Source organism: Ruegeria sp. H9 (genome assembly GCF_056532915.1).
Genome location: NZ_JBQFNX010000001.1, coordinates 1187507 through 1244655 on the forward strand (window position 1 = coordinate 1187507; position 57149 = coordinate 1244655).

At 57.3% G+C, this 57149-nt stretch carries 53 protein-coding genes and 1 tRNA gene (2 of these 54 running past the window's edge); 27 read left to right on the forward strand and 27 right to left on the reverse strand.

Annotation, left to right across the window (positions count from 1 at the left end):
- The 6 genes in view from ACR0CZ_RS05670 to ACR0CZ_RS05695 are tightly spaced (at most 34 nt apart) and all read left to right on the forward strand, a layout consistent with a single transcriptional unit that may run on beyond the window.
- Nucleotides 1-434, forward strand: partial view of a sensor histidine kinase gene (locus ACR0CZ_RS05670; protein WP_170392597.1) — the 3' portion only. 1276 nt of this gene lie to the left of the window's left edge; 434 of the gene's 1710 nt are visible here — the last part of the coding sequence; its start codon lies beyond the left edge, outside the window; its stop codon occupies nt 432-434.
- A gap of 3 nt (nt 435-437) precedes the next feature.
- The gene (locus ACR0CZ_RS05675) at nt 438-908 is read left to right on the forward strand and encodes a phosphoenolpyruvate carboxykinase (ATP) (protein WP_170392596.1); all 471 of its coding nucleotides are present in this window, start codon (nt 438-440) and stop codon (nt 906-908) included.
- Nucleotides 893-1786 (forward strand): RNase adapter RapZ, encoded by an 894-nt coding sequence (gene rapZ / locus ACR0CZ_RS05680; RefSeq protein ID WP_170392595.1) that lies wholly within the window; start codon nt 893-895, stop codon nt 1784-1786. Before ACR0CZ_RS05675 ends, rapZ begins: the two co-directional genes overlap by 16 nt.
- Nucleotides 1783-2175, forward strand: a complete 393-nt coding sequence (locus tag ACR0CZ_RS05685; protein ID WP_170392594.1) for a PTS sugar transporter subunit IIA — start codon at nt 1783-1785, stop codon at nt 2173-2175. Before rapZ ends, ACR0CZ_RS05685 begins: the two co-directional genes overlap by 4 nt.
- A gap of 16 nt (nt 2176-2191) precedes the next feature.
- Nucleotides 2192-2461: an HPr family phosphocarrier protein gene (locus ACR0CZ_RS05690; RefSeq protein ID WP_170392593.1), complete on the forward strand. Its 270-nt coding sequence runs from the start codon at nt 2192-2194 to the stop codon at nt 2459-2461.
- A gap of 34 nt (nt 2462-2495) precedes the next feature.
- Complete coding sequence (locus tag ACR0CZ_RS05695) at nt 2496-3395, forward strand: lysophospholipid acyltransferase family protein (protein WP_170392592.1); 900 nt, start codon at nt 2496-2498, stop codon at nt 3393-3395.
- 79 nt (nt 3396-3474) lie between these two features.
- Here ACR0CZ_RS05695 and ACR0CZ_RS05700 read toward each other — a convergent pair whose 3' ends face one another.
- Nucleotides 3475-4350, reverse strand: coding sequence for a 3-hydroxybutyryl-CoA dehydrogenase (locus tag ACR0CZ_RS05700; RefSeq protein ID WP_170392931.1), 876 nt, complete (start codon nt 4348-4350; stop codon nt 3475-3477).
- A 163-nt stretch (nt 4351-4513) separates the two neighbouring features.
- On the opposite strand from ACR0CZ_RS05700, the gene ACR0CZ_RS05705 reads away from it, so the two are divergent.
- A complete protein-coding gene (locus tag ACR0CZ_RS05705; protein WP_480503596.1) occupies nt 4514-5332 on the forward strand; it encodes a DUF6473 family protein in 819 nt (272 codons plus the stop codon).
- Between the two features lie 63 nt (nt 5333-5395).
- On the opposite strand, the gene ACR0CZ_RS05710 is transcribed toward ACR0CZ_RS05705, so the two are convergent.
- From ACR0CZ_RS05710 to ACR0CZ_RS05735, 6 genes are all read right to left on the reverse strand, one after another.
- A complete protein-coding gene (locus ACR0CZ_RS05710; protein ID WP_170392590.1) occupies nt 5396-6325 on the reverse strand; it encodes an electron transfer flavoprotein subunit alpha/FixB family protein in 930 nt (309 codons plus the stop codon).
- A complete protein-coding gene (locus ACR0CZ_RS05715) occupies nt 6325-7083 on the reverse strand; it encodes an electron transfer flavoprotein subunit beta/FixA family protein (protein ID WP_170392589.1) in 759 nt (252 codons plus the stop codon). Before ACR0CZ_RS05715 ends, ACR0CZ_RS05710 begins: the two co-directional genes overlap by 1 nt.
- Before the next feature lie 185 nt (nt 7084-7268).
- The gene (locus ACR0CZ_RS05720) at nt 7269-7841 is read right to left on the reverse strand and encodes a cob(I)yrinic acid a,c-diamide adenosyltransferase (RefSeq protein WP_170392588.1); all 573 of its coding nucleotides are present in this window, start codon (nt 7839-7841) and stop codon (nt 7269-7271) included.
- Nucleotides 7842-7844: 3 nt separating this feature from the next.
- Nucleotides 7845-8045, reverse strand: coding sequence for a twin transmembrane helix small protein (locus ACR0CZ_RS05725; protein ID WP_170392587.1), 201 nt, complete (start codon nt 8043-8045; stop codon nt 7845-7847).
- Nucleotides 8046-8124: 79 nt separating this feature from the next.
- Nucleotides 8125-8952 (reverse strand): SDR family NAD(P)-dependent oxidoreductase, encoded by an 828-nt coding sequence (locus ACR0CZ_RS05730; protein WP_170392586.1) that lies wholly within the window; start codon nt 8950-8952, stop codon nt 8125-8127.
- 69 nt (nt 8953-9021) lie between these two features.
- A complete protein-coding gene (locus tag ACR0CZ_RS05735; protein WP_480503593.1) occupies nt 9022-9663 on the reverse strand; it encodes an SH3 domain-containing protein in 642 nt (213 codons plus the stop codon).
- A 200-nt stretch (nt 9664-9863) separates the two neighbouring features.
- Between ACR0CZ_RS05735 and parC the strand changes: the two genes are divergently transcribed.
- The 4 genes from parC to ACR0CZ_RS05755 all read left to right on the forward strand — a co-directional run bounded on the left by parC (nt 9864) and on the right by ACR0CZ_RS05755 (nt 14684).
- Nucleotides 9864-12212 (forward strand): DNA topoisomerase IV subunit A, encoded by a 2349-nt coding sequence (parC, locus tag ACR0CZ_RS05740; RefSeq protein ID WP_170392585.1) that lies wholly within the window; start codon nt 9864-9866, stop codon nt 12210-12212.
- 97 nt (nt 12213-12309) lie between these two features.
- The gene (locus ACR0CZ_RS05745) at nt 12310-12900 is read left to right on the forward strand and encodes a hypothetical protein (protein WP_480537026.1); all 591 of its coding nucleotides are present in this window, start codon (nt 12310-12312) and stop codon (nt 12898-12900) included.
- 116 nt (nt 12901-13016) lie between these two features.
- Nucleotides 13017-14192 (forward strand): elongation factor Tu, encoded by a 1176-nt coding sequence (tuf, locus tag ACR0CZ_RS05750; protein WP_010441214.1) that lies wholly within the window; start codon nt 13017-13019, stop codon nt 14190-14192.
- A gap of 270 nt (nt 14193-14462) precedes the next feature.
- Nucleotides 14463-14684: a hypothetical protein gene (locus ACR0CZ_RS05755; RefSeq protein ID WP_170392583.1), complete on the forward strand. Its 222-nt coding sequence runs from the start codon at nt 14463-14465 to the stop codon at nt 14682-14684.
- A 34-nt stretch (nt 14685-14718) separates the two neighbouring features.
- On the opposite strand, the gene ACR0CZ_RS05760 is transcribed toward ACR0CZ_RS05755, so the two are convergent.
- A complete protein-coding gene (locus ACR0CZ_RS05760; protein WP_170392582.1) occupies nt 14719-15423 on the reverse strand; it encodes a DUF374 domain-containing protein in 705 nt (234 codons plus the stop codon).
- 142 nt (nt 15424-15565) lie between these two features.
- On the opposite strand from ACR0CZ_RS05760, the gene ACR0CZ_RS05765 reads away from it, so the two are divergent.
- From ACR0CZ_RS05765 to lptF, 8 genes are all read left to right on the forward strand, one after another.
- A tRNA-Trp gene (locus tag ACR0CZ_RS05765) sits at nt 15566-15641 on the forward strand.
- Between the two features lie 228 nt (nt 15642-15869).
- Nucleotides 15870-19175, forward strand: a complete 3306-nt coding sequence (locus tag ACR0CZ_RS05770) for an adenylate/guanylate cyclase domain-containing protein (RefSeq protein WP_170465134.1) — start codon at nt 15870-15872, stop codon at nt 19173-19175.
- A 120-nt stretch (nt 19176-19295) separates the two neighbouring features.
- Complete coding sequence (locus ACR0CZ_RS05775) at nt 19296-20861, forward strand: FAD-binding oxidoreductase (protein WP_170392580.1); 1566 nt, start codon at nt 19296-19298, stop codon at nt 20859-20861.
- A 39-nt stretch (nt 20862-20900) separates the two neighbouring features.
- Nucleotides 20901-22574 (forward strand): hypothetical protein, encoded by a 1674-nt coding sequence (locus ACR0CZ_RS05780; protein WP_170392579.1) that lies wholly within the window; start codon nt 20901-20903, stop codon nt 22572-22574.
- Entirely contained in the window at nt 22567-24327 is a 1761-nt protein-coding gene (locus ACR0CZ_RS05785) for a ferritin-like domain-containing protein (protein WP_170392578.1), read from the forward strand. The genes ACR0CZ_RS05780 and ACR0CZ_RS05785 overlap by 8 nt, the downstream gene beginning before the upstream one ends.
- The gene (locus ACR0CZ_RS05790) at nt 24324-25634 is read left to right on the forward strand and encodes a radical SAM/SPASM domain-containing protein (protein WP_170392577.1); all 1311 of its coding nucleotides are present in this window, start codon (nt 24324-24326) and stop codon (nt 25632-25634) included. The genes ACR0CZ_RS05785 and ACR0CZ_RS05790 overlap by 4 nt, the downstream gene beginning before the upstream one ends.
- Nucleotides 25635-25638: 4 nt before the next feature.
- Nucleotides 25639-27054, forward strand: a complete 1416-nt coding sequence (gene qhpG / locus ACR0CZ_RS05795; RefSeq protein ID WP_170392576.1) for a flavin-dependent monooxygenase QhpG — start codon at nt 25639-25641, stop codon at nt 27052-27054.
- 72 nt (nt 27055-27126) lie between these two features.
- On the forward strand, nt 27127-28266 hold the full coding sequence (gene lptF, locus ACR0CZ_RS05800; protein WP_170392575.1) for an LPS export ABC transporter permease LptF: 1140 nt from the start codon (nt 27127-27129) through the stop codon (nt 28264-28266).
- 2 nt (nt 28267-28268) lie between these two features.
- Here the strand turns inward: lptF and ACR0CZ_RS05805 are convergent, their stop codons facing one another.
- Entirely contained in the window at nt 28269-29102 is an 834-nt protein-coding gene (locus tag ACR0CZ_RS05805; RefSeq protein WP_170392574.1) for a LysR family transcriptional regulator, read from the reverse strand.
- 102 nt (nt 29103-29204) lie between these two features.
- On the opposite strand from ACR0CZ_RS05805, the gene ACR0CZ_RS05810 reads away from it, so the two are divergent.
- Entirely contained in the window at nt 29205-29795 is a 591-nt protein-coding gene (locus tag ACR0CZ_RS05810) for an HD domain-containing protein (RefSeq protein WP_170392573.1), read from the forward strand.
- On the opposite strand, the gene speB is transcribed toward ACR0CZ_RS05810, so the two are convergent.
- The 10 genes from speB to ACR0CZ_RS05860 form a co-directional block, all read right to left on the reverse strand.
- Nucleotides 29792-30634, reverse strand: coding sequence for an agmatinase (gene speB, locus ACR0CZ_RS05815; RefSeq protein ID WP_170392572.1), 843 nt, complete (start codon nt 30632-30634; stop codon nt 29792-29794). The genes ACR0CZ_RS05810 and speB overlap by 4 nt on opposite strands.
- On the reverse strand, nt 30631-31800 hold the full coding sequence (gene nspC, locus ACR0CZ_RS05820) for a carboxynorspermidine decarboxylase (protein ID WP_170392929.1): 1170 nt from the start codon (nt 31798-31800) through the stop codon (nt 30631-30633). The genes speB and nspC overlap by 4 nt, the downstream gene beginning before the upstream one ends.
- Nucleotides 31801-31909: 109 nt before the next feature.
- On the reverse strand, nt 31910-33121 hold the full coding sequence (locus tag ACR0CZ_RS05825) for a saccharopine dehydrogenase family protein (protein ID WP_170392571.1): 1212 nt from the start codon (nt 33119-33121) through the stop codon (nt 31910-31912).
- Between the two features lie 22 nt (nt 33122-33143).
- Nucleotides 33144-35033: a biosynthetic arginine decarboxylase gene (speA, locus tag ACR0CZ_RS05830; protein WP_170392570.1), complete on the reverse strand. Its 1890-nt coding sequence runs from the start codon at nt 35031-35033 to the stop codon at nt 33144-33146.
- Between the two features lie 102 nt (nt 35034-35135).
- Nucleotides 35136-36221: a DUF1513 domain-containing protein gene (locus tag ACR0CZ_RS05835; protein WP_170392569.1), complete on the reverse strand. Its 1086-nt coding sequence runs from the start codon at nt 36219-36221 to the stop codon at nt 35136-35138.
- Nucleotides 36222-36224: 3 nt separating this feature from the next.
- Nucleotides 36225-37235, reverse strand: a complete 1011-nt coding sequence (locus ACR0CZ_RS05840) for an imelysin family protein (protein WP_170392568.1) — start codon at nt 37233-37235, stop codon at nt 36225-36227.
- Nucleotides 37236-37238: 3 nt separating this feature from the next.
- Nucleotides 37239-38729, reverse strand: a complete 1491-nt coding sequence (locus tag ACR0CZ_RS05845; protein ID WP_480537025.1) for a di-heme oxidoreductase family protein — start codon at nt 38727-38729, stop codon at nt 37239-37241.
- 16 nt (nt 38730-38745) lie between these two features.
- Nucleotides 38746-39231: a bacterioferritin gene (bfr, locus tag ACR0CZ_RS05850; RefSeq protein ID WP_170392566.1), complete on the reverse strand. Its 486-nt coding sequence runs from the start codon at nt 39229-39231 to the stop codon at nt 38746-38748.
- On the reverse strand, nt 39179-39472 hold the full coding sequence (locus ACR0CZ_RS05855; protein WP_170392565.1) for a (2Fe-2S)-binding protein: 294 nt from the start codon (nt 39470-39472) through the stop codon (nt 39179-39181). Before ACR0CZ_RS05855 ends, bfr begins: the two co-directional genes overlap by 53 nt.
- Before the next feature lie 128 nt (nt 39473-39600).
- Complete coding sequence (locus ACR0CZ_RS05860; RefSeq protein ID WP_170392564.1) at nt 39601-40869, reverse strand: imelysin family protein; 1269 nt, start codon at nt 40867-40869, stop codon at nt 39601-39603.
- Between the two features lie 231 nt (nt 40870-41100).
- Between ACR0CZ_RS05860 and ACR0CZ_RS05865 the strand changes: the two genes are divergently transcribed.
- The gene (locus tag ACR0CZ_RS05865) at nt 41101-41640 is read left to right on the forward strand and encodes a ZrgA family zinc uptake protein (protein ID WP_170392563.1); all 540 of its coding nucleotides are present in this window, start codon (nt 41101-41103) and stop codon (nt 41638-41640) included.
- A gap of 34 nt (nt 41641-41674) precedes the next feature.
- On the opposite strand, the gene ACR0CZ_RS05870 is transcribed toward ACR0CZ_RS05865, so the two are convergent.
- Both ACR0CZ_RS05870 and ACR0CZ_RS05875 read right to left on the reverse strand, forming a co-directional pair.
- Nucleotides 41675-42994 (reverse strand): GH1 family beta-glucosidase, encoded by a 1320-nt coding sequence (locus ACR0CZ_RS05870; RefSeq protein WP_170392562.1) that lies wholly within the window; start codon nt 42992-42994, stop codon nt 41675-41677.
- Between the two features lies 1 nt (nt 42995).
- Nucleotides 42996-44027 carry a substrate-binding domain-containing protein gene (locus ACR0CZ_RS05875; RefSeq protein WP_170392561.1) on the reverse strand — a complete coding sequence of 344 codons (1032 nt, stop codon included), beginning with the start codon at nt 44025-44027 and terminating at the stop codon, nt 42996-42998.
- A 214-nt stretch (nt 44028-44241) separates the two neighbouring features.
- On the opposite strand from ACR0CZ_RS05875, the gene ACR0CZ_RS05880 reads away from it, so the two are divergent.
- The 5 genes from ACR0CZ_RS05880 to ACR0CZ_RS05900 all read left to right on the forward strand — a co-directional run bounded on the left by ACR0CZ_RS05880 (nt 44242) and on the right by ACR0CZ_RS05900 (nt 50583).
- Nucleotides 44242-45597 carry an ABC transporter substrate-binding protein gene (locus tag ACR0CZ_RS05880; protein WP_170392560.1) on the forward strand — a complete coding sequence of 452 codons (1356 nt, stop codon included), beginning with the start codon at nt 44242-44244 and terminating at the stop codon, nt 45595-45597.
- Between the two features lie 66 nt (nt 45598-45663).
- A complete protein-coding gene (locus tag ACR0CZ_RS05885) occupies nt 45664-46671 on the forward strand; it encodes a carbohydrate ABC transporter permease (RefSeq protein WP_170392559.1) in 1008 nt (335 codons plus the stop codon).
- A 12-nt stretch (nt 46672-46683) separates the two neighbouring features.
- Entirely contained in the window at nt 46684-47832 is a 1149-nt protein-coding gene (locus ACR0CZ_RS05890; RefSeq protein ID WP_170392558.1) for a carbohydrate ABC transporter permease, read from the forward strand.
- A gap of 9 nt (nt 47833-47841) precedes the next feature.
- Nucleotides 47842-49497 (forward strand): alpha-glucosidase, encoded by a 1656-nt coding sequence (locus ACR0CZ_RS05895; RefSeq protein WP_170392557.1) that lies wholly within the window; start codon nt 47842-47844, stop codon nt 49495-49497.
- Nucleotides 49498-49500: 3 nt separating this feature from the next.
- Nucleotides 49501-50583 carry a sn-glycerol-3-phosphate ABC transporter ATP-binding protein UgpC gene (locus ACR0CZ_RS05900; RefSeq protein WP_170392556.1) on the forward strand — a complete coding sequence of 361 codons (1083 nt, stop codon included), beginning with the start codon at nt 49501-49503 and terminating at the stop codon, nt 50581-50583.
- On the opposite strand, the gene ACR0CZ_RS05905 is transcribed toward ACR0CZ_RS05900, so the two are convergent.
- The 4 genes from ACR0CZ_RS05905 to ACR0CZ_RS05920 all read right to left on the reverse strand — a co-directional run bounded on the left by ACR0CZ_RS05905 (nt 50580) and on the right by ACR0CZ_RS05920 (nt 54598).
- Nucleotides 50580-51701, reverse strand: a complete 1122-nt coding sequence (locus tag ACR0CZ_RS05905) for an aminotransferase (protein ID WP_170392928.1) — start codon at nt 51699-51701, stop codon at nt 50580-50582. The two genes, ACR0CZ_RS05900 and ACR0CZ_RS05905, sit on opposite strands and share 4 nt — an antisense overlap.
- Nucleotides 51702-51808: 107 nt before the next feature.
- Complete coding sequence (locus ACR0CZ_RS05910) at nt 51809-52915, reverse strand: enolase C-terminal domain-like protein (RefSeq protein WP_170392555.1); 1107 nt, start codon at nt 52913-52915, stop codon at nt 51809-51811.
- A gap of 25 nt (nt 52916-52940) precedes the next feature.
- On the reverse strand, nt 52941-53498 hold the full coding sequence (locus ACR0CZ_RS05915; protein ID WP_255611786.1) for a dimethylsulfonioproprionate lyase family protein: 558 nt from the start codon (nt 53496-53498) through the stop codon (nt 52941-52943).
- 17 nt (nt 53499-53515) lie between these two features.
- Nucleotides 53516-54598: an alcohol dehydrogenase family protein gene (locus ACR0CZ_RS05920; protein WP_480503582.1), complete on the reverse strand. Its 1083-nt coding sequence runs from the start codon at nt 54596-54598 to the stop codon at nt 53516-53518.
- Nucleotides 54599-54728: 130 nt separating this feature from the next.
- Here ACR0CZ_RS05920 and ACR0CZ_RS05925 point away from each other — a divergent pair, with 130 nt between their 5' ends.
- On the forward strand, nt 54729-55616 hold the full coding sequence (locus tag ACR0CZ_RS05925) for a MurR/RpiR family transcriptional regulator (RefSeq protein WP_170392553.1): 888 nt from the start codon (nt 54729-54731) through the stop codon (nt 55614-55616).
- Between the two features lie 28 nt (nt 55617-55644).
- On the opposite strand, the gene ACR0CZ_RS05930 is transcribed toward ACR0CZ_RS05925, so the two are convergent.
- On the reverse strand, nt 55645-56385 hold the full coding sequence (locus tag ACR0CZ_RS05930; protein WP_170392552.1) for an SDR family oxidoreductase: 741 nt from the start codon (nt 56383-56385) through the stop codon (nt 55645-55647).
- 37 nt (nt 56386-56422) lie between these two features.
- Nucleotides 56423-57149 carry the 3' portion of a zinc-binding dehydrogenase gene (locus tag ACR0CZ_RS05935; RefSeq protein WP_170465126.1) on the reverse strand. 269 nt of this gene lie beyond the right edge of the window, so the window shows 727 of its 996 coding nt (coding positions 270-996); the start codon falls outside the window, past its right edge; the stop codon is at nt 56423-56425.

Genomic DNA, 57149 nt, shown 5'->3' on the forward strand with positions numbered 1-57149 from the left:
TTCTGGGTGAAGATGCCCGTTCGAAAGGCATCGAATATATCACAGACCTTCCCTCGGACCCCATCGTGGTCAACGGGCTCGAGGCGCGTCTGGCGCAGGTCTTTGTCAACCTGATCACCAATGCGATTTCGTTCTGCGAGGACAAAGACGCCATCCGGGTCTGGGTCCGCCGTCGTGACAACCGCGTGCTCGTGGTGGTTGAAGACACCGGTCCCGGCATTCCTGATCAGGCGCTGACCAAGATCTTCAAGCGTTTCTACTCCGAACGCCCCGAAGAGCATTTCGGCAACAATTCGGGCCTTGGATTGGCGATTTCGAAACAAATCGTCGAGGCGCATGGTGGTGTGATCTGGGCAGAAAACATCCGTCCGACCGAAGCCGATATCACCTCGGACCCGCTTGGTGCACGGTTTGTTGTCGGGCTTCCCGTCTAGGTTATGAGCACCACCCCACTTTCTGAGATAGCGGATCAAGGGTCGGCCTGCATTCATGGGACCTGTATTGCGGTTCAGGAAAAGGGCTTATTGATCATTGGCGCCTCGGGTACGGGCAAATCTTCTTTGGCGCTACAGATGATGGCGCTTGGGGCACAGCTTGTCGCGGATGACCGGGTCGAATTGACTGGACAGGCCGATCACGTGATGGCAGCTGGACTTCCGCAGATCCGCGGCCTGATTGAAGCGCGCGGCATCGGGTTACTGCGAGCTGAAGCCGCGAGGCCGGTCCGATTGGCATTTGTTGTGGATATGGACCAACCCGAGCCCGCGCGATTACCTGAACCCGCTGAAATTCTTGTGTTGAAGCAAACTGTTCCCTTGCTTCGGGGGGCTGGCGTGCCCAATTTGGCTGCAGGACTTATTCAACTTGTGAAAATGGGGCGCGTAGCCCCGGAATGGCCGAATACATGACAGCACAACAGCGCGTCGTTCTGATAACAGGTCCTTCCGGTGCAGGGCGATCGACCGCAATTCATGTGCTTGAAGATCTGGGGTTCGAGGCGATTGACAACCTGCCGATGGGGTTGCTGGCTCGCCTCGTCGACAATTCGGAGCCTGCGCGCCCAATGGCTTTGGGTATCGACGCGCGCAACCGCGATTTTTCAACCACCGGGTTTATCGAACTTGCCGCCAAACTGGGCCGGATGGAGAATGTCGACCTGACGATCCTCTATCTGGATTGCCGGGACGAGGTGCTGCTGCGTCGCTTCTCGGAGACCCGCCGCCGTCACCCGGTTGCGACTGATGCCAGCCCGGAAACCGGCATTTGTCAGGAAAAGGAACTGTTAGCCCCAATTCGCGAGTTTGCCGACACGCTGATCGACACCAGCGCGTTGAATGTGCATCAGCTGCGGGAAGAGGTCGAACGCTGGTTCGCCCCAAAGGGCGGGCGGCATCTGGCGGTGTCGATCGAATCCTTCTCGTACAAGCGGGGCTTGCCGCGCGGTCTGGACATGGTGTTCGATTGCCGGTTTCTGGCCAATCCATACTGGCGGCCTGAACTGAGGGATGCGGATGGTCGAAACGCGGATGTGGCGGCCTATGTTCAATCAGATGCAAACTATGGCGTCTTCTTTGACCGGGTGGTCGACCTGCTGATCGAACTGCTTCCGGCCTTCCGTGAGGAAGGCAAAGCGCACCTTTCAGTTGCATTTGGGTGCACCGGAGGGCAACACCGCTCGGTCGCGGTGGCTGAAGCAGTTGCAAAGGCCCTTGCAGAAGGGGGGCAGCAGGTGGCAATTAGGCATCGCGAAATGGAACGACGCGCGTTGAATGTGAGGCCGGAGTGATCGGGATCGTTATTGTTGCACATGGTGGGTTGGCTCAGGAGTATCTTGCGGCCACGCAGCATGTGGTTGGAAAGCAACCCGGACTGGTGGCCATCCCGATAGAAGCCGACCATGATCGCGAAGCGAAACAAGTTGAAATCTGCCGCGCGGCGGACGAGGTCGATATGGGCGATGGCGTCGTTGTGGTGACCGATCTGTTTGGCGGCAGCCCCTCGAATCTGAGCCTGCGCGCATGTGCGCCACAAGACCGGCGAATCCTTTACGGGGCCAACCTTCCCATGCTGATCAAACTGGCCAAAAGTCGCCACTTGCCACTGGCCGAGGCCGTGCGTTTGGCTTTGGAAGCTGGACGAAAGTACATCAATGCGCAAAATGTGACATTGGATTGACACCGGATAGACTCATATGACGACCAAGAGTTTGAAAATTATCAATGAAAAGGGCCTTCACGCCCGCGCTTCTGCCAAGCTGGTCGAGGTGGTCGAAGGCTTTGATGCGCGCGCCGAGGTGTCACGAGACGGGCTTTCTGCCTCGGGCGATAGTATCATGGGCCTTTTGATGTTGGCAGCGTCGCGCGGAAGCACTATTGACGTCGAGACGTCCGGCCCGGATGCTGAGGCGTTGGCAGAGGCTTTGGAAACATTGGTGAACGATAAGTTCGGCGAAGGGTTCTGACAGCCACGACACCAAGGACGGAAAGACAAGGCAATTGGCGGAAACCACGCACGATACCAAGACAGGTCCTGTAGTGGATCACGACACCGATCAGGGTGAAATCTACGACCGCAGAACCCTGACCTACGCCAACTCGTTTGACGATGCCTGGACGTCTACGGCCATCCGCGCCATCGAATGGTGCACAGGCAAGCTGACCATCCTGCGCATGGTCAACAAGTTCGAGAAGCAGAACGAACGCTATCGAGGTCAGAAGTTCTGGGGCGGTGCGCTCAAGACTATGGGTATCGAGCTGACAACCCCAGCCGAACAGATCGCCCGCATCCCAAAAGAAGGCCCTGTAGTGGTCGTCGCGAACCATCCGCACGGTATGGTTGATGGCATGATCTTCGCTGAACTTATCGGCCGGGTCCGCAGTGACTATCGCATCCTGACCCGCTCAGTCCTGACTGGGTTGGATGAAGCTGCGACCTCATTCATGATCCCGGTGCCGTTCCCGCATGATCCTGAAGCGCAGGCCAAGATGCTTGAGATGCGCAGCAAGACGATGAAACATCTGGCAGATGGGGGCGTTGTCGCGTTATTCCCGTCAGGTGTTGTGATGTCTTCGGATGATTGGTTCGGACCAGCCATCGAGCGGGAGTGGAATGTCTTCACCGCGAAGATGATCCGTAGGTCGGGTGCCAAGGTCGTGCCGATCTTCTTCCCTGGCAGCAACTCGCGCTGGTATCAAATTGCCAACCGGATATCGCCCATCCTGCGCCAGGGCCTACTGCTGCACGAAATCGTCCGATCCTGCAACAGGCCCCAGTCGCCGGTGATCGGTGACCCGATTTCGGATAAAGACATGGACCTGCTGGAACGCGACCCCCGCGGTTTCATGGCATGGCTCCGTGATCACACCATGGCGCTGGGCAAGACGCTCAAATCCTGATCCGCCCCTTCATCTGGCCAAAAATAGCTCGGGAGTGAATTGAGCCATAGGCTCAAGAGAGGGCTGGCCCTCTCAGATTCTACCGTGTGGGTACCGGAACCTCGCCTCGATAATCATAAAACCCGCGTTCGGTTTTGCGTCCCAGCCATCCGGCTTCGACATATTTCGTCAACAGCGGGCAGGGACGATACTTGGTGTCTGCCAGTCCGTCATGTAACACGTTCATGATCGCCAGACAGGTATCCAAGCCGATGAAGTCCGCCAGTTCCAATGGGCCCATAGGGTGGTTTGCGCCCAGTTTCATCGATTGGTCAATGGACTGCACATTCCCGACACCTTCATACAATGTGTAAACCGCCTCATTGATCATGGGCATCAGAATGCGATTCACGATAAAGGCCGGAAAATCTTCGGCGCTGGCTGAGGTTTTGCCAAGCCGGTCCACTACGGCTTTACAGGAGTTAAAGGTTGCTTCATCGGTGGCGATGCCCCGGATCAACTCGACGAGCTGCATCACAGGGACCGGGTTCATGAAGTGGAATCCCATGAAACGTTCGGGCCGGTCGGTGCGGCTGGCCAGCCGGGTAATTGAGATCGACGAAGTGTTCGATGTCAGGATCGTATGTGGCTGTAGGTGCGGCAACAGGTCTTCAAAGATTGCCTGTTTCACCGTTTCCCGCTCGGTCGCGGCTTCGATTACAAGATCGGTCTGCCCCAAATCCGGCAGATTCAGCGTCGTCGTGATCCGACCCAACGCGGATTTCACTGCATCATCCGAGATTTTGCCGCGCGACGCTTGACGCGCCAGGTTGGTTTCAATGGTTGCCATCGCGCTGTTTAGCGCGTCCTGGCTGACATCGTTCAGTAGAACATCATACTCTGCCAACGCCATAACATGAGCAATCCCGTTGCCCATCTGTCCAGCGCCGATCACTCCGACTGATTTTACGTCCATTTGTTCGATGCCCTTGTTCGCAGAATACGGCGACATTATCGGCAGTTCCCTATGGGCGGCAAGGGGACGGGGACAGTCAATTTCGCTTCAAATGCGCGCATTAGGACTTTCTCAAGACTTGCGGCGGCAAAATGGCGGTCGGGTGAATATTTGGGTGAGTGTGATGAGCTATCAATCGATCAATGCGGTCCATTCCGCGGAAACGACGTGCGAATATGAAAATTCGAAACTGCGTTTCAGGGGCCCCCAAAGGGCGTTGAACAACCCCTATGTGGCATGTTTGGGGGGCGAAGAGACCTTTGGCCGTTTCGTAGAAACCCCCTTTCCCAATGAGTTGGAACGTCGTCTGGATCGCCGCTGCGTCAATCTGGGCAGCCTGTTCTGCGGTGCCGAGGCGTTGACGCAGGACAAAGGGCTACTGGAGATCGCAAACCGGTCTGATATATGTGTCCTGCAGTTACCCGGCATGCTGGGGCTATCGAACCGATTCTACCGGGTGCACCCACGACGCAATGACCGTTTCGTTGCGCCAAATGCCGATCTGGTTGCGCTGTATCCCGAAGTAGATTTTACGGATGTCCATTTTGTACAGCACTTGCTGACCCGCCTGTCGGCACGCTCGGATGCCCGTATTGAACTTGTGGAACAAGAGTTGCGCAATGTCTGGATCGAAAAGCTCGGCAAGTTTCTTGCAGAAGTAGGCCCGCCCGTCCTGCTTTTGCATCTGCAAGTGGAGAGAAGCGATTTGGATTCGACACCGGGTGACGGCTTTGCAATCAACCCCGAGATGATTGAGCCTTTGAGACCCCTTTGTACGGATATTTTGTCCTTGCAGGTTCAGGTATCCGGCGTATCGAATGAGCTTGAAGACATGTTGTTTGGCACCCTGCAACAACCGATTGCCGAGCATATGATTGGCCCAGCCACACATCGCAATATCGCTGGCTCACTTGCCCAAGTGATCAACGACCTGGGCGTATAAACAACAAAGGCCCGCCGGTGGCGGGCCTTCTAAGATTTTTCGTCGAAAAATCTTTGTCTGAAATCAGCCGAGTTTTTCGGTGAGTTCCGGTACGGCCTGGAACAGGTCTGCGACCAGACCGAAGTCTGCGACCTGGAAGATCGGCGCTTCTTCGTCCTTGTTGATCGCAACGATGACCTTGGAGTCCTTCATGCCCGCCAGGTGCTGGATCGCACCCGAGATGCCGACTGCAACGTAAAGGTCAGGGGCAACAACCTTACCGGTCTGACCCACCTGCCAGTCGTTCGGGGCGTAGCCCGAGTCAACTGCGGCGCGTGAGGCACCAACGGCGGCTCCCAGCTTATCGGCCAGGCCTTCGATCAGTTTGAAGTCGTCTTCCGAGCCAACACCACGGCCACCCGAAACAACAACACCAGCCGAAGTCAGTTCAGGACGGTCGCTTTCAGCAACCTTGTCCTCGACCCACGACGACAGGCCGGGGTTTTCGCCGACCGAGATGGTCTCGACCGCCGCCGAACCACCTTCGCCCGCCGCATCGAAGCTGGCGGTCCGGATGGTCACGACTTTCTTGGCGTCGTTCGATTTCACGGTCTGGATCGCGTTACCGGCATAGATCGGACGCTCGAAAGTGGTGGCATCGACCACGCCGGACGCGTCCGAGATCACCATCACGTCCAGCAGGGCTGCAACGCGCGGCATCACGTTCTTGGCGTCGGTGGTGGCAGGGGCAACGATATGCTCGTACCCATCGGCCAGCCCCACGATCAGGGCTGCGGTCGATTCCGCCAGGCGATGACCCAGCGAGGCGTCTTCAGCGACCAGAACCTTGGATACGCCATCGATCTTGGCAGCGGCCTCACCAGCAGCAGCGGCAGAACCACCTGCGGCCAGAACGGTGATTTCACCCAGCGATTTGACAGCGGCAACGGTCTTGGCTGTGGCGTCAACCGACAGCTCACCATTGTTAACCTCTGCGAGAAGAAGAACAGCCATTACACAGCCCCCGCTTCTTTGAGTTTCTCGACCAGCTCATCAACCGAGCCCACGATGATACCAGCAGCACGTGCCGGCGGCTCTTCGGTCTTGACGACTTCCAGACGCGGAGTGACGTCGACGCCATAATCGGCGGCGGTTTTTTCATCCAGCGGCTTTTTCTTCGCCTTCATGATGTTCGGCAGCGATGCATAACGCGGCTCGTTCAGGCGCAGGTCTACGGTCACGATGGTTGGCATCTTGACGGAGATGGTCTGCAGACCGCCATCCACCTCGCGGGTGATCTTGGCGGTGTCGCCTTCGATGTCCAGCTCGGACGCGAAAGTGCCTTGGCTCCAACCCAGCAGGGCCGACAGCATCTGACCGGTGGCGTTCATGTCGTTGTCGATCGCCTGTTTGCCCGCCAGAACGATGCCCGGCTGCTCTTCTTCAACCACTTTGGCGAGGATCTTGGCAACGGCAAGCGGTTCGATGTCCTGATGCACGTCATCCGCCGCGACAACCAGAATGGCGCGGTCGGCGCCCATGGCCAGTGCGGTCCGCAGGGTTTCCTGCGACTGTTTCACACCGATCGAAACGGCAACAACCTCATCGGCCTTGCCCGCCTCTTTCAGGCGGATCGCCTCTTCCACGGCAATTTCGTCGAACGGGTTCATCGACATTTTTACATTGGCGAGATCAACGCCGCTGCCATCCGCTTTCACACGAACTTTCACGTTGTAGTCAATCACGCGCTTGACAGGCACGAGTACCTTCATTTTTGCGTATGCTCCTTACAAAAACGGCAAGCCGCGCAGCGACTCCACCAATGCTCTCGCTGGCTTAGATAGCGGGTCGTGATGTTCTGCGACAGAGCAAAATCGTCACGTCATGGTTTCGAGACGTCGCGTTTTGTCATTTTTTGGACCAGAAACGAAATTTAGTTTCCCGACGGCAGGCGCGATCACCGGTTTGCACCGGGAATCCAGAGCACATCATCGTGCCCGCCGTTGTTGGCACAGCGCGCGGCGACAAAGAACCAATCGCTCAGACGATTGAGGTATTTGACCGCCACCTCGTTGACCGGCTCCATATTGGTTAGCTCAACCGCCAACCGCTCGGCCCTGCGCGAAACTGTTCTGCACACATGCAGATGCGCGGCCAAACGTGAGCCACCGGGCAGGATGAAACTGCGCAAGGGCTGGAGCGCTTCGTTCATCGCGTCGATCTCGGCTTCAAGCCGGTCGATCTGAGCGGAAACGATACGCAGGGGTGGGTAGTTGGCCTCGGCATCCTTATCCATGTCGGGGCGGCAGAAATCGGCACCCAGATCAAACAGGTCATTCTGGATACGGGACAAGGCGGCTTCGACTTCTCCGTCTGCTTCGGTCCGTGCCACGCCGACAAAGGAATTAAGCTCATCCACAGTGCCATAGGCCGCGACACGCCCGGAATATTTGGCAACGCGCTCACCATTGCCCAGAGCGGTTTTCCCATCATCACCGGTGCGCGTGTAAATCTTGTTGAGAACGACCATGCCTTACCCTCCCTGCCCACGCAGATAGACGTAAAGTACGATCAGCAGCACCGCAATGAACTGAAACAGGATACGCAGGCGCATCAACTTGTTGCTTTTCAGCGCGGCCTCTTTGCCGGGTTTTCCAAAATTGGCAATGCCCATCACCAGCACGACGACGACCGCCGCCATGGCCAGAAGCAGTATGACCATCGTCAGGTCCATAGCTCACCGTCCGTGTTTGTTCAGTTGTTGAGCCGTCATCTAGCGTTGATAGCGGCAAAAGCGAACAGGTAATTTCGCCTCATATGTCCGAGAGGATGCGATCAATGGCCCGGGTGGGCAGAATACGGCGCAGATATCCGGCGATATAGGTGGGCGTCGTCACATAGTATCGCGGACGTGGGCGCTTGGATTCAACCGCATGCGCCAATTTGGCGGTAACAGCCGAGGCAGGCAGTTCGAACTTGTCAGGTCCGGAGGATTCGTAGAGGCGTTTCAGCAGCGTATCCTCGTATCTCTGTCGCAGGGCTGAGCTTTTCCAGTCAATAAAGCGTTCGAAGACAGGGATCGCGTTCACACGGATCTTCGAGGTGACCGGGCCTGGTTCGATCAGGATGACCTTGATGTCGGTGTCTCGTAGCTCTAGGCGCAAGGTATCGGTCAGGCCTTCGATGGCGTATTTGGTGGCGACGTATGCCCCGCGCCAGGGGAATGCGACCAGTCCCAACACTGATGAGTTCTGCACGATGCGCCCATGGCCCTGAGCCCGCATCACGGGAATCACTTGCCGGGTTAGTTCGTGCCAGCCAAATACGTTGGTCTCGAAAATTAGGCGAAGCCCTTCGATTGGGACATCTTCAACCGCGCCGGGAAGGCCGTGAGCGCCATTGTTGAACAACGCATCCAGCGTGCCACCGGTCGCGTCCAAAACCTGCTGCAGGCCTGAGGTAATGCTATCGGAATCGGTATAGTCGATCAGCGGGCTGTCGAAACCCTGTGCCCGTAGCCGATCACAGTCACGCTGTTGACGGCATGAGGCAAAAACGCGCCAACCGCGCGCGCGCATCCCGTGCGCCGCGTCCAGACCGATCCCGGATGAGCAGCCTGTGATCAGAATCGATTTCTGCATATTGCCCCCGCCTGTGTATTTCGCCCATAGCTATGGCGAGCTTTAGGTCAGGACAATGACACAGTTGCGTCAGTTTGTTGGTTTCCGAACCAGTGAGGCAGAAATCCAACCCACCCGCTGATCAGGGTATAACCGCAACCGCAGCCAGCCGGTGCCGGAATCGCTGAGAACCTCAACGCGCTGGCCAAGTTTGGCTTTGGCGATGATGGGGTAAATCGTTCCGGGCCCATCGCGCATATTGACGCGCGTGCCCGAGATTTCGCGGATATCTTTCTCGGGCTCGATGACTTGATTCACAGGTGTGATGTCATCCTGCACCTCGGCCTCGACCTGCAACAGTCCGGTGGCTCCGTCTTCAAGCGAAGCCAGAGTAAAGCTGACGCCGTTCTCGTCAAATGCAGAGAACTGAGACAGCGGATCGTTGGTGACTTGTGACAGGACGACTGCGGCATCCTCCTCTACTTGTGGCTCGGGCTGAGCGCGCGCCTGTACAATGCGCGCGGCCACGTTGGTCACAAGGTCTTCAGCCCGAGGTGCGTGGTCGTCTTCAGCCCGAGGTGCGTGTTCGGATGCAGGCTCGTGTTCTGGCACAGAGGCAACGCGAACCGGTTGCTCGGTGCGGGTGCCGCGCGGTTCGAAATCCGGGCCCCCGCTCATCACATAGAAGCTCCAGCCGAGCATGGCGAAAGTGATAACAATAACACGCTTCATGGCGCACCCCCTGGCAATCGTAACATCAATAAAAGGCAGCAGTCTTAATGTTCGAAAGCCTACCATAGATTCAGCTTCGAGTCGAAAAGCGGGGGAAATCCGATACTTGCCTCCCCCTGTTGCAAAAAGCCCGACTTGTCCCCAGCAAAATATGCGCCGATTGCTTTACCCGCGCGCGCTTGCGTCGTATCACATCATGTATGAACGATACGATCGACGACCCCAATATGGAGACCCCTGACAATGGGGGCGAGGTAGCCGAGCCGCTGCGCCGCGCAATTGGCGAGCGCTACCTGACCTACGCGCTTTCCACCATCATGCACCGCGCTTTGCCAGATGCGCGCGATGGATTGAAGCCGGTTCACCGGCGAATCCTCTACGCGATGCGCGAGTTGCGACTCAGTGCGACGGGCGGTTTCCGTAAGTCAGCGAAAATCTCTGGCGACGTGATGGGTAACTATCACCCTCATGGCGACGCGGCGATTTACGACGCAATGGCGCGCTTGGCACAGGACTTCAACGTCCGATATCCACTGGTCGACGGGCAGGGGAATTTTGGCAATATCGACGGCGATAATCCGGCGGCCTCTCGATACACCGAGGCGCGGATGACCATCGTTGCCGAAGCCCTGTTGGAAGGGTTGAACGAAGACGCTGTCGATTTCCGCGACAACTATGACGGCACACTGACCGAACCGGTCGTGTTGCCCGCACAGTTCCCGAATCTACTGGCCAATGGCGCAAGCGGCATCGCGGTGGGCATGGCGACTAATATCCCGCCGCATAATATTTCTGAGTTGTGCGACGCTTGTCTGCATCTGATCAAGACGCCGGATGCGCGTGACGATACGCTATTGAATTATGTTCCCGGCCCGGATTTTCCGACCGGCGGCGTCATTGTCGAGCCGCCCGAAAATATCGCACAGGCCTACCGCACCGGGCGTGGATCCTTCCGGCTGCGCTGTAAATACGAGGTTGAAGATCTGGGGCGTGGCCAGTGGCAGATCATCGTCACCGAGATTCCCTATCAGGTTCAGAAATCCAAGCTGATCGAAAAGATCGCGGAACTGATCCAGACCAAGAAAATCCCGATCCTTGCCGATGTCCGCGACGAATCCGCTGATGACATCCGCCTGATCCTTGAACCACGTTCCAAGAATGTGGACCCCGAGGTGCTTATGGGCATGCTCTATCGCAACTCGGACCTTGAGGTGCGCTTCAGCCTCAACATGAACGTGCTGATCGACGGGGTGACGCCCAAGGTCTGTTCGATGAAGGAAGTGCTGCGCGCGTTCCTTGACCACCGGCAAGAGGTGCTGATCAGGCGGTCGCGTCACCGCATGGCCAAGATCGACCACCGCCTTGAGGTATTGGAGGGCTTTATCGTCGCCTTCCTGAACCTCGACCGGGTGATCGATATCATCCGCTACGACGACGACCCCAAGGCCGCGCTGATGCGCGAGGACTGGGGCAAAGATCACGTCCGCGCCACGGATGAGTCCGACTATATCTCGCCCAAACCGGGTGAGGGTGAGTTGTCCGAAGTTCAGGTCGACGCCATCCTCAACATGCGCCTGCGTAGCTTACGCCGCCTGGAAGAAATGGAACTGGTCCGCGAACGCGACGAGCTGATGCTGGAACGCGCCAATCTCGAAGACCTGCTGGCCGACCCCGCCCTGCAATGGGCCAAGATCGCCGAGCAACTCAAAGAGACCAAGAAGACCTTCGGCAAAGACTATGAAGGCGGCGCGCGCCGGACACAATTTGCCGAGGCAGGTCAGGTCGAGGAAGTGCCGCTTGAGGCGATGATCGACAAGGAACCGATCACGGTCGTCTGCTCTCAGATGGGTTGGATCAGGGCAATGACCGGCCATATCGATCTGAAGCGCGAGTTGAAGTTCAAAGATGGTGACGGCCCACGTTTCATTTTCCACGCGGAAACTACGGACCGCCTGCTGGTCTTTGCGTCAAATGGCCGATTCTATACAGTCAGCGCCGCTAACCTGCCCGGCGGGCGAGGCATGGGCGAACCGCTACGTCTGATGGTCGACCTGCCGAACGAGGCGCAGATTATCGACATCCTGATCCACAAACCGGGGCGCAAGCTGCTTGTGGCCTCGGATGCGGGCAACGGCTTTATGGTGCCGGAAGATGACGTTCTGGCGCAGACCCGGAATGGCAAACAGGTGCTGAACGTCAAAGGAGACGAGACGGCGATGATCTGTAAGCCGGTTGAGGGCGATCATGTTGCTGTTGTCTCGCAGAACGGGAAATTCCTAGTGTTCCCGACAGAGGAACTGCCCGAGATGACCCGTGGTAAGGGTGTCCGCTTGCAGAAGTACAACATGGCGCGTGGGCGGCAGGGCACACTGGAATTGGATGGTGGGTTATCCGATATCACCACCTTCAACTGGGAAGAGGGCCTGAAATGGTCCATGGGCGGCGACAAAACCCGGCACGAGGCAGATATGTCCCAATGGTTGGCCAAGCGTGCGGGTGTTGGGAAAAAAGCACCTTATGGCTTTCCGAGGGATTACAAGTTCTCGTGATATGCTGTCCGCTTGGTGAAAATCTGCCGATACGGCTTGGCACAACCCGTATCGGTGCGCTACATCCAAAGAAAACAGGCCTATCGAGACGAGAGACATGTTGCGCATTCTGACACTGATCACCGGGTTGGCCCTGATGGGCGCATGCACCCAAACGCAGGTTTATGAAGACCCCGAGTCGCTGGGTGAATTCAAGCTACGCGTGAATTATGCCTTTGCGGAAAAGGCCGTTCAGGGACCGGTTTCGCGGGATGCTACGCCGGATGAATGGACCAAAGCGATCCAGAATGCAGTGGACATCAGGCTTGGCCGGTATGAAGGTTCACAGGAATACGACATTGGCATCAGTCTCGAGGGCTACATGTTGGCACCTCCGGGAATTCCTGTGATTTACAACCCCAAAAGCACCGCCATCGTTCTGGTAAACGTCTATGACGTCGAAAGGAAAGAGTTCCTTGCTAAAGGCAAGCAGTTTCAGGTGCTCGAAGATACCACCGGTGAAAGCGCCCTTACTGGATCAGGAAATGCGCGCACCCGAGAAGAACAGATGAACGGTCTGGCCTTGAAGGTTGCCGACCGGGTTGAGGAGTGGCTGGCCGAAGAGCACAAGGATGATGGCTGGTTTGACAAGCGCCCCAGCTTGATCCAGCCGCTTGAAACCGAAGCTGTCACACAAAATCCGGCGTGATGGATGCATTTCCCTCAGGATGTGCTTGATTTTCCCCCCTGAACCAAATATCTCGCGCGCGCAGATGTAACCACGGGACCAAGGGTCCCCCAAATTGCAAAAAGGGCGCCTGAGGAATGGCAAAGGAAAAGTTTGAGCGTAATAAGCCGCACGTCAACATCGGCACGATTGGCCACGTTGACCACGGCAAGACCACGCTGACCGCAGCAATCACCAAGTATTTCGGTGACTTCAAAGCGTATGACCAGATTGACGGCGCGCCTGAAGAAAAAGCACGTGGCATCACCATCTCGACCGCCCACGTGGAGTACGAGACCGACAACCGCCACTACGCGCATGTCGACTGCCCCGGCCACGCCGACTACGTCAAGAACATGATCACCGGTGCCGCTCAGATGGACGGCGCGATCCTGGTTGTGAACGCAGCTGACGGCCCGATGCCGCAGACCCGCGAGCACATCCTGCTGGGCCGCCAGGTTGGCATCCCGAAGATGGTCGTGTTCATGAACAAAGTTGACCAGGTTGACGACGAAGAGCTGCTGGAACTGGTTGAGATGGAAGTTCGCGAACTGCTGTCCAGCTATGAATACCCCGGCGACGATATTCCGATCATCGCAGGTTCGGCTCTGGCGGCGATGGAAGGCAACAACCCGGAAATCGGCGAAGAGAAGATCAAGGAACTGATGGCGGCTGTTGATGACTACATCGACACCCCTGAGCGTGAAGTCGACAAGCCGTTCCTGATGCCGGTCGAAGACGTGTTCTCGATCTCGGGCCGTGGTACCGTTGTGACCGGCCGTGTCGAGCGTGGCGTGATCAATGTTGGCGACGAGATCGAAATCGTCGGCATCCGTGACACTCAGAAAACCACCTGTACCGGTGTTGAAATGTTCCGCAAGCTGCTGGATCGCGGTGAAGCGGGCGACAACATCGGCGCACTGCTGCGCGGTATCGACCGTGACGGTGTTGAGCGTGGCCAGGTTCTGTGTAAGCCGGGTTCGGTTACACCGCACACCAAGTTCGAAGCCGAAGCCTACATCCTGACCAAGGAAGAAGGCGGTCGTCACACCCCGTTCTTTGCGAACTACCGTCCGCAGTTCTACTTCCGTACAACTGACGTGACCGGCACCGTGACTCTGGCGGCTGGCACCGAGATGGTTATGCCCGGCGACAACGTCGGCTTCACCGTCGAGCTGATCGCTCCGATCGCGATGGAAGACGGCCTGCGCTTTGCCATCCGCGAAGGCGGCCGCACCGTCGGCGCCGGCGTCGTCTCGAAAATCATCGAGTAATCACGGTAGTCGGGCTTTGGCCCGACAAATCGGTGAACTAAAGAAGGCCGCTCCACATAGGGCGGCCTTTTCTCATCCATTCTTCTCGGCGCATTGAGATTATTCGTCGAATAACCTCGGGCAAGCCGAGTTCATTGAACAAAACAGCTGTCGATCTCGCATTCTTAATCTACCGTCCACTCCAAACGAAGACTGAACTCCCAGCTCTCTATTGCAACAGCAAGGGTGACGCGCAAATCAAGCGCGTCCCGGCGATCAGGGGAGACTAAGATGTTTGGTTTTGAATTTTTGAACTATGGAACGCAAATCCTTCACAGCAAGGATTTGGACGATATGAGAGCCGCTGTTCTCGGTGACGACGAACAGGAAGTTGAGTGCAAAATCAGCGACTTTTGCCGAGAGCGCAAGCGATTTGATATCAAGCTTGCTGAAATGTCGGACAGCATGGCGAGAGGAACGACCTCGGTCAAAACCAGCGCAGACGCGGCCTAACGGCGCAATAGTCGTTTCACGCCGGGTTCTGGGTTCAAATGCTCTTTGCCCATGGCTCACGCCCGACCATCCGGTCGGCCTCGGCGGTGATGTCGTTCATATGCTGCTCAAGGCTCAGTCGAAGGGCCTCAATCTGCTCTTCGCTGGCCTTGCGTGGAACTGGATCGGTCCATTCGCGGCATAGAAATACGCCGTCGTTGCGCCAGGGGCGAGGCATCAGCAGACGATCCCAAGTTCCGGCTTCGCGCCCGTGCCGCGCGGAATAGGTGATGCCGAAAACTCGTTTACCTGATGTGCGAGCCCAGACCAGCGGTACGGTCGAGGATACCCGCTCGGGTCCGCGAGGGCCGTCGGCGGCAATGCCAATCGAGATACCCTGTTTCATCTTTCCCAGCACTTCGCGCGACAAGGCGACGTGGCGCTTGCGGCTGGACATTGCAATTGTATCCATCCCGAACAGCTTCTGCACCCGCCCCACCATGCTGCCCGCGCGCGCTGCCGAAGTGATCGAGCAAATGCGGCCCTTGTCCAGTGGGAAGAAATATGGCGATTGTGCCAGTCTCTGGTGCCACAGCACCACGATGACCGGTTCGCCCTGTTCGGCCAGTTGATCCAGTTCTTCGTAACCGATGCGCTGCCAGCGTGTGTTGCGATGCACCAACCGGATATAGCTTGCGATCCGTCGCGCGACCCAGTTCAGCACGGCTTCGCTGTCTGCGATTTTCTTGCGGATGCTCAAGGCTGCGGTCCTCCTGCTGGCCGAGCCTTGTCTTAAAGAACTGCGCGCCGGGCGCAACTTTTTTGTCAGCGGTAAAGTGTTCGGAAAACTCAAAAAGCCTCTTGAGTCCGCTGCGCCTCTGTCATATCTGATGGCCCAGCCTAGGGGTATAGCTCAGTTGGTAGAGCGACGGTCTCCAAAACCGTAGGTCGCGGGTTCGAACCCTGCTGCCCCTGCCATTTCCCACCGGACAAGCGAAATTCCTGCAACAGAGGCGTGGGCTTGGTGCATACGTGTGGCGCAATTCACTTGACGTGTGCGGCAATAAAGAAAAAGCTTGATCAAGGCTGAAGGAAAAGCCATCAGGACTGTCCAGCTAATGTGCTAAAGTCGTTCGGCTTTTGTGTCACAATATGCAAGCCTGACCGGGTAGGGGAACCCGGAGACGATCGGGGACAACGGGGATAATGACAGAGATCGACGCATTCCTTGAAGAACACGGGCTGTCGAAATATGCGCCGGTATTCGCGTCGAACGAAGTTACATTGGCCGATCTCGCACATCTCTCCGAACATGATTTGATCGACCTTGGGCTGCCACTTGGACCAAGGCGCCGATTGATGGCCGCATTGGGGCAGGCGCGGGATGCCAATCCGACCCCGGTGCAAGGCAGCGGGAAGATTGTCGCCGAGCGGAGGCAACTGACAGTTATGTTTGTTGATCTGGTTGGCTCGACTGCCATGTCCGAGCGGCTTGATCCCGAAGACTTGGGGGAGCTGCTTCGGCGGTTCAAGGAAATTTGCTCGACCTCGGTTGCTCGCTTTGGTGGACATATCGCCGATTTCATGGGTGACGGGGCGATGATCTATTTCGGGTATCCTCACGCGGTGGAAGATGCGGCCTCGCGCGCCGTTCATGCGGGTCTGGATATTCTTGAAGGATTGAATCGCATGGAAGGCCAGGAGCGTCTGACTGCGCGGATCGGTGTTTCGACCGGTCTTGTCGTTGTGGGCGAGATCCATGGCGAAGGGTTGAAGGAACATGACGTGGTCATGGGGCGTACACCCAATCTGGCAGCACGTTTGCAGAGTTTGGCCGAGCCCAATACACTGATCATCAGCCCGTCCACTCGCAGATTGGTGGGCAATGCATTTGAACTGCAGGATCGCGGCTCTTTCGCACTGAAAGGGTTTTCGGAACCGATACAAGCCTGGAGCGTCACAGGGCAGGCGCGGATCGAGCGCAGATTTGACATAATGCCTGATGCCGGTTCTGGTCGGCTCATTGGGCGCCAGGCAGAGTTCCGCAAGCTGACCGACAAATGGAATGAGGCAAGTCAGGGCGCTGGACAATCGGTTCTTGTCACTGGCGAGGCAGGGATCGGCAAATCACGCCTGATTGAGGGGCTTAGCCAAGAAGTGCTGGATCAAGGCGCGCTTCGCCTGAACTTCCAGTGTTCGCCCTTTCATGCCAACTCGGCACTTTATCCGATCATTCAGCATCTGGAACGCGCCGCAGGATTTGCGCCGACAGACAACGATGAGGATAAACTGGGAAAACTCTCGTACCTCTTGCGCCATCACCCGCCTGAGCATGTGCGCCTGATCGCTGATTTGTTGAGCGTTGATGCTGATGCTACGCTGGGGCCTCTCGACCTGCCGCCGCAAGTGAAGCTTGAGAAGACGTTGGAGGCAGTGACAGAACAGCTTGCAACGTTAGCGCGAGAACGACCGGTGTTGCTGTTGTTCGAAGATGCGCATTGGGTTGATCCGACCACCTTGTCTCTTACAGATCGGGTGATCGAACATATTCGGGACTTACCGGTGCTGATCGTCGTAACAGCACGTACCGGTTTCGATCCGGGTTGGGGTCACCACAACAATACCCTGAGTATACCTCTCAAGCGTTTGACCAATCGGGATGTGGCTGAGATCGTAGCTGAGGTGGCGGGGGGGCACCCTGTACCACCCGAGGTTTGCGACCTTATTGCGGCCAAGACGGATGGCATTCCGCTTTATGTCCAGGAAGTGACCCGCGGTCTTTTGGAATCGGGGCAATTGCGCTTGAGCGACAAGGGGTATGTCGTGCGCGGCCCCCTGCCATCGCTTTCAGTTCCCAGCACGTTGCAGGATTCGCTGATGGAGCGTCTAGACCGTTTGGGCAAGGCCAAAGAAGTGGCGCAAACCGGCGCCGTGTTCGGGCGGCAGTTCTCGATCGCGTTGCTGGCCTCTGTTTCGTTTCTGTCTCCGACGGTTCTGCAGGCCGGACTGGAACAGCTCTCATCGGCCGGGATCATTCTTCAAGCCCCGGATGCGGCAGAGGATGAGTTCATCTTCCGCCACGCATTGATTCGCGACATGGCTTATGACAGCCTGCTGCGCACGGAACGGCAGTCGCTGCATGACCGCGCGGCGGGTGCGTTGCTAGAGAACCAGCCGCAACTGGCCCAGACTCAGCCCGAGGTTCTGGCACAGCACTACACGTTGGCCCAACGCGCGGATGAGGCCGTGATGCACTGGCAAAGCGCGGGGCGTCGAGCGATCGAACGCTCGGCCCAGGCCGAGGCGTTGACCCATCTGTCGAAAGCTCTGGATCAGCTTGCCGATCTGCCAAAGAGCCGTGCACGGGATTTGCAAGAGATCGACATCCAGATCCTGCGTGCCGGTGTCCTGCGCTCAACAAGCGGTATTTCGGGGGATGCGACGGGTGAGGCCTATGGGCGTCTGCGCGAACTATGTCACCGAGCTGACGAGACCGAGCGGCTGTTTCCTGTGCTCAACGGGCTATATGCATTCCATCTTGTGCGTGCCGAATATCGATTGGCGAAAGGCGTGGCTGCGCAGATCCTCGATCTGGCGGCGACAAGCGGCAAGACCGAACACCGCATGGTCGGTCATCGCGCCATGGGGGCGGTGCAATTGCATCTGGGCAACCTGTCAGATGCAAAGCGCCATCTTGAGCAAGCTTGGGCGCTTTATGATTTTGATCAGCACAGCCAGCTAGCCTATGTCTATGGAACGGATCATGCCGCGATTACATCAGCATTTCTGGGCACATGTTATTGCCTGATGGGTCGGCATCAAGATGCCCTGCAGGTGCAGAATACAGCGCTGGAATGGTCCAAGAACCTCAAGCACGCTCATAGTGTGGCGCAGATCTTGGTTTACATGTGCAAGGTTCACCTGCTGGCGCGCGACATCCCTGCATTGCAAAGGGATGTTAAGGCGCTGTCCGAAGTCGCCGAGGAGCATTCGCTACCCTTTATGGCGACCATTGCGCGGCTATGGGAAAGCTGGGCAAAGGCGACCACGACCTCTGAAGTCGAACATATCGAGGACCTGCGTCAGGCGTCGGAAGACTGGTGGTCGGTTGGGGCCGGAAATTACAAGACTTTCTTCCCTTCGCTGATTGCCGAGATTCAGACAAACGCCGGCCATCACGACGCTGCGCATCAGACTCTGACGCACGCCAGAAATGTTCTGAGTAAAACCGAAGAGAAATGGGCCGAGGCCGATCAGCTTCGTATCGAGGCCGCCCTTGTAGCCAAGACAGGGGGCGATCCCGTACCGCTGCTGTTGCGCGCTATCGAAACAGCGCAAAGGCAAGGCGCGCGGCTTTACGAGCTTCGTGCGGCGGTCGCGTTGGCGGAGTGGCGGCAACACCGAGGCGAACCGGTTGGTGAGGCGTTGATTTCGGTCATGTCGCATTTCCATCAAGATGCCCAACTGCCGGACCTCAAAGACGCACGAGCGTTGATGGAAACGATTACTTGACCCGAAGGCCAACTTGCTGCCAGCTTGGGCGCGGGCAGAGTTGGGATGATACCTGAATTTCGACTTTTAAGCGCTGGGTCACCAGTCCGGCGCCCCGCTCTTGTGGTATGAGGAGACCTAATGCGTAAGATCAGCAAAACCCTTCTGGCCAAGGATGTCTTGGCGCAAAGCCGTACCGATCTGGCGCTGCAGCAGTACCATTCGATCACGCCCGATGAGTTACGTGAATTTGAGAAGAAACTGATTGGAACGGTAACTCTGCCGACCGACGCGGATTACAACAATGACCGGCAGGTTTGGAATCCGGCTTTCCAGGACTACCCAGAGATCATCGTCTATTGCGAGACCATTCAGGATGTACGCGCCAGCCTTGCTTTCGCGCGTGAGCATGACCTTTGGGTTGTTGCGCGGTCAGGGCGTCACAGCACGGCGGGGTATTCGGTCAATAACCAGATGGTGCTGGATACCAGCCGAATGCGTTACGTGACCGTCGATCCAAAGGTGCCGATGGCCTATGTCGGTCCGGGCACACCGTTCAAGATGCTGAATTCGGAGTTGAACTCCTATCACCTGCATGTGCCGGGCGGGGCCTGTCAGGATGTCTGCGTGGCGGGTTTCATGATGGGCGGCGGCTATGGCTTTACCTCGCGCAGGCTTGGGATGGCTTGCGACAGCGTTCTGGGTGTCTCCGTGATGCTGTGGGACGGCAGTATCGTGATCGCGGACAAAGACACGAACTCCGACCTCTTCTGGGCCATACGAGGCGGGACCGGCAATAACTTTGGCGTGTTGCTGGAAATCCGCTACCAGCTGCACCAGCTGTATAAAGTCTGGGGTTGCCACATCACATGGCCGTTGGACAAAGCCGCCAAGGCACTGGAGTACCTGCAGGCCAACTACATGCGCACCTGCGAAGATGACCGTTTCGGGGCCTATATCTTTCTGGCCTATCAGGGAGATCGAAAGGTGCTGCTGGTGTCGGCGCTCTATGATGGCACGTCCGAAGAGGGGAACGCGTTTGTTCAGCCCCTGCTGAGCGATGAAATCGGCGGCGAGATGGGTGAGGACGACCAGAACTATGGCACCTATCAAGAAATCAACTCATGGCTGTATGACGACAAATATGACATCCCCGTCGTCCCCGATCAGGCGCGTGAAGATAAGCAGGCCGGATATATTGAACGCCAGCTCAACGAAGCCGAATGGCAACGCGTCGTAGACTACCTCGACAGCACGCCCAACGCTTATGGCGCTGTGGCCATCGAACCCTATGGGGGGGCGATCAATCGGATGCCGTTGGGCAAACAAGGCAATGCCTTCATTCACCGTGATGTGTCGCTGAACTTCTACGTCGATGTGTTCTGGGTGTCGGAAGAAGAAAAAGAGATCGTGGTGCCGTGGCTCGACGGATTCATGAATCTGATGACCGAAGAAGGCTATTTCATTGATCGCGTCTATCAGAACTATCCACGGCGGACCCAGAAGAACTATCGCTGGCAATACTGGGGCGAGTATTTCAACTCTTTGCTGTTCGTGAAGCAGAAATTCGACCCGCATAATTTCTTCCATTATCAGCAGAGCATTTCACCGGTGCCGGATGACGCTCCGCCAGACATCATCCGAGATACGTCCAAGTCGATCTTCGACGACCCAACGATCACATACGAGAGCTATTCGAACCCCTGAAAGCAGGGGCTGCCAAGGCCAAACGGGGGAGGGCCCAGTATGGACACGATCCAAGAGATTTTCTTTCTGCCACCCATGGCGGTTGCTCGCCTGGGACCGGGCGAGACACCGCTGGAAAGCTATGAGTGGCAGCAGGACATGGATGCCCATGGCAACAACAAAACGGTCATCCGCTCGAACATAACCCTGCGCGAGATCGAAGATGGCAGTGTCACCGCCTATCTTCCCGATCCCGACACGATCCGCTTTCGCGACGAAGGCGGCGCGTTGCGCCCGGTTGCCCCGTTCTTTGAGCTGTGGGCGCGGATGCATGATGCCGAAACGGGCGAGGAATATGAGACACCGGTGACGCTCGATCTGCTCGACGATCAGGGCCTGTCGCTGCAAAACGTGCGCTATTCGGTCACCGTCGGGAACACCAAGGCCGAGCGCCGGACTGGCGACGCGGCTTGCGGGTTTCGTGCACGGGTCGAGATTGCGGGTCAGGATTTCGCCCCGAAACCCCTGCTGGCCTTCAGCCCGTATACGTCCGAACAACAGCCGATGGTCTATGAGCATAACCCGATCCCGCTAGGTTCGATCCGTGTGATGCATCCTGTGCAGGGTCATGATGAACCAGTCGAAGGGGAGTTCATCGACCGCAGTATCCTGCGCCTGCGCTTTATGCCTCCGAAAGGCGAGGTTTATGGCCCGCCTGATGCTGCATACGGTCCGGCGACGCTGGCCGTACCGGGCTATCAGAACGACCCGCCGAAATCGGAATATGGTCGCATCCACGAAATCGTGCCCGAACAGAACCGCATCCTGAACCCCGACACCCCTTGGTCGAAATGGATCATGATGTCCGGCACCTCGGACGACCCTGAGCCGCATGATAGTTACGACGGTGCCCGTGTGGGCAATGACCAATCCTGGGGAGTGGCCGATGACACCAGCGATGGCGTGATCGAGGCGACGCTGGCCGTGCGTGGCGAACGCCTAACCGCACGCGCCACGATCATGACCGGACCACCCGATTTTGCACCTGATGCGCGTCCGTTCTATAGCCTTGAGGATGATCTGGCCGATCGTGATCTGTCGCTAATCTCGGTAACTGAAGAAAACTACACGCAAGCTAAGGATGAGGTGGTTGATATTTTCCGCCGTGCCTTCGAGACCAACAGCCTGATCAACCTCGACGATATCCGCGCGCAAGGTTTGAAGGACAATGCCAAATTACAGGCGAAAACCGGGATTTCCCCGACGCCGGGCCTGCCGTCAACCGATGCGAAATCCATGACGGAGGAGGATGCAAGGCCGCCGGACAAGATCGACGAACTGATCCGCCCGCAACCGATCTCGGTCTTTTCGAACTCCGTGCCGAATGATCGGCTGCCCTATACAGTGGCGACGAAGTTCGTGCATGAGCAGTTGATTGACGAGGCCAACCTGCTGGATTTCCTACGCCGTCGCCCGGATTTCGTTAAAACACTGCTGCGTCCACCATATGGTATCCTGACCGAGCTTGAAACCGACCCGAACCCTGATCAAAATCCGAACCCGGATTTTCGCGATCCTCGGATTATCCGCGACTCGATGCACGACGCGCGGATGCCGCCCTATATGCGCGATTCCAACTATTACCCGCTGTCGCTGTCGCGCAGGCAGTACCATCTGGTGATCTCGTTCATCGACTATCTGGTTGCACAGGAAACGGAGGCTCAGAATGTCTGATCAGCCCGGCCAAATCCGCGTTAAACCCCGCAACCTGACCGCCCGCGCGGCCTATAAGGTACCGGGCAACCCCGACAACACGCGACTGGACGGATCGGTGGGGAATTGCTTTCCCGGTCTGGAAATGGATGTGCGCAACCTGGACCGCCGCTTTTTCCCCGGTCTGGTGTTCAACGCCGCGCGGGTGCCGCTGAACCCCGTGCCCGAGGCGCCGAAGAATTCACAGGGCTTCCATCTGGTTTTTGTGGACTATTTCTATGATCCGATGCTGCCTGACAACAGCCCCGAGGAGTGGGTGCAGACGCTGTTGGAGGCCTACAGCGGTGACATCGGCGCAAAGCTCAGCCAAGGTCGCTGGTTCCTGTCATGGGTCGAGCAGAGCGGTAAGCGCATCACTTTCAAGGAGGAAGACGGCACACCCTATGACGGGCTGATGATTTGGCGGTTCATCCGCAGTCTGGAACATGGTGATGACAAACCGGTCAGCATTGCGCTGGAACGGCGCAATCATGAAGGCATCGTGGATACCGAGCAGGTCGTCCTGCACGGTTTTCGCCGCCAGTACCGGACCGAGGCGGGTGTCTTCAGCGAAGCCTATGATCCCGGAGAATTGACGCAAAGCCTGTGCAATCCGTGGTCCCATGACTTCCGCGACTGCGGCTGCCACTACTGGCCTTCGAACCACCCCGACGTAGTGATGGCTGAGGTGGCGCATGACGATCAGTTACCCTCGGGTCAGTCAAAGAACCCGATCGAGGCCGAGACCTATCTGGATTGGCTGCGCTCGGACAAGTCTCCCTCCGGTAACGTCGCGGCGCTGAATACGGTCGAACAAAACCGCCCCTACCAGATTGACCATTATCAGGTAAATCAGATGTGGAGCGAATTGCCTATCGTCGTTGAAGGCCGCGAAACGGGCGAGGTTTATGAAGTTGATCCCGAAATGCCAGGCGTGGAGCCCTATGACACGCCGCAGGCGATGATCGAGGACCTCAAGACGCGTCTGGCCGCGATGGAGATGACGCTGAGCCTGCAATATCTTTACGCCTATTTCTCTCTGGCTGATCCCGAAACGGCGGATACCCAAAAATGGCCGACGCTGAAAGACGATCTGATATTTGCCCGGCGTTCGGTGCTGGAGGTCGCGATTGGCGAGATGACCCATATGCGCTGGGCGAACCAACTGCTGTGGGAGCTTGAGCCCGAGGGGTATGAACCCATCTTGACCCCGTCCGAAACCTTGCCGGCGGGCAAGGGTAAGACGCAGCCGCGCGCACTGAGGCCACTGACGGCCGAAGCGCTTGCGGATTTCATCGAGATCGAGCGCCCCGGAGGCTTTATCGACCGCGCTTATGCACAATGTGTGGCGACTTTGGAGCAGGAGGATTTGTTCCCGGAACGCCGCCTTTATGCGCTGGCGGTACGGATCGACACCGACGGGGACGAGCACTTCCTGCGCTTCAGTCAAATGAAGGACGTTTTGGCCAAATACGATACGGGAGAGGGCACGCCTGCCTATTTGCGTCAGATTGAGGTTGGCACTGAAGAGGAGGCCAGGACGGCGCTGGAACTCTACGCGAAGGTCAAGGATGGGTTAGCCAACGCCTATACGCTTGAAGCGGATGGCAAATTTGAAGACTCCCAGGCCTACATCCAGCAGGTGCGCGATGACATGAAGCTGTTCCGCGTCGAGGGCGAAGCGCTGGCCGCCAAGGGGATTGGCATCCCGTTCTGGACGGAGGGTAAGGCGTGATCCCACCCGCCGCGCAGGTGCATTTCTTTGACACAGGGCATGGAGATCACATGCTGGCCGTTGATGGATCGCGCGTGTTTGATGTGCCTGAGGGGACGGCGGACCAATTCGCAACGATGGACAAGAGAAGTCAGAGCGCTTTCCTCAGGTCCATGGGATTGGATGGAACACCTTTCATCGATGACACGCCGCCTCAGAGTATGCCCGTGAGGTCGCTGTCACTGGCAGTGGCGCAGAAATGCAATCTGGCTTGCACTTATTGCTATGCTGCAGGGGGAGAATTTGGCGGACCCGCGCGGAATATGGAATGGGAAGTCGCCAAGGCTTCGGTTGATCGGCTGGTGGCCGAAGCCGAACCCGGTGTGCGGATCAACCTTGCCTATTTGGGTGGAGAACCTCTGATCAACCGTGATCTGGTGCAACGCACTACGGAATATGCTGTCGATCAGGCGCATGCCAACGGGTTGAGCGTCGGGTTTTCGATCACATCCAACGGGACCCTGCTACGCCCCGAGGATGCGGCGTTTTTCGAAACGCATGGATTTGCTGTCACCATCAGTCTGGATGGCGTGGGCGAGGTCCATGACAAGCTGCGCCCAAATCGTGGCGGTCGGGGTAGTTTTGATACGATCCTGAAACGGGTCGAGCCTTTGCTGGCAGCTCAACACCGTATGCAGGTTGGTGCCCGGGTAACGGTTACGCCGCAGAATATGAACCTGCCAGAGACGCTGGATCGGTTTGTGGGAATGGGATTTCATTCGATTGGATTCTCGCCCATGCTGGCCTCGCCCAACGGTCAGCATGAACTGAACCGGAGTGATTTGGACGAGATGCTATCGCAGATGATCCGTTGCGGCGAAGTTTTCGAGGCGGCGGTAATCGAAGGGCGGCGCTACCCTTTCTCGAATATGGCAGCGGCGATGCAGGAGATCCACCGAGGCACCCACCGGCCCTATGCCTGCGGGGCAGGGGGCGGGTATTTTGGCGTGTCTGCTGATGGCGGCCTGTTCGCTTGCCATCGCTTTGTTGAAGACGAAGCCGGAGCCATGGGCAACGTCTATGATGGCCCCGACCTACGGCGCGAGAACTGGTTGGCGGATCGGCACGTGCACACACAATCCCCGTGCGGCACCTGCTGGGCGCGGTATCTGTGCGGCGGCGGGTGTCATCACGAAGTCATCCATCGCGGACGCCCCGCTTGCGACTACATTCGAGGTTGGTTGCACTATTGCCTTCAGGCCTATGTCCGCTTGTCCGAAGCACGTCCGGATTATTTTGGCGTGTCCGCACGGGTGGCCTCTGCCTGAACGGATGGAGATTGAGACCGAAATCTGCGTGATCGGAGGCGGCCCGGCAGGTAGTTCTGCCGCGCTGAGGTTGGCTCAGCTAGGTCGGCGTGTCTGCCTGATCGAGCGGCAAACGTTCCCGCGCCAGCATGTCGGCGAGTCATTGCCGCCATCTATCTGGCCGATCCTGAACCTGTTGGGGGTCGACGAAACCGTTTCCCAAACCGGTTTTCTGCGTGCAAGCGGATCGCTTTTGCATTGGGCCGGAGCGTTCGAACGTCGCGGCGTCGACGGTGATCACCCCGGACTTTTGGTTGACCGGGGCCAGTTTGATGCGGTGCTGTTACGTGCAGCACAAGCGGCAGGGGCGCAGGTCGTCCAACCTGCGCGCGCATACCGCCCGGTGCGCCAGCAGTCTGGTTGGGAGATTCCCGTTCGGACCGACACGGGCGCCTTTCGGATCCAGGCACAAATCCTGCTGGACGCAGCGGGACGGCAAGCCGGGCTGGGCCGCAGGTTTCTCCCTGCATCCCAACCTTTGTTGGCGCTTTATGCTTATTGGCACGTGCCGCCGGGCTTTGGCCCGCAAGCCCGGGTCGAGGCGGGACAAGGACATTGGTATTGGGGCGCGTTGTTACCGGGAGGAGTGGTCAACGCAATGGTTTTTGTCGATCCCGACGCCTGCATTGGGCTGCCACCCGCAGATCGACGCGATCTCTATCTGAATCTTCTGGCCCGTTCGACACTACTAGCGCCCTGTCTGGAACAGCGCCGTATCGGGCCTGTGCGGCGGGCGGATGCGACCAGCCAGGCCGAGACAACACCACCAACGCGCGACCTTCTGCGGGTCGGAGAGGCCAGCTTCGCGGTCGACGCGTTGTCGTCGCAGGGGGTGCAATTGGCGATGGGGCAGGCGGTGCAGGCCGCAGCTGTGGTGAACACGCTTCTGACAACCCCCGAACATAGTGATCTGGCCTTGTCTTTTTATGCGGATCGGCAATTCGAGCGTGTGCAGACCCATGCAGCGCTTGCAGCCGATTTCTATGCACGGCAGCATGCTGTCGATCCTTCGCACTTCTGGGCTGAGCGCGCAAAGCCGTTGGATTGGGTAAAGTCCCCAGCGTTCGATCCAAACAGGGAGGCGTTGCGTGATGATCAGCCCCTGATCCTGTCACCTCAGGCTAAGCTCATCACTTCCGGCGTGCAAACCACTTCGCATATCGAACCCGGCCTTGTCATAGGGCACCCGAATCTTCCAAGGCCAGTTGCAAATCTGGAGGGCGCAATGCTGGGACCGTTGTTAGAGCGGCTGGGCGCCCCGACAACCACTTTGAACATCATCAAGAGCTGGTCAGAGGTTTTGGCCACACACACGGCGTCGCGCATTCTGCGCTGGCTTTGGTATCATCGCATCGTGATCCCCGCCGCTGATCAGGCTTAATCGAGGTTTCCTCGGCGCGTTGAATCACCTAAAGTCCGCCGCAACGCCAACCGCCAAGAAACAAGAGGTCGCATGTCGCGTTTTGATGGGTATTTCCTGCGGCAATTGCTGGTGCTGTTTGGCTTTTTCACCCTTGTGCTTGTCGGGGTGTTCTGGATCACGCGTTCAGTCAGCCTTTTTGATCGGGTCATCAGCGGCGGCCAATCGGCGATGGTGTTCCTGGAGTTCACGGCGTTGACCTTGCCGACGCTGATCCGGACGGTCATGCCCATGGCTGTGTTTGCGGCCGCTGTTTACGCCACCAACCGTTTGAGCCGCGAAAGCGAGATGACGGTGATGCTGGCAACAGGCTCCAGCCCGTGGCGACTGGCGCGCGCGGTCTTGGTGTTCGGGCTCAGTGCGGGACTGATGATGGCTGTCATCAGCGTCTTTTTGCGACCTGCATCGGTTGATCAACTGGAATTAAGACAGGATGAAGTTGCCGGAGATGTCACCGCACAGCTGTTGAATGAGGGCGAATTCTTGCATCCAGCAGAAGGTGTAACCGTCTATATCGGCGACATCGATTTGGACGGAACGCTGCGCGAAGTCTTCGTCTCGGACCGTCGCGATGGGATTAACCCGGTCAGTTATTCCAGTGCTACGGCCTATCTGGTCAATCAGGCTTCGGGCATTCATCTGGTTATGCTGGATGGGATTGCGCTGCGGTATGATCAGGCTGGTAACACGCTGTCATCCACGTTGTTCGAAGACGCCTCTTACGACATTTCCGAACTGACCCAGAATTCGAGTATGGGCCATCGCAGCCTTGAAGCCATCCCGACGGTCGAGTTGATCTGGGATCGCGAAGCGGTCTCAGTGAAAGATGATCACAGCATCGGCCATCTGGTGGATGAGCTGCACCAGAGGTTCTCGTGGATTGCGATATGTATTGCGGTCGCATTGGTCGGATATTCGACCCTGATGCTGGGTAGCTTTTCGCGCTTTGGGCTTTGGCCTCAGATCCTGGGTGCCTTTACCATTCTGGTCCTGCTTGAGGGAGTTCGGGGATTCGTATCCCCGTTCGTCATCAATGATCCCAGACTTTGGGGCTTGCTGTATCTTCCCGCCGTTATGGGCGTGCTTGTGTCGGTTCTGTTTTTACTGGCCGCGGGGCGACCCTTGCTGCGAAAAAGGGTTCGAAACGGAGCACCAAAGCCGTCACCGGTCTGAAGTCAGCGGCGAAGTTCCTCCAGGCACTGCAGGATGTTTTCAACTTCTTGACTGTCCGAACGGACCACCAAATACAGCGGTAGCATTAAGTCGCGCGCATCTTTCTCGCGCAACAGCTCGCCTGAGTTCAGATGCTGAGTGATGACATAGTCCGGGAAATACCCATACCCGCCACGCTGTAGGAGATAGCGTAAAGCCATCAAGCAATTACCCAGAAAGATAGTTTGCCCTGTCGCGAGACGCGCTGTGGAACGGACATGATCCCGGTAGGTTTTGCCCAGTTCTATGTTGACAAATACCCGTTCAGCGTCGGTGTTCGCATCCTTCCTGCTTTGAACCAAAGACAGCCGTTCGGGCGCAAGTTCGTGGAATACCACGCGCCGGTCCGCAGGTTTTTCATGGGTCAGCGCGGCGTCAAGTACGTGGGTCGCAACGGCGTCGACCATATCCAAATCATGGTCGTAATTCAGGGTTAAAAGCAATTGTCCAAACCGTTGTTCAAAGCGAACAGCAAGGTCCACCAGTAACGGATCCCACACGCTCAACTGGGCACCCAGACGCAGTGCCAACCGATTTTGAATCTGTTCAGGCAGGTCGTTGGCTGCGAACGACCACAGCGACAGCATCTGTTCAGCATAGGGTTTGAATTGGCGACCGTACTCGGTCAATACCGTTCCGCCTGCCCCGCGCGAGAACAGCGGTTTGCCTGTTGCGTCTTCCAGGGCCCTGATCCGGGCGCTGACTGCGGTTTGGGTTACATTCAACTTACGGGCCGCTGAGTGAAACCCACCGGTTTCGGCTACGCTTAAAAATGTTTCCAGAGATTTGGTTTGCATATTGAAAGTATTTTTTGATCGTATTGATAAAATCAATTCACTTTTTTGCCTATATCTGCCGCTTTAAAGTGATTTGACGAACGTAGCCAAAGGATTCGCGCGATGCTGGACAAGAGCCACAAACCCACCTGGACCAGTTTTGAAGAGGCGACCAAGGCCGACTGGGATGCGGTCATGGAGTATGAAGAGAGCTACAACGCTGCTTTGCCGGATCGCATACTGGACGCCATTCGTTCACTGGACGAAGAATGGACGCCGTATCCGGTGAATCGCTATCAGCACAGCCTACAGGCCGCGACACGAGCGTATGAGGACGGCGCTGATGAAGAGTTGGTTGTGGCTGCCCTGATCCATGACACCGGCGATATCTTGTCGCCTTATAATCACGGGGAACTGTCCGCCGCGATGATGAAGCCCTATGTCAGTGAGAAGACACACTGGATTCTCAAGCACCACTGCGTGTTTCAGGGCTACTACTACAATCATCATCTAGGTGGTGATCGGAATGCCCGCGACAAATATCGCGACAGTCCGTATTGGGAGGACTGCCGCTATTTTTGTCATGAATATGATCAGAAGGCGTTCGACCCGGATTATCCGACCAAACCGCTGGAGTTCTTCGAACCCATGCTACGCCGCGTTCTGAACAAGGGCGAAGGGCACATGGAACTGAATGAGACCGCCGAGGGTTAACAGGCGGCCATCAGGCGATAGACGATCTGGGCGGCGGTAAAATCCCAGGCGGCATTGCCGTTCGGGGCCAGTTCGACGACGTCGAAACCCACACATTTTCGGCCCTTCAGGGCGTGTTCCACCAGGCGCAGGGCTTGATAATATCCCAGCCCGCCTGGGACGGGTGTTCCAGTGGCGGGCATGATTGCCGGGTCCAGCCCATCAACGTCAAAGCTGACGTACACCAGTTCGGGAAAATCCTTGGGCAGATCAACCGAGTGGATGTTGCCGGTAACCAGTTCTTCGGCGTCTACATGAAACACGTGATTTTTCAGGCGGCTTTGGGCCTCTTCGGTCGAAAAGGCGCGAACGCCGAATTGCGCCAGACGGATACCTTCTTCGGCAAGAAGATGCATGACTGAGGCGTGAGAGTGTTTCTCGCCCTGATAAGCGTTGCGCAGATCAGCATGGGCGTCGATTTGCACGATACCAATCGGTTGGTTTAGAGCGCGGGCAACACCCAACACTGCGCCGTAGCTAAGTGAATGCTCTCCACCTAGCGTCACCGGGATTTTGCCGGCGCGAACGGCCGCTTCCGTGCGTTGGGCTAGGCGTTCCATTATCTCTGACAACGCTGCATCGCAGTCAACGGGTTCTTCGGTGAAGATCCCCTCGACGCAGGGCTCGGCGTGGCCAGTGATGCGTTCCAGTTCATTACTGGCTTCGATAATTGCGTCCGGGCCTTTGGCGGTGCCCGCCCCGTAAGATACAGTGCGTTCCAGCGGCACCGGGATCACACGGAACCGCGCGTCCTCGGTGCGCTCGGATGCGGACAGTTCACTGTCGAGGAAAATACTCATGAGAGGCGGCCTTTAAAGTCGTCATAGCCAAATTGTTTGATGATTTTCAGTTCGTCCGTTTCGCTGTTCCACAGCGCTATAGTCGGCAGCGGAACTCCGTTGAAGGTGTTGGTTTTGACCATCGAGTAATGCGCCTGATCGAGGAAGGCAAAGCGTTGGCCTATTTCCAGTGGCTTGTCCCAAGTGTAGTCACCGATCACGTCGCCCGCCAGACAGGACGGGCCGCCAAGGCGATAGGTATGGCCTGCCTCGGCCTCATCCATGAGGGCGGGGCGATAGGGGGCTTCGATGACGTCCGGCATATGGCAGGTGGCCGAGATATCGGTGATCGCAAGGGTCATGCCGTTGGTCGGCAAGTCGAGGATTTCGCCAACCAGAATGCCCGCATCCAGGGCCACCGCCTCACCGGGTTCCAGATAGACGTCGATACCGTGTGTCTCACGGATGGATTTGATGAAGGCGACCAGCCCGTCGCGGTCATAGTCATCACGGGTGATATGATGCCCGCCGCCGAAGTTCAGCCATTTGAGTTGGCCAAGGTACGGTTTGAGTTTTGGCTCAACCGCGTCCCAAGTCCGCTGCAACGGCTCGAACCCCTGTTCGCAGAGCGTGTGCATGTGCAGCCCGTCCACGCCACTCATAGTCTCGGCGGTCAATTGGCTGACAGGCGTGCCCAGACGCGAGCAGGGCGCGCAAGGGTCGTATTTAGGGATTTCGCCTTCGGAATGTTCTGGATTGATGCGCAGACCGACCTGTACGCCGGCGGCTTGGGCTTTTGCCAGAAAGCGGTCCTTTTGCGCGGGTGAGTTGAAGATGATGTGGTCAGACAATGACAGGATTTCGTCGATGTCGCTTTCTTTGTATCCGGCGCAGAAAGTGGCGACCTCGCCGCCATATTCTTCGCGGCCCAGCCGGGCCTCGTAGATGCCGCTAGCGCAGGTGCCGCCAAGGTATTGGCGTACAAGCGGGGCCAGCGAGAACATCGAAAACGCCTTGAGGGCGCTGAGAATGTGAGCGCCGGAGCGGGTGCCGATATCGGCAAGGATGTTCAGATTTCGTTCGACAGCTTTTTCATCGACCACGAAGCAGGGGGTAGGTATGCGGTTTAGATCAAACCTGCGGAAAGCTCCTGCATCTCCGGCTTGTGTAGTCATCATGTCGGACAAGAGGTTATCTCCGGACAGTGCGGAGGGCAGTGCCTGACCGCGGGTGGGTGCGAAGCGCCCGCCCATGGGGACGGTCGGGCGCTGCCCGGCGTTGCCGCCGGGCGAGGATTTAGAAGTTAACCGGGCCGTCGAGTTCGTGGACCTGCCATGGCAAACCATGTTCGTTCAGCATGTCCATGAAGTTGTCAGGGTCGAGTTGCTCCATGTTCCACACGCCCGGTTCGCGCCAATTGCCTTTAAGCACCTGCGCCGCACCGATCATGGCGGGGACGCCGGTGGTGTAGCTGACGGCTTGGCTGCCGACCTCACGGTAGCATTCCTCGTGATCGCAGATGTTGTAGATATAATAGGTCTTTTCGCCCGAGCCGTCCTTGGCCTGACCTGTGGCGATGTCACCGATGCAGGCTTTGCCCTTGGTCTCCGCGCCCAGATCGCCGGGATCGGGCAGCAGGGTTTTCAGGAACTGAATCGGGATGATTTCCTTGCCGTCATGCATCACCGGGTCAATGCGAGTCATACCGACGTTTTCCAGCACCTTGGCGTGGGTGATGTAGGCGTCACCGAAGGTCATCCAGAAGCGGGCGCGCTCAATCTCGGGGAAATGGGTGCTGAGCGACTCCAGTTCCTCGTGATACATCAGGTACATGTTCTTGGGGCCGATGGCGGGGAAGTCGAACTCGACCTTGTGGGTCATCGCCGGGCTGTGCTGCCATGCGCCGTTTTCCCAATGGCGCACCTCGGCCAGCACTTCGCGCAGGTTGATTTCCGGGTTGAAGTTGGTGGCGAATTCTTGATCGTTGCTGCCGCCATTCGCGTCCAACACATCGATCTGACGGATCGTATCCAACTTGTGCTTCTTCAGCCATTTGGCGAAGACGGATGTAACACCCGGATCGAAGCCCGAGCCGAGGATGGCAGTCAAACCAGCCTCTTTGAACCGTTCTTGATAGGCCCATTGCCAGTGGTATTCGAACTTGGCCTCGTCCTCGGGCTCATAGTTCGCGGTGTCGAGATAGTGGATGCCGGCCTCAAGACACGCGTCCATCAGAACCAGATCCTGATACGGCAGGGCCAGGTTTACGAGGATTTCTGCACCCGTTTCTTTGATCAGTTTGACTGTGTCTTCAACCTTGTAGGCGTCCAACTCGGCAGTCGCGATGTCCACACCGACGCGGTCCTTAACGGCCGCTGCGATGGCGTCGCATTTCGATTTCGTGCGGCTGGCCAGCGTGATCTCGGTAAAGATGTCCGAATTCATCGCCATTTTGTGCACGGCTGCGTGCGACACGCCGCCCGCGCCGACAACCAGTGTTTTGCCCATGGGATAGTCTCCTCTCAAGGGGTTATTCGTAATAGGTGTAGCCGTTGATCGAGTCGCGATAGGCGCTCATCAGGGTTTTTCGGTCCTTGGCTTGCAGAGTACCGGTCGAAATCGCCTCGTCCACCATTTTGCGGAACGCGGCGACACAGTCTTGCGGGTCGAATTCCACATAAGACAAGACTTGAGAAATTGTGTCGCCCTCTTGTTCATGCAGCAAGTCGAAGCCACCGTCGGTGCGCAGGTCGATGGTGACGACATTGGTGTCGCCGAACAGATTGTGCAGGTCGCCAAGTGTTTCCTGATAGGCGCCAACGAAGAAGACGCCCATGAAATACTCGCCTTCTTCGGGCAGCGAATGCACTGGCAGGCTGGGGGACACGCCGTCGGCCAAAATGAATCGGTCGATCTTTCCGTCGCTATCGCAGGTGATGTCGGACAGGACCGCGCGGCGGTCTGGTGTTTCATTCAAGCTTTGCAGCGGCACGATCGGGTGTAATTGGTCGATGGCCCAGACATCGGGGAGGGATTGGAACAGCGAGAAGTTGCAATGGTAGATGTCTGCGACCTTCTCAAGCTGGTCATCCACTTCCGTGTCCAGATCATCACTTGCCGCTAAGGCCTTGAGACGGGCCATAAGGGACAGGTAGATGCGCTCGGCCCGGGCCATCTGGCGCAGGTCGACATACCCGCGTCTGAAAAGCGCGCGCAATTCATTGCGATAGAAGGTTGCGTCGTTCCAGCATTCCTGCAGCCGATCCTTGCTGAGATAGCCGTGTACTGCGGCGAGGTCCGAAACCATGTGGTGGTCATCGGGCTCGGCCATTGGTCCGTCCGGGGCGTCGTAGAGTGTGCTTTCCAACACGTTGAAGACCAGCATGGACGACGTCGCAACCACCGCACGGCCGCTTTCGGTGATCAGTGTGGGGTGGTCGATTTCAGCCTCGTCCATGGCGTAAGCCACGGTTTCGACTACGTTGGCGCAATATTCCTCGACCGTGTAGTTGATCGAGTTTTCCGCGGCCTTTTTTTCGCCCGTGTAATCCACCCCCATGCCGCCGCCGAGATCCAGATAGCTGAGTGGTACACCTTCACGCGAGAGTTCGGTGTAATACCGGCATGCCTCGCCAACAGCGCGGCGCACATCGTTAACGTCTTGCACCTGTGAACCCAGATGCGAATGTTGCAGCTTGAGGCAGTGCAGCAATCCCGCCGCTTTCAGCTTGTCCACGGTGGCAACAAGCTGGTCGGTGTTCATTCCAAAGGCGGAACGGTCGCCGGAACTTTCTTCCCATTTGCCGCTGATCTGATTGGTCAATTTGACCCGAACGCCTATTAGGGGCTCGATCCCCAGTTGGTTATAGACCTCGATGACGGTATTGGCCTCTTTTGGACTTTCCAGCACGATGACGGTGTTGAACCCGATCTTGCGAGACAGGATCGCCAATTGGATGAATTCAGCATCCTTGACGCCATTGCAGACGATCAGCGCTTCGGGGGCCAGGCGATGGGCCAGGGCCACCACCAGTTCGGGTTTTGATCCTGCTTCAAGGCCATAATTGTATTTCTTGCCGAACTCGACGATCCGGTCGACCACCTGCGCCTGTTGGTTCACCTTGATCGGAAAAACACCGCGATAGTGGCCCTTATAGTTTACGCGCGCGATTGCCTCGGCAAAGCTCTCGTTCAGGTGCGCGATTTCATGCTCTAGATAAGACGCAACACGCAAGACCATCGGGGCTTTGATCCCCCGGTCGTCCAGATCGCTGAGGATACCCGGCAGGCTGATTGGCTCGGCTTCGGGGGCCATCGGATTGCGCAGAGCTATCTCGCCCCATTCTGTCACCTCAATGAGGCCATGGCCCCATTTCTCAACCCCGTAGATGGAATGCGGTGCGTCGGGCGTCTGTTTCAATCAGATCAGTCCTTAACTTGGGTGTGCTGGTTTAGCGCCTGCCAATACGGCAGCGGTTTGATTCGTCCAAGTGTAAACTGTGAGAGGGTTCGCTGCCGAATTCTAGCCGTATGTACGGATCGGGATCAGGTGGTTGTCCCACTGGCAATCCGACCGCGCGGTGATTTCGGCGCCGGTGGTCGTCAGAGTGCCAAATGCACCGGTTCCGGTGGTAAACGCCAACCCAGCCTTACCGGCGCCTAAACCACAAACATCTTCGAACACTAAAGCTTCGATGAATGCTCCGCTATTTACGTCGAAACGGTGCAATGCATCGCCTCGCGGACAGGTGATCGCAACCGATTGGCCATCGGTGGAAAAGGCAATGCTGCCAGCATACCATTGCAACTCTCTTTGCTGCGTTTCGGGCGCTGACAAAAGGCGAGGCTTTTCGCCCCTTCGGTGAAGCCCCAGAAGGGCAGGGTACTTGGTCTGGCTGCCTTGCCATTGCATTGCAAAACCCACTAGACCATCGTCACGCACCGCAAGATGGCGGATCGAGCTTTTGTGCAGCGCGCGGGGTAGCTCTACTTGCTCCAATATCGAACCCGAAATGTCGAGATAGCTCAGGTTGGGCTGCATCGTTGGCAGATTTAGCTTGGTCCGACCGCTGTCGGGGTGTGTCTCGATGCCGCCATTGGCGATGACCAGTATGTCGCCACCGGGCAGCAAGCGCATGTCGTGGGGGCCTATCCCACCTGACGAGAACTCTCCCAGCCGTGCGAAGCTGATCGCGTCCCAGACGCCAACCACACCTTCTGCGGCCTCATAGTCGTTTTCGGTTGTGAAAAACTGTGTTCCATCAGCCGAGAATGCACCATGCCCGTAGAAGTGGTGGCCATTGGGTGCCTCCAGCCGCTTTAGGACAGAACCATCTGTACAATCAATTGCAATTGCAAAGGTCCCGGGGCGGCGGGCAACGGCGACCGCTTGGGCTTTGAACGGATGGGCCGCGGCGGCGTGCCCGCGCGCGGGTAGCGGTATGGCGAACAAAACTGCGCCCGAGTTATCCAGGCCGGACAGGCGGTAGCTACCATCTGGGAATAAGGCAGCGGCCAGATAGCGGGGCGCGCCGACGGACGCCCAGCCCGGCACCGAAGCAAGACTGGCGGCACCAAGGCCTGCAAGAAATTCGCGGCGGTTCGTCAATGGTCAATCCCCATCCAGTGAGTTGAATCCGGCGCTGATGCCGAGCGTCGGGCCAAGCTCGGTCGCGGCGATCTCGCGAATGTCGTTGATCGATTGCTGCAGCGCTTCGATGCGGACGCGACCTTGCGGTGTCGCAACACCGGCGAGGGCGGGGTCGTCCAGTGATTGAGCCCGGTCGATGGCCCGCGCGAAACCGGCATCCAGATCTGCAGCAATCTCGGGGTGGTCAAAGGACAGACGGGCGGCCAAGTCACGCAGGGCGATCAGAGACAGCGTGACATGATGCAACGACCGCTTGGACCGCCGCGCTTCAGCACGGTTCGGGCGCGGACGCTCGAACGTTCCTAAAGGGCGTCCAATGCGTGTGTCGGCTGTGAACTCTAGCCCCGTTGTAAGCGCCTTGAACAGCTCCTGCATCGCCTCATCGCCCGAGCGATAGGGGCTGTTGTCCCCCGGCTGCGTCAGTCGTGGTGCGTAGCTTTGCCAGTCCGCGTTGATCGCGACGGCATTTCGGTTGATATCAGTGGTGATGGCGCGGATAAGCGCGCAACGATAGTCGGCGCTTCCTTGTTCTGTCATCGCTGGATCAAAGAGCATTCGTTCCAATGCAAAAAAGCCGCGCCCGGCGATTGAGGTTTCGGCAAAGGCATCGGGGTCGTCGACGGCAGTGTCTTCACTGGCGATGTGTCGGGACAGGGTTTTGGGTGTGAATCCTTTGGTATCTGGCCAGAAAGCCAGTGCAAAAGCGCGATCGTCAGCCTCGGACGGCCCAAAACGTAAATGGCTGGCCGAAATCCAGCTATCGAATGCCGTGGCGTAATCAGCGCGCAGGTCGTCTGACTCCGGTTCGCAATCTGTTTGGGCTGTGGTCGACAAAGCTCCGGTTGCATCAGCTAGCTCTGCAAAGCGTGGCAGAATATGCGTTTCGGTCACATCCATCAAAATCGGAGCACGATCCTGTGCAAAGGCGCCCAAGGGCACCAGCAGGGCGGCGGCGAAAGTAAGGCTACGCATGGGTCAGAGGCTCCCAAGAAAGCGGATCAGGGCGTCGCGGTCGGCTTTTGGCATTGAAACAACCGTGTCACGGGCGGCCTGCGCCTCGCCACCATGCCAAAGGATGGCTTCAAGCAGGGATCGCGCGCGACCATCGTGCAGGAGTTGGGTGTGGCCCGAGACGCGCTGGGTCAGGCCGATGCCCCACAAAGGCGGCGTGCGCCATTCGCGGCCCGTTGCGCGGGCCTCGGGGCGGTGATCGGCCAGACCCTCGCCCATGTCGTGCAACAGCAGGTCGGTATAGGGCCAGATAAGCTGGAAGCTCTGTTCGGGCCTATCGGGCATCCTGTGGGTGACATAAGCAGGCGTGTGGCAGGATGCGCAGCCCGAGGCAAGAAACACTTCTTTCCCGCGCAGCACTTCAGGGTCATCGGTGTCTCGGCGCGCCGGAACACCGAGATTGCGGCTGTAGAAGGCGACGAGGTCCATGCCAATTGCGTCAATCTCGAATCCCCGCGCATCATTGTCTCCGTGCGGTGCATCAATGCAGTTGGCCTGCAATTCGGTGCAATCGCCGTACGGCGCGGGGTAAAGCGGACTTGATATGCCGATATCACCTGCGAAGGCCGCCGCCGATTGCTCCATCACCGTGGGCATCCCGGCCTTGTGACCAAAGCGGCCTATCATTGGTTCGCCGAATTCCGTCGACCATACGATGTTCGGACGGCCCGAGATACCATCGCCATCTTCGTCATCAGGATCGGCTTTGGCCAGCAAGTCCTCAACCGGAATTGATTCCAGCAACCCCAGTCCGATCATCTGCGGCGCAACTCGAGGGCTAAGCATCGCGTCCGGGTGCAGCGGGCCATAGCCTAAATCGGCGGCCTTATAGCTGGGGCGGCGGAGCGAGGCCGTTTCGCCGTCGGACAGCGAGACGGGGACTTCCTCATACGTGATGTCCAGCCGATATTCTGCGGGATGGCCTGCCAGAGCGAAATCCTGCAGTTGAGTGCCATAACTCGGATCAGGCAGGGTGGCGATATAGTCTTCGATCTCGGCAGGCGCGCCCTCTGGCTTGCCGGGAACCGAAACTCTCAGGAACATCGAGACGGCATTGTCATCCGGGCCGTAAGGCGTATGACCGCGCCCGTCCTTGATGTGACAGCGCTGACACGAGCGGGCGTTGTATAGCGGACCCAAACCGTCCGAAGCCAGAGTGGACGACGGAGACGAGACCCAGATCTTTTTGAACAACCCGTTGCCGACTTTGAAGTCCAGCTCCTGTTCGAAGCTTAAATTGGCGGAGGGCTGAGAAAACGCGTCCGCATCAGTGCGCGCCCGCACGGTCGCAGCACCAGCGGACAGTTCTTCGAACCGCTGCGGCACACTGAAGTCATCCGGCGTAGCTGTGACAGCGTCGATCCGGGCGCGTTCTTCGGCAGTTCTTGGAAGGAAATTTAGATGAGAGTCCCGCAGCTCGGTGGCTTGGGAAGAGGTGGCCGTGAGTGCGGCCACCGATGCAAGGGCAAGCTTACTCGCCTTCGTCCATCTTGGATGCGTTAAGTTGCGCATAATTGGCTTCGCCAATCCTTTCATAAAGGTCGAGCTGCGTTTCGAGGAAGTCGATATGTCCTTCTTCGTCGCTGATTAATTCTTCGAACAGGCCCATGGACACATAGTCGCCGGCCTCGCGGCAGTATTCCCGCGCTTCGACATAAAGCGCCCGCGCGTCTTGTTCGGCGGCTAGATCGCATTCCAGTGTTTCTTTCGGGGTCTGCCCGATGCGGAGTGGGTCAAGTTTCTGCAGGTTGGGGTGGCCCTCCAGAAAGATGATCCGCTCGATCAGCTTGTCTGCATGGCCCATCTCCTCAATGGATTCCTCACGGCTTTTCTTGGCCATATGGCCAAGCCCCCAATCCTCTTGCAGGCGGTAATGTAGCCAGTACTGGCTGACCGCCGTCAGTTCATGCCGCAGTGATTTGTTGAGGTATTCTATGACCTTGGGATCGCCCTTCATGTGCTTTCTCCTGTGATACTTCGGATCGTAATGACCGAAGCTGCATGGGGACTTTAAGATTATCGTCTGCGCGCATTGTGTCTAGGAAAAGCGGCATACATCCGCCGCAATCCGCTGACTTGCCGAGGGCATGATAGATCTTGCCGGGAGTGATGATGGTCTGTGGGTCTGCCGTGCGCATCCAATCGATCGCCGCTCGGATATCGTGGTCAGAGATGTTGGTGCAATGGCAAACGATCATGGCGACTCAGTCGGGGTATGCTATTTCCTAGTGAAATAGTAGGTTATTGAGGGCGCGTCCAGTGCCAAGACGCCACACTCGATGTTGAGAAAGGCCGAGAGCACTAAAAATGCGCCCGGCCATGATGCCTATTGGAATACCGCGTCAGGGTTATCCAAGCTGTCCGAGCCTTCGAAATCGATCTGGTCAAGCTCCAGCACGGTCACGATGCGTTCGATGGTCTTGGTTTGATCGACCAGTCCATTGACGCCACCCATAATCAGCGCTTCGCCACCTTCATTGCCGCGTTCCAGCATCTGGTCATACGCAAAACCCGCTTCGGCGGTTGATTTGATACGGCCTAGCGCCAGCATGGTGTTGGCCAGCTTGGCTTTCATCTCTGTATCAAGCGTCGGATCAGCTGCGGTCACCAGATCCGATAGGGATGCACCCGAAACAGGCGTGCCATCGATGCGGGTATAGCTGCCCAAATACACATTCTGGATGCCCAGGCCGTCATAGTAATGGCTGTTGTGGGTGTTGTCCGAGAAGCAGTCCTGCTCTTCCTCGGGGTCGTTCAACATCAGGCCGAGGCGCATACGCTCACCCGCCTGCTCGCCGTAGGACAGCGAACCCATGCCGGTTAGGATCGCACTAACGCCAGCAGTTTCATTTGCGGCAAGAGCGGCACGTGCGTCACCATCTTCGGCCCACTGGGCAGTCATCCATTCCAGATCACTAATCAGCAGATCGGTTGCCGCTTTCAGATACTGGGCGCGGCGATCGCAGTTGCCACCTGTACAGCCGTCACCAACTAGATAATCGGTATAAGGACGACTTCCTGCGCCCGTGCCGTGGCCGTTCAGGTCCTGACCCCACAGCAGGAATTCGATGGCGTGATAGCCGGTGGCGACGTTCGCCTCGATCCCGTCAGCCTCATGCAGCGTATCCGACAGCAGGGCAGGGGTAATTTCGCTGGCGTCGATGGTCTCGCCAGACAGATCAAAGCTGGGGTTGGCGATGACGTTCAGCGCGGCAAACTCGTTCTCATCGCTGGGGCCGCCGTAGGAGGAATCCACATAGTCTATCATGCCCTCGTCCAGAGGCCATGCGTTCACCTTGCCTTCCCAATCGTCGACGATGGCGTTTCCAAAGCGATAAACCTCGGTCTGCTGATACGGCACGCGCGCGGCGACCCATGCGGCACGTGCGGTGTTCAGAGTGGCATCGGATGGGCTAGCAATCAGGGCGTTGACGGCAGCTTGCAGATTCTTTGCTGCAATCAGACTGTCGTCATATTTGGCTTCGGCGATGTTGGAATATGTGGTCAGAACATCGGCTTTGGACGGGGCCTCGGCGACAGCTGTACTTGCGATACACAAGGTCAGGGCACTGGCCGCGTTGAACAATCTGGTCATGTGGAACACTTTTCTTTCTTAGCGGGATTCGGACCCCGGCAGGCACAGCGGGGCTGGACGGGGCAATTTCTTAGTGAAATAGTCGGCAATGTCAACCTGAGTTTTATTGTCGGGTATTATTCCTATTTCTGACTAACCATATCTGGGGAGCCCGATGCACCCGGCGAACATTGCGCTGAGGCGCAATTGTATTAAAATGCCCTACGGTTTGTTTGGTTAATGGTGAACAGAATGAAACGCGCGGCCGTTGTTCTTGCGCTAATACCAGCCGCGCTGATGGCGCAGGCAGAGACCGCCATCGAAGCGCATACTCATGGCGCGGGTCATATGGCAATTTCATTCGTTGAAACCGGATTTAGCCTGACGCTTGAAGTGCCAGGCGTAGATATTGTTGGGTTCGAACACACTGCCGAGAACGAAGATGAGAGGGCGGATGTTGCCGTCGCAATCTCGGACCTTTCTAAACCGCTTGAGATCTTTGAGGTGCCGCCTGAAGCGGGGTGTGTGACTACAACGGCCAATGTCGCGCTTGTTGGTGATGTCTTCGTTCAGGATGAGGGGCAAGTCAGCGATAATGCCGTGCATCACACCGAATTTCAGGCCGATTATCTGGTGCAGTGTCAGGAGCCGTCGTTAGTGAATTCAATTCAGTTCACCTATTTCGAACGGTTTGCGCGCGCCGAGCGCTTGTTTGTTGAGCTGACGTCATCCTCGGCCACACAGAACCTTACGGTGGAACGCCAAACGCCACATTTGAAGGTGCCAAACTGAACCGGCGTGTGCCCGCAGTAGCAAAGCTTGACGGTCAACCAGACTGATCCCGGACCAATGCGGCCTGCAACGCGCGGTAGGAATCCTTTGGCCTTCTTTCCAGCGTCTCAAAATCTACATCGACCAGCCCGAACCGTTTTTCATATCCCAGCGCCCACTCGTAATTGTCGAGAAGGGACCAGATGAAATATCCCTTGATCGGAACGCCGTGGTCCAGGGCGTTACACACTTCGGCAAGATGCTGGTTCAAGTAGTCAATTCTGTCAGCGTCGTTTTGACGTTCTGCGCTCGCCATGCCATTTTCGGTCACGTAGATAGGCAGGTCCCCAGTATACTCTTGCGCGGTCCGGATCAGGAAACGGGACAGGGCTACCGGATCAATTTCCCACCCCATTTGCGTTTTTAGCAAGGGGCCAGGGACGTCGGTCAAGGAAGGCCAAGGCGTATCTGCGCGCGTTATCAACTTGCGCGTATAGTAATTGAGCCCACACCAATCGACCGGCGACGCGATTGTGTCGAAATCATCCTGCCACTTGTCCGGCAGATGCGGCTCCAATCCTTCCAGAACATTCTGAGGGTAGGATTTCTTAAATGCGCCGCCCAGGAAAAAGCGGTTGTAAATCCCGTCGTAAAGCGCCGCCGCAGTCTGTGCCTCATCGCTGTCGTCAGCAGGTTCCGCCCATTCAAGGTTGAACACTGCGCCAAGGTTCGACATGCCCAATCCACGCATGGCTTCGATTGCGCGACCATGGGCCAGCAGCACGTGGTGCATCGCGCGCGCGGTCGCCCGGATGTCGCGCAAGCCGGGGGCATGTTGGCCTTCGAAATGGCTCAGCCAGCTTACACACCAAGGCTCGTTGACAGGTGCGACGCTGAACATCCGATCGCCGATGCGGCCCATGATGATCTCGGTGAAGTCTGCAAACCAATTCGCGATATCCCGGTTTCGCCAACCGCCCAGATCGGCGAGCGGTGACGGGAGTTCCCAGTGATACAGCGTTGCGCAAGGTTTGATGCTGCGTTCAAGCAGCGCATCGGTCAGGCGATCATAGAAATCCAAGCCTTGCTGATTGATCGGTCCGCGTCCTTCGGGCAGCACGCGCGCCCAACTGGTTGAAAAACGGTAACAGTCGAAGCCTGCGCCCCGGATCAGATCCAGATCCTGTTCGAACCGGTTATAGTGATCGCAGGCCAAATCTCCGTTTTCCGCATTGGTGACGTTACCTGGAGTTGCGGCGAAACTGTCCCAATGGGTCTTGCCTGCGCCCCCATTGGCGTGTCCCTCGATCTGATAGGCCGACGTCGCCACGCCAAACTGAAAATCTGGCGGGAAATCTGCGCGTTTGTACTTCATCTCACATCCTTTGTGGGGCTGGCCCCGTCGAGCTGCCGACGACAAGTTCAGCCTCCAGCAAGCGCGTTTTGGGTGGGTCATCCGGAGCGTTGATCCGCTCGATCAGCATTTCGGCAGCCACCTCGCCCGCGTGTCTGACCGACGAGCGCGTTGCGGTGAAAATTGGAACATCCATACCATTGCGCATGTAGGACAACTCGTCATCATGAGCGATCACCGAGATATCGCGCCCCATTTTCAGGCCGCTTTCTTCCAGTGCGCGCCGGACTCCAACCGCAGAGATAATCGAAGAGGCCAAAATTGCTGTTGGCGGGTCGTCGAGCTTCAGCATGTCGCAGGCTGTCTGATGCCCATAAATCTCGGTCATCTCAGCGCTGCGCAGCAGGTTTGGATCAGGCGAGATCCCGGTTTCTTTGAGCGCCGCCAGATAGCCGTTCCTCCGCCGACGCGCGAAATCCATTTCCTCGAGCCCGTTGATCAAGGCGATGCGCCGATGGCCCAGATCGATCAAAAACCGAGTAGCGCGTTCGAAAGAACGCTGGTTGTTCACATCGATCCAATCATAGGGCTCTTTGGCGTAGGTCGACCGGCCATGAACAATGAAGGGCACGCCGAGGCGCGATAATACCGAGATGCGCGGCTCTCGTACCTTGGGGCCTTGCAGGACCACGCCGTCTACGACGCCTCGATTGAACAGGCTGCGATAGGATTCTTCAATTGATGTGTCCGGCGCGTGCGTGAACATCATGTCATAATTGTTCGCCGCATAGGTTTTGGCTGCGCCTGCCACAAAATCACCGAAAATCGGATTGACCATTTCGTGCCGGGACGAGGTGGGAATCACATGGCCGATGACCATAGACCGCCCTGTCGCCAGCCCCTTGGCGCGGCTGTTGGGGCGGTAACCATGCTTGTTCGCAGCAGCCTGAACTCGGATGCGCGTCCCTTCGCTGACCTCCGGGTAACCGTTCAGCGCGCGGCTGACGGTTGTTTGTGAAAGGCCGAGGATCTCAGAGAGTTGCTTTAGGTTCATTTTACTCAAAGCGCCTTCAAATTGAAGCCCATTTGTTTTGTTGTGAAAACCTAGCTCAGTCAACATGTTTCGAGAGAATGTCTTAGAATGGCAGTTTTTTAGGTGTTAGTAGGCGAGATATTGACAGGGTCTGAATGTTAGCGGATAAAGTACGGCATCCAAAGCGCTTTGAAAACGAATCTCGTTTGCGCCGAAAATATTGGGAGGAGAACTCATGAGACACGCACTTTATTCGGGTGCGGCGGCGATCGCTCTGCTGGCCGGGTCGGTACAAGCACAAGATTTGGTCTTCGCGCCGGGCGAGGGGCCGTTCAACTGGGACAGCTATAATGCCTGGGCCGAAAGCGCCCCGGATCTGAGCGGTCAGACGGTCACGATTTTTGGTCCGTGGCTGACCCCGGAAGACGGTTACTTCAACAACATGATTGCCTATTTCGAAGAGGCGACTGGCGCAGATGTGATCTATACCGGTTCCGACAGTTTCGAGCAGCAGATCGTTATCGATGCCGAGGCAGGATCAGCCCCCAATATCGCGGTCTTCCCGCAGCCAGGACTGGCGGCGATCATGGCATCCAAAGGGCAGCTGACACCGCTGGGTGAAGATATGGCGGCCTGGGTTGGTGACAATTATGCGGCTGGCGATTCCTGGGTTGATCTTGGCACTTACAAAGACGCCGACGGCAATGACCAGATGTATGGCTTCTTCTACAATGTGAACGTCAAGTCTCTGGTCTGGTATAACCCGGAAAACTTCGAGGATGCCGGATACGAAGTGCCGACGAGCATGGAAGAACTGAAGGCCCTGACCGAGCAGATCGTCGCCGATGGCGAAACCCCGTGGTGCATTGGCCTGGGATCGGGTGCCGCCACCGGTTGGCCCGCGACCGACTGGGTTGAAGACATGATGCTGCGGACTCAGCCGCCCGAGGTTTACGACCAGTGGGTGACAAACGAGATTCCGTTTGATGATCCGCGCGTTATCGCCGCAATCGAAGAGTTTGGCTGGTTCGCGCGTGATGACGCCAAGGTCTCGGGTGGGTCAGATGCTGTCGCCTCGACTGACTTCCGCGACAGCCCCAAAGGCATGTTCTCATCGCCGCCCCAGTGCTACATGCACCGTCAGGCGTCCTTTGTTCCGGCCTTCTTCCCCGAAGATGTCGAGTTCGGCCTGGATGCAGATTTCTTTTACATGCCGTCTTTCGCAGACAAGGACTTGGGTAACCCGGTTCTGGGTGGCGGTACTCTGATGGCGGTCAGCAATCCATCGGATGCGACCAGCGCGTTCATGGAGTTCCTCAAGCAGCCGCTCGCGCATGAGGTGATGATGGCGCAGACCGGGTTCCTGACCCCTCATACGGGCGTGAACACCGAGGCCTACAAGGATGATACCCTGCGCGGTCTGGGTGACATTCTGTTGGGCGCGACGACCTTCCGCTTTGACGGGTCGGACCTGATGCCTGGCGCCGTAGGTGCGGGCACCTTCTGGACCGGTATGGTTGACTATACCGGTGGTAAATCCGCTGCAGAAGTCACCGGCGAAATCCAGTCGTCCTGGGACGCGCTTAAGTAATCTGCTGAACCCTTCGGGCAGCCTGTCACTCAGGTTGCCCGAAACCCTTACAAGGGAGAGGATGCCATGAATCCGGCAATTCAGGGCCTGCTGACAATCGTAATCGGTGTGTCGGGATGCGTGGGCTATTTCTACCTGTCCAACCAGTTTCTGGATAAGGTTCTGTTCCCTGCGCGCGGCCCCAACGCGGGGCGAAACATCAACCGCGCAAACATGATCCGGCCCTGGCTGTTTCTGTTGCCTGCGATCCTCGCGCTTGGGGTTTATCTTGCCTATCCGGTGTTTGAAACGCTGCGCCTGTCACTGACTGATCGTGTCGCCGGTGGCGGATATGAATGGGCGGGCTTCAATAACTACTCCCAAATGCTCGCCGAGCCGAAATTCTGGGAAGCGATGCGCAACAACATGCTTTGGCTGATTGTTGTCCCGGCCATGTCGACCGCTTTTGGCCTGCTTGTGGCGCAGCTGACAGACCGTATCCGCTGGGGCAATGTCGCCAAGTCGCTGATCTTTATGCCGATGGCGATTTCTTTCGTGGGGGCCTCGGTGATCTGGAAACTGGTCTATGACGCACGTCCACCTGATCAGGATCAGATTGGTGTTCTTAACGCGATCTATATCTTCTTTGGCGGAACCGAGACGCATACCTGGCTGACGCTGCCATTCTGGAACAATTTTTTCCTGATGATCGTACTGGTCTGGATTCAAACCGGCTTTGCCATGGTCATCCTGTCTGCTGCCTTGCGCGGTATCCCGGAAGAGACCATCGAGGCCGCCATTCTGGACGGGGCCAACCCGTTTCAGATTTTCTTCAAGATCAAAGTGCCGCAGATCAAAACCACGATCATGGTTGTCTGGACCACCATCACAATCGTTGTCCTCAAGGTCTTTGACATCGTCTTTGCCATGACCAATGGCCAGTGGGAGACGCAGGTTCTGGCCAATTACATGTACGACAAGATGTTCCGCGCCAATGACTGGGGCGTGGGATCGGCATCCGCCATGGTGATCATGTTGCTGGTGACGCCGATCCTGATCTGGAACGTGCGCAATGCGCGCAAAGAAATGCAGTAGGAGGACGGGGTTATGAGCGATATTGCAGGAACCCGCCCAGCCCTTAGATGGGTCGTTCACGCCTCGGTTGTGCTGCTTGTGGTGCTTTGGGTTTTCCCAACACTCGGTTTGTTGATCTCGTCATTCAGAACGGCGGACCAGATTTCCAGCAGCGGCTGGTGGCGGGCGCTCTTCCCGTCGGAGCAGAACCTGACTCTGCGCGCGGCTGCGCCGGAAACGCAGGTTCTGCAGGATGGTCTCTATGTGATCGAAGGCAATATCTTCGATGGTGATCGGGCCTCGGACATTTCGCGATGGGGTGTGAATTCCCGTGCGATTGATGCCTTTGCTCCGGGCGAAACGGCTGAGCTTCGTCGTGGCGGGACGATCACGGTTCAGGCCAACGGTGACTATCGGATGGAAAACGCAGAAGAGTTTTCGGGCAAGCGCGGCCCTCGCGTGTTTGTGACGACTACTCTGCCGCCTGAATTCACCTTGGAAAACTATGCCCATGTTCTCTTCAACGAAAGCAGTTCCGACAGTATGGGCAAGGCGTTCTTCAATACCCTGACGGTGACGATCCCGGCGACGATTATCCCGATTCTTGTCGCAGCATTTGCGGCTTACGCGCTGGCTTGGATGGATTTCCCGGGGCGTGCCCTGCTGATCGCTGCGGTGGTTGGCCTATTGGTGGTGCCATTGCAGCTGGCGCTGATCCCGTTGCTGAAACTGCATCTCAATATCGGGATCGGCAAAGGATACCTGGGGGTCTGGATGGCCCATACCGGGTTCGGGATGCCATTGGCGATCTACCTATTGCGTAACTACATGGCCGGGCTGCCTCGTGACCTGATTGAGAACGCCCGGGTAGATGGCGCAACCGAGTTTCAGATTTTTACCAAGTTGATCCTGCCGCTTAGCTTTCCGGCACTGGCATCCTTTGCGATCTTCCAGTTCCTCTGGACATGGAACGATCTGCTGGTTGCCAAAGTCTTCCTGATCGATGCCAGCGGCCAGACAACGGTAATGACCAACCGTATCGTCGAACTGCTGGGTACGCGGGGCGGTAACTGGGAAATCTTGGCCACGGCGGCGTTTGTCTCAATCGCGGTGCCGTTGGCAGTCTTCTTTGCAATGCAGAAATATCTGGTTCGCGGCTTGCTGGCCGGTTCCGTAAAATAAGGGCGTGTGATGAACGTGCAGACCAACGCGACAGCATTCGAAAAAACCAAGTCGGCGTCAGATTGGTGGCGGGGCGGGGTGATCTATCAGATCTATCCGCGCAGCTTTCAGGACAGCAACGGTGACGGGATCGGAGACTTAAAGGGTATCACCCAGCGGCTAGGCTACATTGCCTCGCTAGGGGTTGATGCAATCTGGATTTCGCCGTTCTTCAAATCTCCGATGAAGGATTTCGGTTATGACGTCAGCGACTACCGCGATGTCGATCCAATGTTCGGCACTATGGCGGACTTTAAAGAGTTGTTAGATGAGGCCCATGCACACGGGCTGAAGGTGATGATCGATCTTGTGCTATCCCACACCTCAGATCAGCACCCGTGGTTTGGTGAAAGCCGCACCTGCCGAGATAATCCGAAATCCGATTGGTATGTCTGGGCCGATCCCAAGCCTGACGGGACACCTCCGAATAACTGGTTATCGATTTTTGGCGGTTCGGCTTGGCAGTGGGATGCGCGGCGTTTGCAGTATTATCTGCACAACTTCCTGACTTCGCAGCCAGATTTGAACTTCCATTGCAAGGATGTCCAGGATGCCCTGCTGAATGTGGCGCGCTTCTGGCTGGATATGGGGGTCGACGGCTTCCGTCTGGACACCATCAATTTCTATTTCCACGACGCCCAGCTACGTGACAATCCGGGCCTGCCGATGGATCAGAGGAACTCATCAATTGCGCCGATGGTGAACCCGTATAACCATCAGGATCACCTCTATTCCAAAAGTCAGCCCGAGAATATCGCCTTCCTGGAAAGGCTACGCGCCCTGACTGACGAATACGAGGGCCGCGCCTGTCTGGGTGAGGTCGGCGACGCGCAGCGCGGGCTTGAGATTATGGGCGAATACACCAGCGGCGATAAACGGATGCACATGTGTTATGCTTTCGAGTTCCTCGAAAAGCGGGCTTTGACGGCAGCTTACGCAAAGCAGGTTTTTGACCAGCTTGAGGACAAGGCGGGTGATGCATGGCCATGCTGGGCCTTCTCAAACCACGACGTGCAACGCCATGCTTCGCGTTGGGGTTTGGACGATGCAGCTGTCCGGCAGCACGCCGTTCTGATGATGTGCCTGCGTGGCTCAGCCTGTCTTTATCAGGGTGAGGAACTGGGCCTGCCCGAGGCAGATGTTGCGTTCGAAGATTTGCAAGACCCCTATGGTATTGAATTCTGGCCGGAATTCAAAGGTCGCGATGGCTGCCGTACTCCGATGGTCTGGGCCGCACAGGACGAACAATCCGGGTTCAGCACGAGCCGTCCCTGGTTGCCAGTCAGCGCTGCGCAGGCCGAGCGGGCGGTGGATCGGTTGGAAAAAGATCCAGCGTCGATGCTGCACCACTACCGCCATGCGATTGCATTGCGTCATGCGCACTCTGCGCTGATGTCCGGCGCGCAGACAGGGATGTCACAAATCGGTTCGGTATTAACCTTCACCCGAGAGGATGAAGCCGAGCAGGTCTTCTGCGCCTTCAATCTGGGTGACTGTCCGGTTGGCGTGACCCTGCCAGAAGGTGACTGGCAAGTGATCGGGGAGGAGTTGGGCGGCGTTCGCGGGGAAAGCAACGTGACGCTGGATGCCGCTCAATTCTGTCTATTGGCTCGGGAAAAGAGGTAAACCATGTCGGAACTCAAGCTTACGGATGTGGCCAAATCCTATGGTCCGGTCGATGTTCTGAAACATATCGATCTCGAGATCGAGCAAGGCGAACTGATTGTCTTTGTCGGCCCGTCAGGTTGCGGAAAATCCACTTTGCTGAGGATGATCGCGGGCCTTGAAAAGATCACTGGCGGTACGCTTGAGATCGAAGGGCAGGTGGTGAACGATGTGCCACCTGCGCAACGCGGCATCGCGATGGTGTTCCAGTCCTATGCGCTTTACCCGCATATGACGGTGCGCGAAAACATGGCCTTCGCGCTCAAGATCGCGAAGATGCCGAGCGCTGAGGTTGATGCCGCCGTGGAGCGCGCGGCCCAGATTCTACAGCTTGAACCCCTGCTGGATCGCCTGCCCAAGGCATTGTCTGGTGGACAACGCCAGCGCGTTGCCATCGGTCGTGCCATCGTGCGCGACCCCAAAGTATATTTGTTCGACGAGCCGCTTTCGAACCTCGACGCTGCCCTGCGCGTGGCGACGCGGATCGAGATTGCACGCCTGAAAGAGGCGATGCCCGACAGCACGATGATTTACGTCACCCACGATCAGGTCGAGGCGATGACACTCGCCAGCCGCATTGTGGTTTTGGCCAATAAGGGAGTTGCGCAGGTTGGCACGCCGCTGGAACTCTATGAGACGCCAGATAACGAGTTTGTCGCGCAGTTCATCGGCTCACCAGCAATGAACCTGCTGCCCGGGACTATTACCGCGACAGGAGAGACAACAACCGTCACGCTGGATGATGGCGGCGTGGCAATCTCATCAATCCCGACGGATGCCGCTGACGAAGGCAAAAAGGTCAATATCGGTGTCCGGCCTGAGGACTTAAACATCACTGATGGAACACCAATTTATTCCGGCTTGGTGGATTTCACCGAAGCTTTGGGTGAGGTCACGCTGCTTTACTTTGCAGTCCCGGATGGACGGGAGGCCGTGATTGCAAAACTACCTGGTGTTCAGCGCAATCTGCGAGGAAAAACCGTCTCGGTCACGGCGGCACCCGAAAAGGTGCATCTGTTCCACAACGGTCAGTCGATGAGGCGCTAGTCGAGCTTCGCAAGGAAGGTGGAAACTTTTTCCAGCCCTTCGCGAATGATCGACGGAGTATTGGCGTAACCGATCCGAACACAGCCTTCGAGACCCAAGGCAGAGCCCGGTGTGAACATCACGCCGGTTTCCTGCAGCAGTTTCACGCAGAACTCGCGCGAGGGCATGTCGAAGTTGTAGTGCAACAGCGCGGTTGTTCCGGCCTTGGGTTTGACCCAACTGATTTTGGGCTCGCTTTCGACCCATTCTTCCAGCATGGCGAGGTTGCCGCGCGTAATGGCGTGGCTGCGCGCCAGAACCTTGTCGTGGTTTTCCAGCGCAAGCGCCGCGAAATGGTCGTCGATCATCCCGACCGAGATCGTGTCATAGTCCCGATGGATCGAAACCGCTTCGATCAGTTCTGGGTTGGCCGCAATCCAACCCAGTCGCAGCCCTGCCAGCGAAAACGCCTTGGACATGCCCGCGGTTGAAATGCCTTTCTCATAAAGATCCGCAACCGCATCCGTCATGCCCGAACCTTCTTGCCCGGTACCGCGATAGACTTCATCACACAGCAACCATGCTTCAGCGGAGCGTGCGATTTCGACGATCTCAATCAGGAACGCGCGATCCATCACCGCACCGGTTGGGTTGTTGGGGTTGTTGATGGCAATCAGTTTGGTGCCCGGAGTTACGGCGGCGCGCAGCTCCTCAAGATCGGGCAAATAAGCGTTCTCGGCCCGTAAATGGATCTGCGTCACCTCCGCGCCGATGCTGGCCGGGATGGAATAGTGTTGCTGATAGGTGGGCACGACGGCCACCACCTTGTCGCCGCGCTCGACCAGCGTTTTGTGGACCAGCATGTTGGCACCGATGGTGCCATGGGTGACGATGACATTCTCACGCTTTTGCTGGTCATATAGGCTACAAATCGCATCGCGCAGCCGGTCCGAGCCCCGGATCGCGCCATAGGTCATTTTCATCCCCAACAATTCAGACAGATCATCCGAGTTTTTGACGGAAAGCTTCAAAAGCTCGGCGATACTCAGGCTCTCGACGCAAGTCTCTGCAAGGTTATAGGCGCAGCGGGTTTCCCATTCATCCATCCAGATTTCGACGCCAAAGGGTTCGATCTTCATCGCGCTATCCTGTTCGACTAAGCCATCGCGCATCGTTCCCATGGCGAAGCGGCAAGGTCAACCTCGGCAGATGACCGTCATCGAACTTGCACAAGAGGCGTGTATCGTTACCGGTAGATCGCCACAGGATTACCCAACGCATCTTCATCTGGGTGAACGCCAAGGCCGGGTGTTTCGGGTAGATGCAGGTGGCCGTCCACATTTCTCGGTCCACGCCCACCGGCGATATCGACGGTGATCATGTCCTGACAGGCCCATACAGCATGGCAATTCGCATCCGGTATTGTCGCCGCCAGATGCAGCGCTTCGGTATCCGCCAGCACAGAACCACCGGTTGCCATTACAAACATGTCGATCCCATGCGCCAGCGCGACATCGCGCATTCGGACCGCTTTGGTCAGCCCGCCGACCCGGTTGAGCTTGATGCCAAATATTTCGGCAATGCCATCGCGGGCTATGCGCGTCGCGTCCTGAAGGGTCACAAGGCTTTCATCAACGGAAACAGGCGAAGCATGTTTGCCTGAGATCGCGGCAATGTCATCCAGTGTTTCGCAAGGCTGTTCGATCATGACATTGAGGTCTTCGACCGCACTCATCACGCGTAATGCCTGCTGCCGCGACCAGCCGCGATTGACGTCATAGAGGATGATGTCTTCGGGATTGCGCAGGCTTTCCATGTCACGGATTCGGGCGATATCACGGGCCACATCGCCGCCGATTTTGACGGAATGGGCGATATAGCCGCGCTGCCGGTATCGTTCGATGACGGCGCGGGTTTCTTCGATTGTCTTGGCTCCTACGGAGGATGCGATTGGGCGCGGCGTACGCGACCCTCCCCCCATCAAATCAGCAATCGGAAGACCAGCAACCTGACCGGCTATGTCCCAGCACGCCATGTCAATCGGGCTTTTGGCGTAGAGATGTCCGGGTAGGGCCTGATCCATCGCGCGTTCAACATCTAGAACTCGCCGCGGGTCGAGGCCAAGAACAAACGGTGCCATCGTCTCGATCCCGGCCCGTATGCCGGGGCCGTGGGCGGGTACATAGGTATGCCCCCAGGGCGTGCCTTCGCCCCAACCAACAAGCCCTTTGTCGGTTTCAATCTTGACCAGCGTCGCATCGAGCTTCTCAAACTTCAATCGCCCGCCTGACAGCCAGTATGGATGCTCCAATGGCAGGTCGATTTGAAAGACAGAAATCCCGGTAATTTTCATTTTGGTTTCACCTCGACGCAGTATGTCATGCGGCATCCATCCGAGGCAGATCATCCATTCCATCGCCCCGCCACAAGACAAAGGTCAGGATTGAATGATCGCTTGTCGTCATGGCGTGGCTTTGCCAACTTTCATGCTGGCGGGTCTGGCCCGGCCCGACAAGCTGTGCATTCCCTTCAACCTTAAAACAGGCTTTTCCAGCGAGCGTCAGGTATAGCTCTTCAGCCTGATGGCTGTGCCAGTCATACTGCAGACCTGCGCCCCAATAGGCGACATAACCGCGTAGTTGGGTCGAATGGAAATGCCCGCTGGGTCCGAACAGTTCGTAATACCCGTATCGAGACAAGAAATCCGCACCGACTTCGGATTCGGAATAGGTCAGTTTCCAGTGCGCTTGCTCAGCAGTTGCTGCAATAGCCGTAACCAATGCCTGTGTTTCGGGCGTACCGTTCAGACCAAATTTGCTGACAAGCCGGGTTGCCGGAATCTGTGCGGGCTGTAAGTCCGTTCTGGATAAATCTGTTGGCCAACCCCCAAAACCCGCCAAATCCGGGTGGTTCTGATGCAATCGCCTGGCGGCCATTAAAACATCATCCAACGTCATGGGATCACCACGATGTTTCCGGTGTGTTTCTTCGCGATGAAGGCGGTTTGTGCCTCATGCAATTGGCTTAGAGGGTAGGTTGCGGCCAGGGCCGGTTTTACTTCGCCCGCTTCGATATAACGTACAAGATTTTGCATTACTTCGGGGTCGATGACGGTCGAGCCTGTAAAGGTCAGATCGCGCAAGTAGAACGTCCGCAAATCGAACTCGACCATAGGGCCCGCGATGGCGCCCGAGCAGGTATAGCGTCCGCCGCGTTCAAGAATGCTGATAAGCTGCGGCCAGTATGACCCGCCCACCACGTCGGCAACGACCGTGATCTTTTCGTCTCCCAACGATTTGCGCAAATCATCGGGGGCGCGGGACAGGATGACATCTGGACCCAACAGGGCCACGTCGTCGTGCTTAGCCTCCGACGCCATCGCGATGACCCGCGCATTTCGGCGCTTGGCCAGTTGAACCAGAGCGCCACCGACGCCGCCAGATGCGCCCGGAACAAGAACAGTGTCAGCCGCGGTGACCTTGGCGCGGGTCAGCATGCCTTCGGCGGTTGAGTAGGAACAGGAGAAGGTTGACAGCTCAGCATCCGAAAGTGTTGATTGGATGGCTATCGCGTTGACGGCCGGGATCGTTGTGTATTCGGCAAAGCCGCCATCTCGCTCTGATCCGAAGTAGCCGGTTTTGTCCTTGTTCATCGGATCGGTCGGATCGCGCAACCAGCAATCGGTTATCACACGCTCGCCCAAGCGGATTGAATCCACGCCGTCCCCAACTCCAACAATCTGCCCACAGACATCCGCCCCTTGAATGCGTGGAAAGGCCAGTGGCGCTCCGCCCCAGGTTGGGTCATCAGTGCCGACCTCTTCAAACGCGCCACCGGTGGTCGCATCGCTGACTGTTTTAGAATACCAGCCGGACCTAGTGTTTACGTCGGTATTGTTCAGGCCACAGGCACCAACCTTGATCAGAACTTCGCCCGGTTTGGGAGTGGGGCAGGGCCAGTTTTCGTGCCAGACCATCTGATCCAGATCACCGTGCCCCATGGTGACCATCGCCTTCATTGTCTCGGATTGGGCCATGCGGCAAACTCCGTCGATGCATTTACGGTGACCTCAATCAAACGCGGGAGTGAGCTGAAATACATCGGTCCGGCCCCCTGAGTCGATTTGGTCTCGACACCGTATGCAAACAAAAATACCATCGTCAATCATGAATGGGACAGATGTATCAAATTTAGTTTTGGAACGGCTAGCGGAAGAACTGTCTCAGTTGACACCCGAGGCACGCAAGGCTGCGACCTATGTGCTTGAGAACCCGCGCGACGTGGGTGTATCGACTGTACGCGAAATTGCTGAAGCCGCCAATGTGAAACCCAATACCATTGTCCGAATGGCGCGGCAGGTGGGGTTCGAAGGCTACGAAGATTTCCGGGTTCCCTTCCGCGAGGCGATCCGGCGCGGTCAGGCCGATTTCCCGGAACGCGCGCGTTGGCTGCAGGATATTCGTAAGTCCGGCAATATGGGTGGGCTTTATGCGGATATGGTTCAGGACGCCCTGCGCAATGTCGAGGAGACGTTTGCCAATATCTCGTCCGAACAGCTGAAAGCCGCCGCAGAAGATATCTGGAATTCGCGTAACGTGTTCGTGCTGGGCGTTGGCGTGAACAATTCGAATGCGCGAAACTTTGTTTATCTGGCCTCGACGGGCATGGTGCAGTTTCATGCTATCCCGCGCGCCGGATCAAATCCGATTGACGATCTGGCATGGGCGGACAAACGCGATGTGCTAATTGCGATGACCTGCAAACCTTATCGGAATGAAGTGGTCGAGGCGGTGCAAGTTGCCCGAGAGCAGGGCATGACGGTGGTCGGTCTTTCTGACAGCCCAGCCAGCCCTGTTCTGCGCAATGCACAACACGGGTTCGTCATCTCGGCGGATACGCCGCAATTCTTCCCGTCATCAGTAAGTACTATCGCATTGCTCGAAACGCTTTTGTCCTTCGTCATTGCAGTGGCCAGCGACGAGATCGTCGAAAGAGTGGCGACCTTTCACAAGCGTCGCCATCAGCTAGGCCTATATCACGCGGAAGAGCCCTGATTGGATCAGGCCAATCCGCATTGGCCATTCAGCCACTAACCAGGTGACCTCCATCCACATCCAGCACAGCGCCTGTGAGATAGCCATTTGTCATTGCCATTATCACAGCTTGGGCGATGTCCTCTGCCTCACCAATGCGTCCGACGGGCAGGCTGTTACCAACCTGAGCGAACATGGCCTCGCGAGCCTCATTCGACATTGCCGCGTAAGCCTCGGTCGCAACCATTCCAGGGCTGATGCAGTTCACACGCGCACGGTTTGATAGCTCCAATGCCAACCCCTTGGACAGGGCTTCGACCGCCGCGTTCACGGCCCCAAGACCCGTTGCACCGGCAGAGGGTCGGCGGCTGAGGACGCCAGAAAAGAAGGTGATGGAGCCGCCTTCAGTCAAGACAGGCAAGACTTCACGCGCCGCCACATAGGGCCCGATAAATTTAGCCTCGAACATCGCGCGCAGGTCAGTGGTTGGCAATTCGGCGAAGGCCCCACGCGCTGCGCTTGAGGCAGAGATGACCAGATGATCTACTTTTTCAAGGCCGCTGGCCCAGGACTTCATGCCAGTTTCGTTGGTGGTATCGACCGGTGCGATCTGAACTCCGCCTCCGATGTCTGCCGCTGCTGCCTCCAGCTTGGCGAGACTCCGGCTGGCGATGGTAACTTTCGCACCGAGCGCCACCGCCAGCTTTGCGGTGGCCTTACCCATGCCGCTGCTGCCGCCAATGACAACAACGTGTTTGCCGATGAGGGCCGTTTCGAAAACCGAGTTCATTGCTTTGGTTCCTTGCATGTCGTGTCTGTTAAATGAGTCAATCGATGCTGAGCACCAACTTGCCGGTGGTTTCGCCCGCCTCTAGGCGGCGATGCGCTTCCGTAGCCTTGGCGATTGGGTATGTGGTGATCTGAGGACGCAGAATGCCAGTTTCCAACAGCTTGAATACCTTGGTCATGTCCGCGCCGAATGCAGTTGGTCGGTTGGAAAAATACGTGTAAATATCGCTGACCCGCACTGAGACAGATTTCTGGAAGTGTTTCGCCAGATCCTCGGCAAAATCGCCAGCTGGCGGCCCGGCAAGGAATCCGAAGAGCACAGCCGTTCCAAGGGGAGCCAGCGCATCAAGGTCTGATTTCAAGGAGTCACCGGAAACCGGATTCAACGTCAGATCAACACCGCGCCCACTTGTGATCTCTGACACCAGCGTGGCCACGTCCTGAGTACGATAGTCGATGACAAAATCTGCTCCTTGCGCCTGGGCGTATCCGACCTTTTCAGTGCTGACCGAAGCGATCACAGTCATGCCCAGATGCTTGGCGATGTGGAGGGCCATCGTGCCCACTCCGCCTGCAGCCGCATGCACCAGTACGGATCTTCCGCCCGCCGCACCGCCCAGATTGACCAGCATGTGATAGGCCGTCATTGCGTTGACAGGGATTGCTGCTGCGGTTTCAAAGGCGATGGTATCGGCAATTTTGGTTACATAAGGTGCACTTATTACGGAATGCGTACCATAGCCGCCCGCACCAATCGGCCCCATC

Bases quoted from the DNA above. Each gene is read 5' to 3' on its own strand.
- ACR0CZ_RS05775 (WP_170392580.1), top strand. From the start codon at position 19,296: ATGCGTAAGATCAGCAAAACCCTTCTGGCCAAGGATGTCTTGGCGCAA.
- ACR0CZ_RS05805 (WP_170392574.1), bottom strand. From the start codon at position 29,102: ATGCAAACCAAATCTCTGGAAACATTTTTAAGCGTAGCCGAAACCGGT.
- ACR0CZ_RS05840 (WP_170392568.1), bottom strand. From the start codon at position 37,235: ATGCGTAGCCTTACTTTCGCCGCCGCCCTGCTGGTGCCCTTGGGCGCC.
- ACR0CZ_RS05745 (WP_480537026.1), top strand. From the start codon at position 12,310: ATGTTGCGCATTCTGACACTGATCACCGGGTTGGCCCTGATGGGCGCA.
- ACR0CZ_RS05755 (WP_170392583.1), top strand. From the start codon at position 14,463: ATGTTTGGTTTTGAATTTTTGAACTATGGAACGCAAATCCTTCACAGC.
- lptF (WP_170392575.1), top strand. From the start codon at position 27,127: ATGTCGCGTTTTGATGGGTATTTCCTGCGGCAATTGCTGGTGCTGTTT.
- ACR0CZ_RS05865 (WP_170392563.1), top strand. From the start codon at position 41,101: ATGAAACGCGCGGCCGTTGTTCTTGCGCTAATACCAGCCGCGCTGATG.
- ACR0CZ_RS05675 (WP_170392596.1), top strand. From the start codon at position 438: ATGAGCACCACCCCACTTTCTGAGATAGCGGATCAAGGGTCGGCCTGC.
- speB (WP_170392572.1), bottom strand. From the start codon at position 30,634: ATGAGTATTTTCCTCGACAGTGAACTGTCCGCATCCGAGCGCACCGAG.
- ACR0CZ_RS05720 (WP_170392588.1), bottom strand. From the start codon at position 7,841: ATGGTCGTTCTCAACAAGATTTACACGCGCACCGGTGATGATGGGAAA.
- ACR0CZ_RS05855 (WP_170392565.1), bottom strand. From the start codon at position 39,472: ATGATCGTTTGCCATTGCACCAACATCTCTGACCACGATATCCGAGCG.
- ACR0CZ_RS05915 (WP_255611786.1), bottom strand. From the start codon at position 53,498: ATGGCCGCCAGGCGATTGCATCAGAACCACCCGGATTTGGCGGGTTTT.
- ACR0CZ_RS05780 (WP_170392579.1), top strand. From the start codon at position 20,901: ATGGACACGATCCAAGAGATTTTCTTTCTGCCACCCATGGCGGTTGCT.
- ACR0CZ_RS05730 (WP_170392586.1), bottom strand. From the start codon at position 8,952: ATGCAGAAATCGATTCTGATCACAGGCTGCTCATCCGGGATCGGTCTG.
- ACR0CZ_RS05725 (WP_170392587.1), bottom strand. From the start codon at position 8,045: ATGGACCTGACGATGGTCATACTGCTTCTGGCCATGGCGGCGGTCGTC.
- ACR0CZ_RS05810 (WP_170392573.1), top strand. From the start codon at position 29,205: ATGCTGGACAAGAGCCACAAACCCACCTGGACCAGTTTTGAAGAGGCG.
- ACR0CZ_RS05825 (WP_170392571.1), bottom strand. From the start codon at position 33,121: ATGGGCAAAACACTGGTTGTCGGCGCGGGCGGCGTGTCGCACGCAGCC.
- ACR0CZ_RS05690 (WP_170392593.1), top strand. From the start codon at position 2,192: ATGACGACCAAGAGTTTGAAAATTATCAATGAAAAGGGCCTTCACGCC.
- ACR0CZ_RS05900 (WP_170392556.1), top strand. From the start codon at position 49,501: ATGTCGGAACTCAAGCTTACGGATGTGGCCAAATCCTATGGTCCGGTC.
- ACR0CZ_RS05890 (WP_170392558.1), top strand. From the start codon at position 46,684: ATGAGCGATATTGCAGGAACCCGCCCAGCCCTTAGATGGGTCGTTCAC.
- qhpG (WP_170392576.1), top strand. From the start codon at position 25,639: ATGGAGATTGAGACCGAAATCTGCGTGATCGGAGGCGGCCCGGCAGGT.
- ACR0CZ_RS05785 (WP_170392578.1), top strand. From the start codon at position 22,567: ATGTCTGATCAGCCCGGCCAAATCCGCGTTAAACCCCGCAACCTGACC.
- bfr (WP_170392566.1), bottom strand. From the start codon at position 39,231: ATGAAGGGCGATCCCAAGGTCATAGAATACCTCAACAAATCACTGCGG.
- ACR0CZ_RS05860 (WP_170392564.1), bottom strand. From the start codon at position 40,869: ATGACCAGATTGTTCAACGCGGCCAGTGCCCTGACCTTGTGTATCGCA.
- ACR0CZ_RS05715 (WP_170392589.1), bottom strand. From the start codon at position 7,083: ATGAAGGTACTCGTGCCTGTCAAGCGCGTGATTGACTACAACGTGAAA.
- ACR0CZ_RS05925 (WP_170392553.1), top strand. From the start codon at position 54,729: ATGAATGGGACAGATGTATCAAATTTAGTTTTGGAACGGCTAGCGGAA.
- ACR0CZ_RS05880 (WP_170392560.1), top strand. From the start codon at position 44,242: ATGAGACACGCACTTTATTCGGGTGCGGCGGCGATCGCTCTGCTGGCC.
- ACR0CZ_RS05895 (WP_170392557.1), top strand. From the start codon at position 47,842: ATGAACGTGCAGACCAACGCGACAGCATTCGAAAAAACCAAGTCGGCG.
- ACR0CZ_RS05710 (WP_170392590.1), bottom strand. From the start codon at position 6,325: ATGGCTGTTCTTCTTCTCGCAGAGGTTAACAATGGTGAGCTGTCGGTT.
- ACR0CZ_RS05705 (WP_480503596.1), top strand. From the start codon at position 4,514: ATGAGCTATCAATCGATCAATGCGGTCCATTCCGCGGAAACGACGTGC.
- ACR0CZ_RS05770 (WP_170465134.1), top strand. From the start codon at position 15,870: ATGACAGAGATCGACGCATTCCTTGAAGAACACGGGCTGTCGAAATAT.
- ACR0CZ_RS05920 (WP_480503582.1), bottom strand. From the start codon at position 54,598: ATGGCCCAATCCGAGACAATGAAGGCGATGGTCACCATGGGGCACGGT.
- tuf (WP_010441214.1), top strand. From the start codon at position 13,017: ATGGCAAAGGAAAAGTTTGAGCGTAATAAGCCGCACGTCAACATCGGC.
- ACR0CZ_RS05905 (WP_170392928.1), bottom strand. From the start codon at position 51,701: ATGAAGATCGAACCCTTTGGCGTCGAAATCTGGATGGATGAATGGGAA.
- ACR0CZ_RS05910 (WP_170392555.1), bottom strand. From the start codon at position 52,915: ATGAAAATTACCGGGATTTCTGTCTTTCAAATCGACCTGCCATTGGAG.
- parC (WP_170392585.1), top strand. From the start codon at position 9,864: ATGAACGATACGATCGACGACCCCAATATGGAGACCCCTGACAATGGG.
- ACR0CZ_RS05870 (WP_170392562.1), bottom strand. From the start codon at position 42,994: ATGAAGTACAAACGCGCAGATTTCCCGCCAGATTTTCAGTTTGGCGTG.
- rapZ (WP_170392595.1), top strand. From the start codon at position 893: ATGGCCGAATACATGACAGCACAACAGCGCGTCGTTCTGATAACAGGT.
- ACR0CZ_RS05885 (WP_170392559.1), top strand. From the start codon at position 45,664: ATGAATCCGGCAATTCAGGGCCTGCTGACAATCGTAATCGGTGTGTCG.
- ACR0CZ_RS05735 (WP_480503593.1), bottom strand. From the start codon at position 9,663: ATGAAGCGTGTTATTGTTATCACTTTCGCCATGCTCGGCTGGAGCTTC.
- ACR0CZ_RS05700 (WP_170392931.1), bottom strand. From the start codon at position 4,350: ATGGACGTAAAATCAGTCGGAGTGATCGGCGCTGGACAGATGGGCAAC.
- ACR0CZ_RS05930 (WP_170392552.1), bottom strand. From the start codon at position 56,385: ATGAACTCGGTTTTCGAAACGGCCCTCATCGGCAAACACGTTGTTGTC.
- ACR0CZ_RS05875 (WP_170392561.1), bottom strand. From the start codon at position 44,027: ATGAACCTAAAGCAACTCTCTGAGATCCTCGGCCTTTCACAAACAACC.